The organism is Streptomyces vulcanius (assembly GCF_042653945.1).
GTDB lineage: Bacteria > Actinomycetota > Actinomycetes > Streptomycetales > Streptomycetaceae > Streptomyces > Streptomyces mangrovi.
The window spans coordinates 1-56960 of the sequence record NZ_JBHSFK010000061.1; the positions used below are offsets into that span (position 1 = coordinate 1).

General features: G+C 67.4%; 55 protein-coding genes and 4 pseudogenes (1 of these 59 running past the window's edge). 38 read left to right on the plus strand and 21 right to left on the minus strand.

Annotated elements, in window-relative coordinates; translation table 11 throughout:
* Positions 1-408, plus strand: a 408-nt coding sequence (locus ACFPIH_RS51555) for a transposase (protein WP_381186644.1), incomplete at its 5' end; no start/stop codon positions are given.
* Here the strand turns inward: ACFPIH_RS51555 and ACFPIH_RS51560 are convergent.
* Positions 385-475: pseudogene (locus ACFPIH_RS51560) on the minus strand (IS5/IS1182 family transposase); the annotation flags it as partial. The gene ACFPIH_RS51555 and the pseudogene ACFPIH_RS51560 overlap by 24 nt on opposite strands.
* 149 nt (positions 476-624) lie before the next feature.
* Between ACFPIH_RS51560 and ACFPIH_RS51565 the strand changes: the two are divergent.
* A complete protein-coding gene (locus ACFPIH_RS51565) occupies positions 625-1029 on the plus strand; it encodes a hypothetical protein (protein ID WP_381186642.1) in 405 nt (134 codons plus the stop codon).
* Between the two features lie 209 nt (positions 1030-1238).
* On the opposite strand, the gene ACFPIH_RS51570 is transcribed toward ACFPIH_RS51565, so the two are convergent.
* Entirely contained in the window at positions 1239-1646 is a 408-nt protein-coding gene (locus ACFPIH_RS51570) for a TnsA-like heteromeric transposase endonuclease subunit (protein ID WP_381186650.1), read from the minus strand.
* Between the two features lie 534 nt (positions 1647-2180).
* Here ACFPIH_RS51570 and ACFPIH_RS51575 point away from each other — a divergent pair.
* On the plus strand, positions 2181-2351 hold the full coding sequence (locus tag ACFPIH_RS51575) for a hypothetical protein (RefSeq protein ID WP_381186639.1): 171 nt from the start codon (positions 2181-2183) through the stop codon (positions 2349-2351).
* A 301-nt stretch (positions 2352-2652) separates the two neighbouring features.
* Complete coding sequence (locus tag ACFPIH_RS51580) at positions 2653-2976, plus strand: alpha/beta hydrolase family protein (protein ID WP_381186636.1); 324 nt, start codon at positions 2653-2655, stop codon at positions 2974-2976.
* Positions 2977-3276: 300 nt separating this feature from the next.
* Here ACFPIH_RS51580 and ACFPIH_RS51585 read toward each other — a convergent pair whose 3' ends face one another.
* Together ACFPIH_RS51585 and ACFPIH_RS51590 are read right to left on the minus strand one after the other, a co-directional pair.
* Complete coding sequence (locus ACFPIH_RS51585; RefSeq protein WP_381186633.1) at positions 3277-4299, minus strand: IS110 family RNA-guided transposase; 1023 nt, start codon at positions 4297-4299, stop codon at positions 3277-3279.
* Positions 4300-4614: 315 nt separating this feature from the next.
* Positions 4615-5082, minus strand: a complete 468-nt coding sequence (locus ACFPIH_RS51590; RefSeq protein WP_381186631.1) for a nuclear transport factor 2 family protein — start codon at positions 5080-5082, stop codon at positions 4615-4617.
* 412 nt (positions 5083-5494) lie between these two features.
* Between ACFPIH_RS51590 and ACFPIH_RS51595 the strand changes: the two genes are divergently transcribed.
* Positions 5495-6106 (plus strand): TetR/AcrR family transcriptional regulator, encoded by a 612-nt coding sequence (locus ACFPIH_RS51595; protein ID WP_381186628.1) that lies wholly within the window; start codon positions 5495-5497, stop codon positions 6104-6106.
* Between the two features lie 45 nt (positions 6107-6151).
* On the opposite strand, the gene ACFPIH_RS51600 is transcribed toward ACFPIH_RS51595, so the two are convergent.
* Positions 6152-7396, minus strand: coding sequence for an IS256 family transposase (locus tag ACFPIH_RS51600; RefSeq protein ID WP_381186625.1), 1245 nt, complete (start codon positions 7394-7396; stop codon positions 6152-6154).
* 298 nt (positions 7397-7694) lie between these two features.
* Here ACFPIH_RS51600 and ACFPIH_RS51605 point away from each other — a divergent pair, with 298 nt between their 5' ends.
* Positions 7695-8237: a hypothetical protein gene (locus tag ACFPIH_RS51605; RefSeq protein ID WP_381186622.1), complete on the plus strand. Its 543-nt coding sequence runs from the start codon at positions 7695-7697 to the stop codon at positions 8235-8237.
* Positions 8238-8680: 443 nt separating this feature from the next.
* Here the strand turns inward: ACFPIH_RS51605 and ACFPIH_RS51610 are convergent, their stop codons facing one another.
* The gene (locus tag ACFPIH_RS51610) at positions 8681-9106 is read right to left on the minus strand and encodes a cytochrome P450 family protein (RefSeq protein ID WP_381186619.1); all 426 of its coding nucleotides are present in this window, start codon (positions 9104-9106) and stop codon (positions 8681-8683) included.
* Between the two features lie 175 nt (positions 9107-9281).
* Between ACFPIH_RS51610 and ACFPIH_RS51615 the strand changes: the two genes are divergently transcribed.
* The gene (locus tag ACFPIH_RS51615; protein WP_381186616.1) at positions 9282-9935 is read left to right on the plus strand and encodes a TetR/AcrR family transcriptional regulator; all 654 of its coding nucleotides are present in this window, start codon (positions 9282-9284) and stop codon (positions 9933-9935) included.
* Positions 9936-10929: 994 nt separating this feature from the next.
* Here ACFPIH_RS51615 and ACFPIH_RS51620 read toward each other — a convergent pair.
* The 4 genes from ACFPIH_RS51620 to ACFPIH_RS51635 form a co-directional block, all read right to left on the minus strand.
* A complete protein-coding gene (locus tag ACFPIH_RS51620) occupies positions 10930-11853 on the minus strand; it encodes a LysR family transcriptional regulator (RefSeq protein WP_381186613.1) in 924 nt (307 codons plus the stop codon).
* Between the two features lie 151 nt (positions 11854-12004).
* On the minus strand, positions 12005-13345 hold the full coding sequence (locus ACFPIH_RS51625) for an NtaA/DmoA family FMN-dependent monooxygenase (RefSeq protein WP_381186610.1): 1341 nt from the start codon (positions 13343-13345) through the stop codon (positions 12005-12007).
* Positions 13346-13391: 46 nt separating this feature from the next.
* A complete protein-coding gene (locus tag ACFPIH_RS51630; RefSeq protein ID WP_381186607.1) occupies positions 13392-14543 on the minus strand; it encodes a M24 family metallopeptidase in 1152 nt (383 codons plus the stop codon).
* A 30-nt stretch (positions 14544-14573) separates the two neighbouring features.
* Positions 14574-15083: a flavin reductase family protein gene (locus ACFPIH_RS51635; protein WP_381186604.1), complete on the minus strand. Its 510-nt coding sequence runs from the start codon at positions 15081-15083 to the stop codon at positions 14574-14576.
* Positions 15084-15291: 208 nt separating this feature from the next.
* Here ACFPIH_RS51635 and ACFPIH_RS51640 point away from each other — a divergent pair, with 208 nt between their 5' ends.
* From ACFPIH_RS51640 to ACFPIH_RS51675, 8 genes and pseudogenes are all read left to right on the plus strand, one after another.
* Positions 15292-16704: an MmgE/PrpD family protein gene (locus ACFPIH_RS51640; protein WP_381186601.1), complete on the plus strand. Its 1413-nt coding sequence runs from the start codon at positions 15292-15294 to the stop codon at positions 16702-16704.
* 198 nt (positions 16705-16902) lie between these two features.
* Entirely contained in the window at positions 16903-18219 is a 1317-nt protein-coding gene (locus ACFPIH_RS51645) for a cytochrome P450 (RefSeq protein WP_381186599.1), read from the plus strand.
* Positions 18220-18259: 40 nt separating this feature from the next.
* Positions 18260-19747, plus strand: coding sequence for an aldehyde dehydrogenase family protein (locus ACFPIH_RS51650; RefSeq protein ID WP_381186596.1), 1488 nt, complete (start codon positions 18260-18262; stop codon positions 19745-19747).
* Positions 19748-19802: 55 nt separating this feature from the next.
* A complete protein-coding gene (locus ACFPIH_RS51655) occupies positions 19803-20615 on the plus strand; it encodes a coniferyl-alcohol dehydrogenase (protein WP_381186593.1) in 813 nt (270 codons plus the stop codon).
* Between the two features lie 35 nt (positions 20616-20650).
* Positions 20651-20848: a ferredoxin gene (locus tag ACFPIH_RS51660; protein ID WP_381186590.1), complete on the plus strand. Its 198-nt coding sequence runs from the start codon at positions 20651-20653 to the stop codon at positions 20846-20848.
* A gap of 5 nt (positions 20849-20853) precedes the next feature.
* Positions 20854-21273: pseudogene (locus tag ACFPIH_RS51665) on the plus strand (FAD-dependent oxidoreductase); the annotation flags it as partial.
* A 40-nt stretch (positions 21274-21313) separates the two neighbouring features.
* A pseudogene (locus tag ACFPIH_RS51670) lies at positions 21314-21673 on the plus strand (FAD-dependent oxidoreductase); the annotation flags it as partial.
* Positions 21674-21794: 121 nt separating this feature from the next.
* A pseudogene (locus ACFPIH_RS51675) lies at positions 21795-21872 on the plus strand (oxidoreductase C-terminal domain-containing protein); the annotation flags it as partial.
* A gap of 155 nt (positions 21873-22027) precedes the next feature.
* On the opposite strand, the gene ACFPIH_RS51680 reads toward ACFPIH_RS51675, so the two are convergent.
* A complete protein-coding gene (locus ACFPIH_RS51680; RefSeq protein ID WP_381186587.1) occupies positions 22028-22927 on the minus strand; it encodes a hypothetical protein in 900 nt (299 codons plus the stop codon).
* A gap of 29 nt (positions 22928-22956) precedes the next feature.
* On the opposite strand from ACFPIH_RS51680, the gene ACFPIH_RS51685 reads away from it, so the two are divergent.
* Both ACFPIH_RS51685 and ACFPIH_RS51690 read left to right on the plus strand, forming a co-directional pair.
* Positions 22957-23274, plus strand: a complete 318-nt coding sequence (locus ACFPIH_RS51685; RefSeq protein WP_381186584.1) for a cytochrome P450 — start codon at positions 22957-22959, stop codon at positions 23272-23274.
* 7 nt (positions 23275-23281) lie between these two features.
* Positions 23282-23908: an SDR family NAD(P)-dependent oxidoreductase gene (locus ACFPIH_RS51690; RefSeq protein WP_381186647.1), complete on the plus strand. Its 627-nt coding sequence runs from the start codon at positions 23282-23284 to the stop codon at positions 23906-23908.
* A gap of 93 nt (positions 23909-24001) precedes the next feature.
* Here the strand turns inward: ACFPIH_RS51690 and ACFPIH_RS51695 are convergent, their stop codons facing one another.
* From ACFPIH_RS51695 to ACFPIH_RS51730, 8 genes are all read right to left on the minus strand, one after another.
* Complete coding sequence (locus ACFPIH_RS51695; RefSeq protein WP_381186581.1) at positions 24002-24640, minus strand: TetR/AcrR family transcriptional regulator; 639 nt, start codon at positions 24638-24640, stop codon at positions 24002-24004.
* A gap of 491 nt (positions 24641-25131) precedes the next feature.
* The gene (locus tag ACFPIH_RS51700) at positions 25132-25983 is read right to left on the minus strand and encodes an alpha/beta hydrolase (protein ID WP_381186578.1); all 852 of its coding nucleotides are present in this window, start codon (positions 25981-25983) and stop codon (positions 25132-25134) included.
* 22 nt (positions 25984-26005) lie between these two features.
* Complete coding sequence (locus tag ACFPIH_RS51705; protein ID WP_381186575.1) at positions 26006-28480, minus strand: SpoIIE family protein phosphatase; 2475 nt, start codon at positions 28478-28480, stop codon at positions 26006-26008.
* Positions 28481-28847: 367 nt separating this feature from the next.
* Positions 28848-29324: a hypothetical protein gene (locus ACFPIH_RS51710; RefSeq protein ID WP_381186572.1), complete on the minus strand. Its 477-nt coding sequence runs from the start codon at positions 29322-29324 to the stop codon at positions 28848-28850.
* A gap of 48 nt (positions 29325-29372) precedes the next feature.
* Positions 29373-29786, minus strand: a complete 414-nt coding sequence (locus tag ACFPIH_RS51715) for a hypothetical protein (protein WP_381186569.1) — start codon at positions 29784-29786, stop codon at positions 29373-29375.
* Positions 29787-30160: 374 nt separating this feature from the next.
* The gene (locus ACFPIH_RS51720) at positions 30161-31459 is read right to left on the minus strand and encodes a hypothetical protein (RefSeq protein ID WP_381186567.1); all 1299 of its coding nucleotides are present in this window, start codon (positions 31457-31459) and stop codon (positions 30161-30163) included.
* 58 nt (positions 31460-31517) lie between these two features.
* Positions 31518-31988: a hypothetical protein gene (locus ACFPIH_RS51725; protein ID WP_381186565.1), complete on the minus strand. Its 471-nt coding sequence runs from the start codon at positions 31986-31988 to the stop codon at positions 31518-31520.
* Between the two features lie 853 nt (positions 31989-32841).
* On the minus strand, positions 32842-33207 hold the full coding sequence (locus tag ACFPIH_RS51730; RefSeq protein WP_381186562.1) for a hypothetical protein: 366 nt from the start codon (positions 33205-33207) through the stop codon (positions 32842-32844).
* A 1142-nt stretch (positions 33208-34349) separates the two neighbouring features.
* Here ACFPIH_RS51730 and ACFPIH_RS51735 point away from each other — a divergent pair.
* Together ACFPIH_RS51735 and ACFPIH_RS51740 are read left to right on the plus strand one after the other, a co-directional pair.
* Complete coding sequence (locus ACFPIH_RS51735) at positions 34350-34559, plus strand: hypothetical protein (RefSeq protein WP_381186560.1); 210 nt, start codon at positions 34350-34352, stop codon at positions 34557-34559.
* A 98-nt stretch (positions 34560-34657) separates the two neighbouring features.
* Positions 34658-35152, plus strand: coding sequence for an SLOG family protein (locus ACFPIH_RS51740; RefSeq protein ID WP_381186558.1), 495 nt, complete (start codon positions 34658-34660; stop codon positions 35150-35152).
* 87 nt (positions 35153-35239) lie between these two features.
* Here ACFPIH_RS51740 and ACFPIH_RS51745 read toward each other — a convergent pair whose 3' ends face one another.
* Positions 35240-35578 carry a histone-like nucleoid-structuring protein Lsr2 gene (locus ACFPIH_RS51745; protein ID WP_381186555.1) on the minus strand — a complete coding sequence of 113 codons (339 nt, stop codon included), beginning with the start codon at positions 35576-35578 and terminating at the stop codon, positions 35240-35242.
* A gap of 207 nt (positions 35579-35785) precedes the next feature.
* Here ACFPIH_RS51745 and ACFPIH_RS51750 point away from each other — a divergent pair, with 207 nt between their 5' ends.
* The 19 genes from ACFPIH_RS51750 to ACFPIH_RS51840 all read left to right on the plus strand — a co-directional run bounded on the left by ACFPIH_RS51750 (position 35786) and on the right by ACFPIH_RS51840 (position 56875).
* Positions 35786-37639 carry a DHH family phosphoesterase gene (locus ACFPIH_RS51750; RefSeq protein WP_381186552.1) on the plus strand — a complete coding sequence of 618 codons (1854 nt, stop codon included), beginning with the start codon at positions 35786-35788 and terminating at the stop codon, positions 37637-37639.
* Between the two features lie 20 nt (positions 37640-37659).
* Complete coding sequence (locus tag ACFPIH_RS51755; protein WP_381186549.1) at positions 37660-38463, plus strand: CPBP family intramembrane glutamic endopeptidase; 804 nt, start codon at positions 37660-37662, stop codon at positions 38461-38463.
* Positions 38464-38645: 182 nt separating this feature from the next.
* Positions 38646-39053: a hypothetical protein gene (locus ACFPIH_RS51760; RefSeq protein WP_381186546.1), complete on the plus strand. Its 408-nt coding sequence runs from the start codon at positions 38646-38648 to the stop codon at positions 39051-39053.
* Positions 39054-40365: 1312 nt separating this feature from the next.
* Positions 40366-42207 (plus strand): DNA primase family protein, encoded by a 1842-nt coding sequence (locus ACFPIH_RS51765; RefSeq protein ID WP_381186544.1) that lies wholly within the window; start codon positions 40366-40368, stop codon positions 42205-42207.
* Between the two features lie 7 nt (positions 42208-42214).
* Entirely contained in the window at positions 42215-42448 is a 234-nt protein-coding gene (locus ACFPIH_RS51770) for a hypothetical protein (protein ID WP_381186542.1), read from the plus strand.
* A gap of 64 nt (positions 42449-42512) precedes the next feature.
* Positions 42513-45686, plus strand: coding sequence for a hypothetical protein (locus ACFPIH_RS51775; protein ID WP_381186539.1), 3174 nt, complete (start codon positions 42513-42515; stop codon positions 45684-45686).
* Between the two features lie 355 nt (positions 45687-46041).
* Positions 46042-46368: a hypothetical protein gene (locus ACFPIH_RS51780; RefSeq protein WP_381186537.1), complete on the plus strand. Its 327-nt coding sequence runs from the start codon at positions 46042-46044 to the stop codon at positions 46366-46368.
* Positions 46365-46652 carry a VRR-NUC domain-containing protein gene (locus tag ACFPIH_RS51785; RefSeq protein ID WP_381186534.1) on the plus strand — a complete coding sequence of 96 codons (288 nt, stop codon included), beginning with the start codon at positions 46365-46367 and terminating at the stop codon, positions 46650-46652. Before ACFPIH_RS51780 ends, ACFPIH_RS51785 begins: the two co-directional genes overlap by 4 nt.
* A gap of 658 nt (positions 46653-47310) precedes the next feature.
* Complete coding sequence (locus ACFPIH_RS51790) at positions 47311-50298, plus strand: helicase-related protein (protein WP_381186531.1); 2988 nt, start codon at positions 47311-47313, stop codon at positions 50296-50298.
* A gap of 340 nt (positions 50299-50638) precedes the next feature.
* Positions 50639-50821 (plus strand): hypothetical protein, encoded by a 183-nt coding sequence (locus ACFPIH_RS51795; RefSeq protein WP_381186528.1) that lies wholly within the window; start codon positions 50639-50641, stop codon positions 50819-50821.
* Positions 50818-51114 (plus strand): hypothetical protein, encoded by a 297-nt coding sequence (locus ACFPIH_RS51800; protein ID WP_381186525.1) that lies wholly within the window; start codon positions 50818-50820, stop codon positions 51112-51114. The genes ACFPIH_RS51795 and ACFPIH_RS51800 overlap by 4 nt, the downstream gene beginning before the upstream one ends.
* Before the next feature lie 201 nt (positions 51115-51315).
* Positions 51316-51561 carry a hypothetical protein gene (locus ACFPIH_RS51805; protein WP_381186522.1) on the plus strand — a complete coding sequence of 82 codons (246 nt, stop codon included), beginning with the start codon at positions 51316-51318 and terminating at the stop codon, positions 51559-51561.
* Between the two features lie 123 nt (positions 51562-51684).
* Positions 51685-51966 carry a hypothetical protein gene (locus tag ACFPIH_RS51810; RefSeq protein ID WP_381186519.1) on the plus strand — a complete coding sequence of 94 codons (282 nt, stop codon included), beginning with the start codon at positions 51685-51687 and terminating at the stop codon, positions 51964-51966.
* 230 nt (positions 51967-52196) lie between these two features.
* Positions 52197-52340 carry a hypothetical protein gene (locus ACFPIH_RS51815; RefSeq protein WP_381186517.1) on the plus strand — a complete coding sequence of 48 codons (144 nt, stop codon included), beginning with the start codon at positions 52197-52199 and terminating at the stop codon, positions 52338-52340.
* Between the two features lie 446 nt (positions 52341-52786).
* Positions 52787-53284 (plus strand): hypothetical protein, encoded by a 498-nt coding sequence (locus tag ACFPIH_RS51820; RefSeq protein WP_381186514.1) that lies wholly within the window; start codon positions 52787-52789, stop codon positions 53282-53284.
* A 339-nt stretch (positions 53285-53623) separates the two neighbouring features.
* Positions 53624-53854 (plus strand): hypothetical protein, encoded by a 231-nt coding sequence (locus ACFPIH_RS51825; protein WP_381186509.1) that lies wholly within the window; start codon positions 53624-53626, stop codon positions 53852-53854.
* A 581-nt stretch (positions 53855-54435) separates the two neighbouring features.
* Positions 54436-55491, plus strand: coding sequence for a DUF6192 family protein (locus tag ACFPIH_RS51830; protein WP_381186506.1), 1056 nt, complete (start codon positions 54436-54438; stop codon positions 55489-55491).
* A 2-nt stretch (positions 55492-55493) separates the two neighbouring features.
* A complete protein-coding gene (locus ACFPIH_RS51835) occupies positions 55494-55907 on the plus strand; it encodes a RacP protein (RefSeq protein WP_381186503.1) in 414 nt (137 codons plus the stop codon).
* Between the two features lie 104 nt (positions 55908-56011).
* Positions 56012-56875, plus strand: coding sequence for an IS5 family transposase (locus ACFPIH_RS51840; protein ID WP_381186501.1), 864 nt, complete (start codon positions 56012-56014; stop codon positions 56873-56875).
* Between the two features lie 10 nt (positions 56876-56885).
* On the opposite strand, the gene ACFPIH_RS51845 is transcribed toward ACFPIH_RS51840, so the two are convergent.
* A protein-coding gene (locus ACFPIH_RS51845; RefSeq protein ID WP_381186498.1) for a hypothetical protein crosses the window boundary here: on the minus strand, positions 56886-56960 show its final stretch. Its footprint extends 426 nt past the window's final position; 75 of the gene's 501 nt are visible here — the last part of the coding sequence; its start codon lies off the right edge, out of view; its stop codon occupies positions 56886-56888.

A 56960-nucleotide genomic window follows, 5' to 3' on the forward strand; every position in this document is an offset into this window, starting at 1 on the left:
CTCGACGACCGCGCCGAGATCATCGAGTCCCTTCCCGGCATGGGCCCGATCCTGGGCGCCGAGTTCGTCGCCGTTGTCGGAGACCTTTCTGGATACCGGGACGCCGGCCGCCTGGCCTCGCACGCGGGCCTGGCCCCGGTACCCCGCGACTCCGGCCGCCGCACCGGCAACAACCACCGGCCCAAACGCTACAACCGCCGCCTGCGCTGGCTGTTCTACATGTCCGCGCAGTCCTCGATGATGCGACCAGGACCGTCCCGGGACTACTACCTCAAGAAGCGAGCCGAGGGGCTGCTCAATACCCAGGCGCTACTCACGCTGGCCCGCCGCCGGGTCGATGTGCTCTGGGCGATGCTGCGCGACAAGAGGCTGTTCACCTCTACCCCGCCGGTCCCGCAGACGGCTTGACACGCTCATTGAGATTCCACTCCACGAGCGCATGGGGCAGGTCGAGTGCGGCAGGATAGATGACCAACGAGGCCCCCGAGCAGCGTGGTTGAGACGTCAGACATCTCGATCAACAGCTCGGGGGGCCTCGCTCGTTGCGCTTCGTGGACCGTCACCTGATCGGTGGCCAGCTCGAAGAAGCTCAATGTGCGAATTTGTTGGCCCGCTGGATGACCAGTGCCCCGCCGCGGCGCTGGCAACACGACGCTCAGCGGCTGGATCGGCTGTTCGACAACAGCCCCCGAACCGGCGCAGGCCCACCAGCTTGTACGCGGCTTTGTGTCAGTGCTCGTCGGCCGCGATGCCGTGCGGCTGGGAACCTGGCTGCAGGATGTCGAGGAGAGCGAACGCACTGCGCTCCGCGCCATCGTCAAGGTCTTCCGCGGAGACCGCACTGCGACCGACGCCGGCATCACCACCGCACATAACTCCGGGGTGATCGATGGATGGATCACCGACGTCAAGCTCATCAAGCGCCAAGTGGGCGGCCGCGCCGGGATAGTACTCCTCCGCCAGCACATCAGCCGGGTTCCACACTCACGACGCGCATCCCCCAAACCCTGCCCCGACCCCAGATGTTGATCTCCGGCTACGAAATCTCGCCAGAGCCACAATCATGTGTACGCCGACAGTCACCGACCGTATCGGCCCCTGCCAGCAGCGGGCCAGGCTCCGCGAAGACCTCCAGCCGGTTGACAGCCAGGCCGTGCAGGCAGCATGAGTGCCCGGTGGCGCGATAGCCACCGCACGTCCACCAACAGCACCCCCACCTGCCCGAAGCCCTATCCGGCCTAGGCACAGGCCAGGCGCGTCACTGCGAACGCGGCAGCGTCCTGCTGCGCGATCCGATCGTCGGCGCGGACGTCGATGACCACTGCGGATCCGTCCGAGTGGCGCACAATGCAGTCCGGGGCAGGCCGCCGCTCACGCTCACCGTCGTGCCAGTGCAGCCAGAACGGCTGAGAGCCGATCCCGGCCACCGACGGATCGAAGGCCATCGGCACGAGTCGGTCATGCTCCAGCGATGATTCGAAACTGACATGCCGGTCGGGCGTCGCCGACCAGTACCAGCCCGGGAAGTGACCCCTGCCACGCGACCACCGAAATGGCCGAACAGGGGGCGCGTTCTTCAAGTGAATAGCTACGCAGTCCCGCAGTGGACGCCGCCGCTGGCACCGAGCCGCATCGACGTACGACATCTCGAAGTACGGCCCAGCAAGACCCACCTCAGCCGGTACGGTCACGCCGCACCCTCATCGCGTTCACCTCACACGACCAGATTCACTGGCAAGGAAGCCCGAACGACTTCGTTCGCTGCCAAACGCCTCGATTGGATGACGGCAGACAACATAGGACGCGGTCTGCGTAGTCTTGGGGCCCGGAAATATCGATGGCAGCGGGCAACGCCGTGGGTGTGCGATGCGCACCGGTGGCACGACCTGGCCGCGCAGAGGTTCGGTGACGGTTTTGCCCCGTGGTCCCAGCGGTGCGGCCGCCGTTTCGGGCTTGGCCGCCGGATCGGCGGCCTGCTCGCGGTCGGTGGAGGAGCGGGAACGGGAGATCGCCGCGTAGGCCGAGACGATTGGAGAGCAGATCGCGCAGCTGACCGCACGGCTGGACGAGCTCGGCGGGGCCGCCGGGAAGGTCGGGATCACCCGCAAGACACTGCTGGAGCTACGCGAGCCGCCACCCCCGAAGCTGCCTGGCCATCCGGCCTGCCAGTAGATCATGGGGTGTTTGCCGCAGCCGACGCCCCGCTGCGGGTACGGCAGGTGTGCGAGGCGATGGACCTGGAGATCGCCCTCAACGCCTTCAACAGCATCCGCCTGAAACACAAGCCGCTCGTCAAACGCGGGATCCTGGCCGAGACCGAGCAGGGCTTGTTCTCCCATCCGCGGCCGTAAGTCGCCCTGCGCCGCTGCGGCCTGCTCGCTCACCCCGACGAAGCGGCAAATAGGGCATTGGTCATCATGGCACCCTCCGAGAGGGCCCGACTGATGGCTCACGACTGAACCCAACTCGACTGGTGTGGTAGTGGACGAGTTCCCTACGAGTGTGTCGCGAGTGACACCTGCAGCTCTCACTGGGCATGCCTAAACGCGGGAGAGCTTTGACGTTTCCTAGGAACCTTTCCTGATTGCTTAATTTACTTCAGTTCAGGTCTGATGAAATAGTGAAAGAGTTGTCGCGAGAGAGGAGACCCGCGTGTCGTCAGTGACCTCGATCATGGGGATGGATCTCACGTTGGGACTGCCGCCGTCGGCGACGCCGGATGGTGTCGGGGCCCTGACGATCGCCGCGACCTTGTACGCGCCCGCCGAGGTGGACGAGCGAGATGTCCGGGTGCTCGTCTGCTGGCCCGGTGGGTCTTACGGGAGGGACTACTGGAACATCCACCTTCCAGGCCGCGACGGCTACAGCTTCGCCGAACACATGACCGCCCGCGGCTTCGTCGTCATCGCGGCCGACCCACTTGGTGTAGGAGGCAGTGGTCGGCCCGAGGACGGCAGGAGCAATTGTCATTCCTGAAGGGGCGGGTTCTGTCAACAGTGGTTTTCTGCTGGCTGTTGGCGGTATCGGGCAGAGCTGATCGACTCGTGGCCGAGGTGTGGTCCCGAGGCGGGTGTGAGCATGCGGTTGTGGGTGTCGCTGTTCTCCAGCCCGCGATGCGGGAGGGCAGGGCCGTACTCGGCTGCCGGTCATTCCTTCGCGACGCTGGGCCGCATGGAGCGATACGACGTGGGGCAGGCGGGGCCAATCAAATCCACGGCCGCATGCTTGAGGGGGTCAGACAATTGCCCGGCCACGCGCCTGCCGCCACCGAGCTGCTCACGCCGCCTGGCGGGCCAGGGCGCGGATGTGTCCGTCGCGCAGCCCGTAGTAGACCAGCGTGAGCAGTTTGCGGGCCGCGGCGACCTTCGCAATGTTCCTGCCGCGGCGGGCCTCGATCCGTGCCCGGTCTTCGGCGATCTTGGGTGTGGTGGCGCGTTGGATGGCCTCCACGACGGCCCAGCGCACGAGCTTGCTGCCCTGCTTGGTGACGTGCCCGCGGCGCACGACGGTGTCGGATTCGTAGTGGCGCGGGGTCAGTCCAGACCAGGAGCACAACCGGTCGGCGGAGGGGAACCGGTGCACGTCGCCGATCTCGGCGACCAGCACGGCGGCCAGGACCGGTCCGATGCCGGGCAGACACCGGATGGCCCCACAGCCGGCGTGGCCGCGAAGCCGCTCGGCGATGCGGGTGTTGAAGACGGCTTCCTCGGCGTCGAGGATGTCGATCAGCTTCAGCAGAGAGACCACGCGCTGGGCGTAGGCACCGGACAGCGAGGTCTGCCCCAGCTGGCGGCGGCCGTCGGTCCCGAACAAGTCGGAGACGGCGATGAGGACCCCGGCCTTCGCGAGCACCGCATGCACCTGGGCCTTCAGCCCACTGCGCAGAGCCACCAGTTTGGCCCGGTAGCGGACCAGTTCGCGCAACTCCCGCAGGTCGGGCGGGGCGATCCAGGACTCCGGAAGACGCCCCATGCGCAGCAGGTCGGCGAGGTCCGAGGCGTCCTTGATGTCGTTCTTGACACGCCGGTAGGCGAAGCCCTTCACGCCCAACGGGTGGGCCAGGTGGACCTCGGCCCCGGCGGCCTGAAGCACGTCAACTGCCCAGTACCAGCCGTAGGTAGCCTCCACGACCACGTCCGGGCGGCTGCCGGCCTGCTCGATCTGCAGGCCCAGCGCGACCGGGTCGTTGACGATACGCACTGCGCTCAGCTGCGTGCCGTCCGCGGTCTGACGCACGATTACGGAGCGCCTGCGATGCAGGTCGATGCCGACGTACTGATGTCCGTCGTACTCGCTCATCAGGGACCTCCTTCGCCATGACGAACGTGAACACCGGGTATGTACCCGGCCGCGCGGGGGCGGAGGCGCCGCCCCTTCATCGCATCAAGAGTTGTGGGTCAATAGCGGCTCACCAGGATTGCAGCCCAGGTGACGAGACCTTGGATGGTGCCCAGGCGGGTGTGCAGGGTGGGCTCCGGGGCCGGGGTGTTGGTGAGCAAGAGGACCCGGGCCGCCGGGTGTTCCGGGGTGTAGGCGTCGTCATCGCCAGGGATGGCGTTCGGCTGGATGTGGGAAGAGGCGACGCGGGGCGAGGATTCCGTGGCCGACGTCGCGTCAGGCCGAGTTGATGGCCGGGGCGGTGGCCTCATCCACGCCGTTGGCGGCGACACGATCAAGGGCGTCGTCGATGGCCTGGACGTCATTTAGGTAGGCGTGGAAGGCCACGATCTTCCCGTTGCGCAGGGTCAGGATGTGGGACCCGATGTTGGTGTAAGTGCTGCCGTCGGGCAGCGTGGCTTCGTTGGCCCACTCCACGCCGACGGTGGTGTGCCACGGCCAGCCGTCGACGGCGACGGCGCGAACCTGGAACTCCAGGCCGGGCAGGACGCGGTAGAGCCGGGACAGCCATGCGGTGACGTCCTCCCGGCTGGTGCGCTTTCCCCCCAGGGCGCCGCGGCCCGGGAAGGTGTGGTGCACATCCAGGGCCATGTTGTCGATCAGTGAAATCTCGCCCCGGGACAGGGCGGCGAAGGCGGCACGGACATTGCGACGGACGAACCAGCGGTACATGACGGTCTCCAAGGTGCGTAGATTCGCGTTCAGGGCGAGAGTGTCGGGCGCTGATCGCTGCGACAGGCCGCGGCGATCAGTCGGCGGATCTGTGCCTGCTTCCACAGAGCGAGACCGCTCAAGCTCATCAGGGGGACCATGAGCAGTTGCAGCCATGGCCGAAGGGCCAGCGCCAGACTGGAGGGGCCGTAGACGTACACCAGCAGCACTGCCGCAGCGCTGAGATGAAGTGTCCGAGAGGCGTCTCTCGCGCTCGTCGTGGCGGCCAGCCTCGACGCTGGCGGGGTTGCCGGACGGGGCGAGGCGTTCGGGTCTCGCATGAGGGCGGCATGAGCAGTTCCTGACTTTGACGGTGTCAAAGGGTGTAGCTCTACTGTGCTCCTCCGCTTTGACGGTGTCAAACTGGTCTGCGAGACTCTCTCGCATGACGCCTGCATCGAACTCCGCCTACCCGACCGATGTGCGCGCGGCGCTGCTCGCCTCGGCCCGCGCCGAGCTGCTGGAGTACGGCGCGGGAGGGCTCAGTCTGCGGGCCATGGCGACTCGGGCCGGGGTTTCACGAGCCACTCCCAAGTGGCACTTCGGAAACCGTGCCGGCCTGCTCACTGCCCTGGCTGTCGAAGGGTTCGCGCAGCTAGGAGAAGCTCTCGGTGCCGCAGCCGAGGGCTCAACCGATCCTGCGGCGCGCTTCACCGCGCTCGGCCGCGCCTACATGGACTTCGGACTCGGCAACCCGGAACTCTTCGATCTCATGTTCCGGTCTACGGAGCTCGATCGCGACGACCCCACGCTCATCCGGGCCCACCGCGAATCCTTCTCGATCCTGGTCGACACGGCCACGGGGGCCCCGGAGGGCATGAGAGCTGGGACGGGAGACGTTCCCCTATTGGCCTGGGCGGCCGCCCACGGGCTCGTCCTTCTTGTGCACGGTGGCGCGCTACAGACGCTCACCGGTCTCACCACCCCGGATGATGCGAGCGCGCTGGCCCATCGCCTCGCCGACACCTTTACAGGACTCATCCAGACAAGCGGTTGAGGAAGATGGAGCAACTGTCAGCAGTTGTGGGTCGGTTGAGGTGTGTCACGCTGCGGCGGGTTCCTCGGGGCGTTCGACGAGGTGACCGTTCTCGAAGCGGGCGCCGACCCGGACGAGGGCGACGAGGTGGGGTGCGGTCACGGCGCGCCAGCGGGCCTGGGCTGATTCGACAAGCTTGAACACCATCGCCAGGGCGGCGGCCGGGCTGCCTGCGCCGCGGGTGACCTTCGTACGGAGCTTCACCGTGGAGAAGGTCGACTCGATGGGGTTGGTGGTCCGCAGGTGGACCCAGTGCTCGGCGGGGAAGTCGTAGAACGCCAGCAGCTCGTCGACCTCGTCGGTGATCTCCTTCACGGCCTTCGGCCATTTCGCGCCGTACGCCTTCTCGAACGCCTTGACGGCCTTCTCGGCGTGGGTACGGTCCTCGGCGTTGCAGATCTCCTGCAGGGCCTTCTTCGCGCCCGGCTGTGCGGACTTCGGCAGGGCGTTCGCGATATTCCGGGTTTTGTGAACCCAGCACCTTTGATGCCGGGCATCGGGGAACACCTCCGCGAGGGCCTTCCACAGGCCCATCGCGCCGTCCCCGACCACCAGCGCCGGATCGCGCATGTCGCGCCGACGGCAGTCGCGCAGCAGGTCGGCCCACGACTCGGTCGACTCCCGCAGCCCCTCCGCCAGCGCGATCAGCTCCTTGGAGCCGTCGGTGCGCACGCCCATCAGCACCAGGACACAGGAGCGGGCCTGGCCCAGGCGGACCTTGGGGTGCACCCCGTCCGCCCACACGTACACGTAGCCGGTCTGCGACAGGTCGCGGTCCTGGAAGACGGTGTGGTCGTCCTGCCACTGCTTGGTCAGCCGCGTCACGGTGGCCGGCGACAGCCCGGCCGAGTTGCCCAGGAACTGCTCCAGCGCGGGCACGAAGTCCCCGGACGACAGCCCGTGCAGGTAGAGCAGCGGCAGCACCTCGGAGATCTTCGGCGACTTGCGGCACCACGGCGGCAGGATCTTCGAGGAGAACCGCTTGCGCTCGCCGGTCGCCTCGTCGATGCGCCGGTCGTTGACCCGCCGCGCCTTGACTTCGATGGGGCCGGCGGCCGTGGTCACCGACCGCTCGCGGTGGTAGCCGTTGCGAACCACCAGACGCCGACCCGCCTCATCGCACTGGTCGGCCAACTCAGCTATGTAGGCGTTGACCTCAGCCTCCAGCGCGGTGGCCAGCATTCGCCTCGCGCCCTCACGGACGATGTCGTCAATCAGGGAGCCGCTCTCGGTGGAACCGTCTGCATTCATTACGCTGAGCACGGGTGGGCCTTCCCGACCGACGGTGCAACGTCGGCCTACTCGATGACCAGAAGTCGATCACTCGGGAAGGTACGCCCTTCGCGTCCAACCCGAGGCCGATCCACAAGTCACGAGCATTGCTCAGGACGGCACCCTGTGCACCTATGCCGCCCTCGCCGACGCCGCGCATGGAGCCGTCGAAGTTATCCGCGCACGCCTCGCCGCTGGGACACTCGTCCCGCACATTCCGCCGGTTGCCGCGCCTGCTGTCGTCGGAGTCGGACATTCGATGGGCGGCGGACTTGTGGTGCTCCAGCAGGCGCGGAGCGCCAGCTACGACGCCATCGCTGTCCTCGGGTTCACGCACGGAGCGAAGGCCCGTGCGGTTGACAGCGGAGACGACGGCGCTCTGCGCGCCACGGCCGTCGAGCAGGCGAAGGGCTTCTGGGCCGATCAGTGGGAGGCGCGCTACGGCGTCGTAGACAAGGCGGCGCACCAGGGTTGGCTGAACGGGCCCGACGTCCCGGCGGACATCATCGCGGCCGACAACGCCAATGCGGTCACTTGGGCGGCCGAGTCCTACGTTGATGCGCTCCATGTCGGCTACACCGCCGACCACGCGGCGCGTGTCACTGGACCGGTGCTGGTCGCCTTCGGCGAGTTCGACCTCGCCGAGCGACCGCGCGACGAGGTGGCGTTCTACGAGCGCTCGGACGACATCACGCTGTTCGTACTGGCGGGCAGCTACCACTGCCACAACTTCCAGAGCGGTCGAGCAAGACTATGGAATCGCCTGGGCGCATGGGCAACCGAAGTAGCAACAGCCTCCACGGTCGTGTCATTGTCATAGCGCTCGCTCGCCTTGAGGACCTCAAACCGTCGTTCGCGGCGGCAACCACGTGGCTCCCCTCCATCCTCGAGGTCTGGATGGACAGCGGCCACCAGGAGCGTCTAGGGCCACTGCCATGACTCTGTTGGTGATCTTGGCTTCACGTGATCGCGAATCCCGCTGTGTTGCGGTGAACCCAGACCTGCCGAAGCATCTCCACCTGTGCCAGCATCCGCAGACGGGGCGGTGTGTCGGCCGTCCAAGCCGCGGTGAGGAGCTTGTGCCCGTCCCGGCCGAACACCTGGGCAAGTTCGCGCACCGCCACTTTGCCGCCCGGGACTTTACTGACGCGGCCGCGTCATTGCGGACGGGGGCCGGCGGGTTTCATGCGGCCGTACGTAACTTCCCGTAAGGCTCCCGAGAGCAGTCCGTGGAGAGGTGGAGCCGACTGGTTGACGTGCGGTCTACCTCATCTGGATTCTCGGGCGCATGGCCTCGACTCGTTTGATCATGAAGTCGCGGGTGACCAGGCGGCGCAGGTCGTCGTGGAGGGGTGCGTCCATGCGCAGGAAGGCGGGCAGGCCGGAGGTGGCCAGGGCTCGGTTGACCTTGCCGGCCGGGCCCTGTGGGTAGTCGGGGCGGGTGATGTCGGCGCTCAGCGCATTGCTGAGGAGTGCCTCGCGGACGTCGTCGTACCGGGTGATGAGCCAGGCGTCGTGACCGTGCAGGTCGGCGGGGGCGAAGGGGCACTTGGAGCGCAGTGTGGCGTACTCCGGTGGCGGGTCGAAGGGTGTGGAGCGCGTCATCGGGAAGGTCAGCCGCTCCGGTCCGCCCGTGAGGCGGCGGATGAGGTCGCGTGTGTGGTCGTCGAGGCGGGTGTCGGCGGGCATGTCTCACGGCTCCGTTCGGGCGGGAAGCCGATTTGGTAAACGAAGTTTAGTAACTTTATGAACACCGTAAATCATTCGCGCCGCAAACACAGAACTAAGCAGGGCGGATTTGGACGCGGCGCCTACAGGCCCGGAAACTGACAGGTCTGGGCGGACCAGGAGGGATGAGTCGTCGATGAGTGCTGCACAGGGCGCCGTGAAGCGGGTGCCGAACCGTTGGGGAGAGGGGCAGCGGCTCCGCCAGGAGATCCTGGATGCGGCGGGCCGTCTGCTGGAGGAGACGGGGCGTCCTGAGGATATCTCGCTGCGGGCGATCGCCCGCGAGGCGGGGGTGACCGCCCCGGCGATCTACAAACACTTCAAGGACAAGGCCGAGCTGATGTGGACGCTGCTCGACGGCGTGTACGAGAGCATGGCCGAAACCTTGCGTGCCGCGCGGCGTTCAGCGCCCGCTGAGGATGCCTGGGCAGGGTTGCGTGCCGTCGTCGATGCCTATTGCCGTTTCGCGCTCGACGAACCGCGCCGCTACGAGCTGCTGTTCCGCATCGGCCCGACGCTGTCCTCGTCACCGGAGCCCGCCCGCCATCCCATGGGGCGCGTCCTGGATGCTTGGTGCGAGGCCACGGTGTCCTATCTGGACGAGGCGCGCGGCATGGACGCCACGAGTGATCCGGACGGCCGACCGGATGCGCGGCAGGCAGCCAAGTTGCTGTGGAGCGGCCTGCACGGTCAGTTCGGTCTGTGGTGGAACGTGTCCGATGTCAGCGAGGCGTCCGAACTCGACGAACTGCGCGATTCCCTGATGTCCTCTCTGTTCGGCCGCAAGTGACAATCGCGTGGTGAGGCGGAAGGTCGCCTGACGCGTGCAGGTTCTTGGCGTACAGCGACGAGTCGATGTGGTTCGCTGTGGCCACCCCGCCGCCCATCGAGATGGCGGTGCGGAAGTCGTCCCCGGTGGAGAACAGGTGACCGTATCCGCAGATGCCTGTGCCGCTGGTGTTGTCGAGCAGTACAAGAAGTAGGGTGTGCCCCTGACCGCGCCGATCCGGACATCGAAGTCGACGCTGATCGAGCTCGGTCCGGTCCGGCCAGGCTTCTGTTCGGGATCTTGACGTGTCGGAGTCATTGAGCTGCAGACCCTGGTCGCCGCCACGCGAGGGTGTGCCCGCCCGGCCGCAGAGCAGGTCAAGGGCATCAGCTGATGGAGCGCCCGGTTCGGCGAGGTGGATGACGAGTTGAACGTCGGGGTTGCATCCCCGGGATAGGGTCTCGAAGTCGACGGCGAGTTCGCCGACGAGAGCCGTGAGGGCGGGGTCCGAAGGGTTGCGCCCGGCGACGAGGCGTATGGCCGATGCGGAGTTGCGGGCGCTGCTTTCCCATGATCAGGAGCACAAGAGCCTTGTAACGGGAGACTGTTGCGCACGGATCTGTGGGGGCCCGGGTGAGATTCCTCCGGGCGACCATCATCTACGCCACGTCAAGGTCGGAGGTACCCGATGATCCGCAGCTTGGCGCTGGAGTATGCATCCCACGGCGCCCGCGTCAACGCCGTCGCGCCCGGGATTGATGGACACCCCGATGGGCGTGGACGCGGTCGACCGACCGGTGTGCAAAGGCGATGTCGTCGCCCGGCGCGCGAGCCTCGTCCCCATGGGTGTCAGGGCACCGCCCAGCACGTCGCCGACGCGGCACGATGGGCATGCCGGGGCGACGTTACGAGGTGCTGTCCCCGATCCCTCTGTGACCGTACTCAACGGCGTCCGTGTGTCGGCATCGAAATCCTCACCCGCCGGAGTCCTGACCTCTACTGCGGAGGTGAGCCGTCACCTGCTGTCCGTACGAGGCGTTCCCGGTGTGGGCAGCCCGGAGAGCAGGACGTCGACGACGGCACGGATCGGAGCGGTCAGCGGTGCCCGGTTCGACGACACCACGCCCCACGTCCAGGCCTGTAGGTGATCGGGGAACGCGACACGGCGCCGGACGAGACGGTCGTCGCCGTGGGGTCCAGTGCCTCCCCAACTGCTGACCAGGATGTGGTCGGTCGTCCTGGCCAGGATGTGCAGGACGCCGTAGTCGTCGATCTCGATCGAGGGTGGGCGTAGCCCGAGTTCGGCCAGGGTCTCCAGCCCGATCCGGTCCTTCACGAACGACTCGCAGGCCACCGGGTACCGGGAGAGCCGGTCGGGAGTGAGGTCACCCGAGGCGAGCGGGTGGTCGGCGTGGACCACCAGCCAAATGTCGTCGTTGTCCTTGAGGATCTGCTCGACCCGGAAGCCGTAGGCCGTCCGGAAGTGGTCCGATCGAGCCGGAACACCGCCCACGAAGAAGTCGATTTCTCCTCGGCTCAGCAGCGAACGCAACGTCGCGTTGGAACCGATCCGGATGTCCAGGTCGACCGGCAGCCCGGACAGCTGGGACATCACCTCGGGGAGAACCGAGGCCGTCACGACCGGGCCCGCGCCGAACCGCACGGTCGCGTTCCGGCCGGCGCCGATGGAGAGCAGGCGCTGGTCGGCGCGCTTGACGCTCCACACGATGTCCTCCGCCGCGGCGATGAATGCCTCGCCCTCCGGCGTGAGCCGCGCACCGTTTCGGCCCCGCTCGAAGACCGTCAGGCCGTAGTGGTTCTCCAGGGCCTGGATGCTGCGGGTCAGCGCCGACTGAGACAGGTGCAGGACCTCCGCAGCCGCCACGAAGCTGCCTTCGCGGGCGACCGTCACCGCGTGCCGCAGCTTGTTGACGTCCATGGGCTCGTTCCGTTCTCGAACGTGGAACGTAACTCTAGAAGGGAAGTGGCGAGAACACCGCGACGGGCAGTACTCACCGCCGGTCAGGGAGTTGCTCGCGCGACGACGCCGTGTCCCTCCGAGCATTCCGGGGCACGGCGTCGATCCGGGATCAGCGGCCGGCGCGGGCGTCCAGGCCGAGACGGTCACGGAAGGTCCCCCGGGTGGGCGGCTCGTCGACCACCCCGCGCCGTCGCAACTCGGGGATGACGTAGCGCCCGAAGTCCTCGAAGCTGCCCGGCGTGTCGGCCTGCTGGATCACGAACCCGTCGCAGGCACGGCCCTCGAACCACGCGCACAGCTCGTCGGCGACCTGCTGGGGGTTGCCGATGATGTGCACACCCGACTGACTGCCCATCATCTCGCCGAGGTCCCGGGTAGTGGCCGACTCGCCGTAGTTCGCCCGGAGTTTGCCGATGATGCTGGAGACGATGGCCTGCGACCCGGTCGTGCGGCTGACGATGTCCGCGGGCAGCGGCTCGTCCAGGTCGTAGGAGGAGAAGTCCAGCCCGGACAGCTCCGAGAGCAGGATCAGCGCCTCCTCGGGGTCGCTCAGCGAGTCGAGGTAGGCCTTCTTCTCCCGGGCGATCGCCTCGGTGGGACCGACGACCACCTGCACCGCCGGCAGGATTCGGCCCGGCGCCGCGGTGCGGCCGACTTCCTCGAACGCCGTGTGCTGCTCCCGGTAGACCTTCTGTCCGGACTCGATGCCGGCGGCCACCACGAAGATCAGGTCGGCCCACCGTGCGGCGAACTTCCGGCCCCGGCCGGACTGCCCGGCCTGCAGCAGCACCGGCCAGCCCTGCGGGGGCTGCGGCACGGTGAGCGGGCCGCGGGAGACGAACGCGGCACCCTTGTGGTCGAGGTAGTGCACCTTGTCCGGGTCGGCGAACACGCCGGTGCTCCGGTCCAGTCGGAAGGCGTCTCGCTCCCAGGTTTCCCACAGGCCGGTGACCACTTCGAGGAACTCGTCGGCGCGGTCGTAGCGGCTGTCGTGTTCCATGAACGGCGTGCCGAAGTTCTCTGCCTCGTCCTGGTTCAGTGACGTCACGATGTTCCAGACCGCCCGGCCCTTGGACAGATGGTCGAGGGTGGCGAACGCCCGGGCGACGTGGAACGGGTGGAAGTAGGTCGTCGAATAGGTGGCGCCGAGCCCGATCCGCTCGGTGTGCGCCGAGATCAGGCCGAGTATCGTCAGCAGGTCCAGCTTGACGACCCGGGTTCCGCGACGGACCGCGTCGCGGAACGAGCGCCCGTAGGTGCCCGGCATCGCCCACCTGTCGTCGAAGAACAGCATGTCGAATCCGGCTCGCTCGACCTCTCGGCCGAGGTTGATGTAGTACTCCGGCTGGAGCACGTTCGGGTCGCTCCCCGGGTGCATCCACGCACCGTTCTGGGTCTGGCTGACGGTCGCTTGTCCGAAGGCGACCAGGACCATCTTGTCGTCGCGCACGAAACCCTCCTCGTACTGTGGCTCGTTCTGTGGGAATCGATCGTTGTCAGTGGGTGGCGAGTGTGAGCCGGGCGGACTCCAGCGCGTCGCCGACCCCGCCCATTCGGATGTTGGCGGCGGCGGTGACGAGATAGGTCTCGCCCCAGAAGAAGGAGTAATGACCGTCGGGTGTGTGTACCCGCGGGTGGATGATCACTGTGTCGTTCTCGTGCAGGACCCGATCGAGGTCCGGCAGCAGCCGGTCCAGCACGAGATCGACGCCGACGGTGTGACCGAAGGGGAAAGAGGTCCCGAAGCCGGCGGCCTCGACCGCCGATTTCAGGGCGGACGCCACTTGGCCAACGGTGGCGCCCGGGCGAAGGACACCGGTCGCGGCGCGGATCGCCGTGACTGCTACGTCCTTGAGCTGTTGCGCCTGGTCCGTCGCCGGGCCCACGGCGATGGTTCGCACCAGTTGGGTGTAGAAGCCCGAGACGGCGGGGGTCATCTCCATCATCACGAGGTCGCCGGGCTCGAGACGGCGCCGTGTCGCCGGCCTCAGCTCGGGGAACGCCCGGCCGGACTCCAGCGGACCGGAGGCCACGATGGTGAAGTTGCGGTTGGCGCCGTTGCGGAAGGTGAAGCTCTCGAACTCCGTGACGACGTCCCACTCGGTCATCCCCGGCTCGATCACCTCCAGCAGGTGCCGGTAACCGGCCGCCGCGAGTTCCGCGGAGCGGAGACCTGCCTCGGCCTCCTCGGAACTCTTGCGGTACCACATGTCCTTGAACGCGCCGGAGATGTCGACCCACTCGACGTCGGGCAGCGCGCCGCGCAGGTGCTCGTACGAGTACGCGGGCACGTTCGACCAGCGCCAGCCGACCCGGCCCGCCGAAATCCCCTTCTCGGTCAGGACATCGCCGAGGAGGGCTGCCGGGGACTGCGTCTCGCCGTAGACCCGGCAGTCCGACGAGGTCGAGAACTGGGCGTGCGAAAGCGACTGCAGGTACGGGCTGATGGTCGTCGGGTCTCCGGTGCGGGGAACGACGGTAGCGCTCAGCCCGGACGCGATGTAGTCGTTCTGCAGGAAGTAGAACTCTTCCTGTGCCGTCGGCGACGGTGCCGGCGCCAGTAGGACGACTGCCTCCAGGCCGAGGTCGTCCATGGTTTCGTGCAACATGCCGCGACGGCGCGCGGTCTCGGTCTCCGAAAAGTACATCCTGGAACCTCCTGATGATGGTGGCGGGGCTCAGACGATCGGGGTGTGGGTTCCGAAGGTGCGCCGGTGGTAGGTGAGCGGTGCGACGCCGGGATCGACTTCGCTGTCCACCACGGCGCCGACGACGATCCGGTGGTCACCGCCGGGCAGGAAGTCCTCGACCGTTGCCGCGACCCATCCGGCGATGCCCGGCAGCCGGGGCAGCTCGTGGTCGAGCGACCAGCTCAGTCCGTCGAACTTGTCGGGGCCCTTGCGGCTCAGCCGGGTCGCGATCGTGGACTGTTCGACCGCAAGCACGTTGACCCCGAACTGCCGTGTGCGCCGGATGAGCGCGAGCAGGTCCGAGTCGCCGTCCAGGGCGACCGCGATGAGCGGCGGGGTCATCGACAGCGAGAGGAACGCGCTGACAGTGGTGCCGTGCGGCCTGGCCCCGTCGAGTGCGGTGACCGCCGTGACGGATCCGGCAGCCTGGGCCATCGTGTCGCGGAAGTTGTCGCGCAGGATGTCGTGCGCCGCTCCTGCTGCAGCGAGGCTCTTCATGAAGCCAGGCTATGGAGCAAGCAATGATTTCTTCCAATGCAATCCATGACGCATTCCTTGCGTCCGGCGCAATTTTGAAGTCGACCAACTTCCCGCCGGACAATTGCACTCAGCGCAATTTCTTGTTCCGACAATGCATTGGCCGTATTGCCGACCTTCGGCCTAGCGTCGAGCCGTACCGGACCGGCACCTTCGATGAGGAGCGGCAATGGGAATCGAGAAAGAGATGGCGTCCTGGGGCGTTCGGACGCGGTACGAAGACCTGCCGGACGAAGTCACCGAGCTGATGAAGACCTTGACATGGGTGATCGCGGGCTGCACGGTCGCCGGCGGGAGTGCCGACGGTTGTGAGGAGGTTGTCGACCTGGTCCGGTCCTGGGGCGGGGCCGAGGAGGCGACGGTCCTGGTGCACGGCGGACGCGTCCCCGCGCACGCCGCGGTCCTGGCCAACAGCACGATGGCGCGTGCCCACGACATCTGCGACTTCGTGATGCCCGGCCAGCACCTCGGCACATCCCTCGTTCCCGTCGCCCTGGCAGTCACAGAACTGGTCGGCGGGCGCAGCGGAGCCGAGGTGCTCACTGCCCTCGCGGTCGGTGCCGAGATCGGCACCCGGCTCGGTCTGGTCACGCGGCACGGCGGGTTCGACCCCAGCGGGGTGGGCACCGTCATCGCCGCCACCGTGGTCGCCGGCCGGCTGATGGCTCTGGACGACGAACAGATGCTCAACGCCATGGCGCTGGCGTTCAACCGCGCCGGCGGCAGCTTCCAGAGCAACATCGATGCCTCCCTGGCGGTGCGGCTCATCCAGGGGTTCTCCTCACGCAACGCCGTCGAATGCGCCCAACTCGCCCTGCGCGGCATGACCGGGCCGAAGCACTGGATCACCGGAGTCTGGGGCTTCCACCACTTGTTCTCGGACCGCCGGGACGATGCCACCCTCGCCGGGCAGCTGGGGGAGCGGTGGACGGTGATGACGATGGGATTCAAGAACTTCCCCGCCTGCGGGGGAACCGGGACGGCGACGGATGCAGCGCTCGCGCTCGCCGAGAGGCATTCACTGAAGGCCGGGGATGTCGAGTCGGTGACCGTGCGGATGGCGGGAGAGCTGCCCTACCTGCTGGTGGGCAGCACCTTCGAACCTGGCCGCAATCCCACGGTGGACGGACAGTTCAGCGTTCAATACACGGTGGCGAACGCCTTGCTGCGGGGCACGCCGACCATGGACGACTTCACGCCCGAGGCGGTGACCGACCCGGCGGTCGTGGCGCTGGCCGGTGCGGTCCGCGTCGTGTATGAGCCCGAGCTCGCCGAGGGCGTCCACCTCGGACGGGCCGCGGTGGACGTGCGCACCACACAGGGCCGGCTGCTCTCGGAGGTGCGCGACGGCATGAAGGGCGGGCAGAACGACCCCCTGGACCGCGACCGGCTCCTCCACGACTTCTGGGACCGGTCCTCCCACGGCGGCCGGCCCGTCTCGGTGGACCGGCTGAACCGCTTCGTCCGGCTGGTGGATCGGATGGGGGACCTGGACGACGCCCGTGAACTCGTTCCGCTGCTGCTCGCGGCGGACACGACGGCCGGGGACGAACGCGAGCTGCAGTCTCTCCACCGCACCTGACAAGCAGCGGCTTCACTTCACGGCTGCATATGGCAGTTCTGTGCTCGACAGGACGACTCTGCCTGCCCACTGACGAGCCGTGCGCCAGGGTTCCGCTTCCCCGGCCAAATGGTTTACCGTGTTCACCAACTTGGTAAACAATGTTTACTTAGATCGTTCGACATCCGTTTCCCCTCCCCCTGAACGGAGCGGTGATCCATGTCCCGCACCACGGACACCCAGGACCTCGACACGGACCCGGCTGAGAACTCCGACACACTTATCGACGATCACGCGCGTGATCTCATCCGTCGACTTTCGGGCGGCGCGGAGCGGCTGGCCTTCCCGATGACGCGCTCCGTGCCCTTCGACCCGCCGCCGGAGTACGCCGCGCTGCGCTCGAAGTGCCCTTTCGCTCCCGCCGACCTGCACGGTCACGACGCCTGGCTGGTCGCCAGGTACGACGACGTCCGCGAGGCACTCCTCAGCGACGCGCTCAGCGCCGACATCACCCGCCCCGACTACCCGCAGGGCCCGGCCGGCAAGGTCAACCGGGCCCTGAGCACGTCCGGTCTGCCGGCCTTCCTGCGCATGGACGCGCCCCTCCACGACGACCTGCGCCGTCTGGTCACCCGCGATTTCATGATCAAGCGGGTGGAGGCCATGCGGCCGAGGATCCAGCAGGTCGTCGACGACCTGATCGACGCCATGCTGGCCGGGCCCAGGCCCGCCGACCTCTTCGAGGCCATTGCCTCGCCGCTGCCGAACATCATCATCAGCGAGATGCTCGGCATCCCGCAGAGTGATCACGCGTTCTTCCAGGACCGCACGACCTACCTCTTCAAGCGGAACGTCTCCGACGGGGAGCGTGTCACCAAGATCAGTGAGCTCAACGACTACGTCTACGGCCTCGTCGACTCCCGCGACGCCGACCCCGACCTCGCCCCCGAGGCCGACATCGTCAGCCGCCTCGTCCACGACCAGCTGCGCACCGGCAAGCTCGACCGCCGCACCGTCCAGGGCATCGCCTTCATCCTGCTCGTCGCCGGCCACGAGACGACCGGCAACATGATCGCGCTCGGCACGCTCGCACTGCTCCAGCACCCCGAGCAGTACCACGCGCTCGGCGAGGACCCCTCCCTCGCTCCGCTCGCGGTCGAGGAACTCCTGCGCTACCTCACCATCCTCAACGAGCCGAACTGGCGGGTCGCCAAGCAGGACACCGTCATCGGCGGCCGGGAGATCAAGGCGGGCGAGGCCGTGATACCGCTGACCTTCTCCGCCAACCGCGACGAGAAGCACTACGACAACCCGGACACCCTCGACATCCGGCGCGGCGCCCGCGACCACCTGGCCTTCGGCTACGGCATCCACCAATGTCTCGGCCAGCCGCTCGCCCGCGTGGAACTCCAGATCGTCTACACCACGCTGGCCCGCCGCATACCGACGCTCAGGCTCGCGGTTCCGCTGGAGGAAGTCCCGTTCAAGACCGACGTGGACATCTACGGCGTCCACGCCCTCCCCGTCACCTGGTGACACCCGTTCCGTGTCCGACCCACTGCAAGGAGGCAGAGGTATGACCACCACGGTTCCCCACAGCGCGCAGGTCCTGGCAGAACCGCGCATGCTCGTCGACGGTCGGCTGGTCGAGAGCGGCGACGACGGAGTCTTCCCGAACATCAACCCGGCGACCGAGGAGACCATCGGCCACACCTTCGACGCGACAGCCGACGACATCGACCGGGCGATCGCCGCGGCCCGCCGGGCTTTCGACGAGACCGACTGGGCCACCGACCACGCCTTCCGCAAGCACTGCCTCCTGCAACTCCAGCAGGCACTGGAGAAGAACAAGGAGCTGCTGCGTTCGGTACTGGTCGCCGAGGTCGGTGCGCCGGTCTCGACGACGCATCACATGCAGCTGGAGACGCCGCTGGGCGACGACCTGCTCTGGCCCGCCCAGGCCATCGACACCTTTCCCTGGGAACGGGACCTGGCGGACAACGACTTCTTCGGAGCACGCAGTTGGCGCAAGGTCCACAAGGAACCGATCGGAGTCGTGGGCGCGATCGTGCCCTGGAACTTCCCCCTGGAGACCACCCTCAACAAGCTCGGCACGGCCCTGGCCACCGGCAACACGGTCGTCCTCAAGCCCGCCGCTCTGACCCCGTGGAACGCCACCCACCTGGGTCGGCTGATCGCCGAGGAGACGGACATCCCGGCGGGTGTGGTCAACATCGTGCCGACCGCCGGCAACGAGCGCGCCCAGCTGATCGTGGACGACCCCCGGGTCGACATGATCTCCTTCACCGGCTCGACCGCCACCGGCCGCCACATCCAGCAACGCGTCGCCCCGATGACCAAGCGGCTGCTGCTGGAACTCGGCGGCAAGTCGGCCCACATCGTCCTCGACGACGCCGACTTCCCACAGGCCCTGGCCTCCTCGGCGTTCCAGGCGTGCCTGCACGGCGGGCAGGGCTGCGCCCTGCAGACCCGGGTGCTGCTGCCGCGCTCGCGCCACGAGGAGGGACTGGAGATCATCGAGACGGCTTTCCGTGCCGTCGCCTACGGCGACCCGACCGATCCGGTCAACATCCAGGGCCCGCAGATCAGCGCCCAACAGCGGGAAAAGGTCGAGGAGTACATCCGCATCGGGCAGGAGGAAGGCGCACGGCTGGTCCTGGGCGGCGGACGCCCCGCGCATCTGACGCGCGGCTACTACGTCGAGCCGACGCTCTTCGCGGACGTCACTCCCGGGATGCGGATCGCGCAGGAGGAGATCTTCGGCCCGGTGCTCACCGTCCTGCCCTACGACGACGAGGAGCACGCGGTCCGCATAGCCAACGACAGCCCGTACGGCCTGTCCGGCGCCGTCAGTTCCGCTTCGCCCGAGCGAGCGCTCGCCGTCGCCTGGCGGATCCGTACCGGCACCGTCTCGATCAACGGTGGAGTGGCCCACGGCGCCGACGCCCCGTACGGCGGCTACAAGGCCAGCGGCATCGGCCGCCAGAGCGGGCTCGAAGGCTTCGAGGCCCATCTGGAGACCAAGACCGTCGCGGGTCTCTGACCCCGATCCCGGGGTCCGCCCCCCTCGTTCACACGAGCCCACGCCAAGGAGAGTCATGATGAAGCCGCACCAGTCCTTCGAGGGAGACCGAGTCGTAGTCAGCGGCGGCGGAGGCGCCGGAATGGGTGCCTCACTGGCCCGCAAACTCACCGGACTCGGCGCCGAGGTCCACGTGCTGGACCTTAAGACGCCGCCGGCCCCGGCCGACGCTCACTTCTACGCGACGGACCTGAGCGACCCGGAGGCGATCAGCGCCGCCGTCGCCGAGATCGGCGGACCGGTCGCGGCCCTGTTCAACTGCGTGGGCGTGCCCGGCAACCGGACCTCACCCCTGGACACCATGCTCATCAACTTCGCCGGCGTACGGCACCTCACCGAAGCCGTCGTCCCACACATCACTCCGGGCGGATCCGTCACCACCATCGCCTCCCAGGCCGGCTCGCACTGGAGCGACAATCTGGAAACCCTGCTTCCCCTGGTCCACACCAAGGGCTTCGACGGCGCGAAGGACTGGTGCGAACAGCATCCGGACGAGATCGCGCTCGCCTACCCGGCGTCCAAGGAGGCCGTCGTCATCTGGACCCAGTACGCGGCCGTCGAACTCGGGCAGAAGGGCATCCGCATCAACTGCACACTCCCCGGCCCGACCGCCACACCCATGACCGCCGACTTCGAGGCGATGACCGGCAAGGAGTTCTGGGACACCTTCCCGATCCCACTGGGCCGTCCCGCCACCCCTGACGAGCAGGCCGAGGTCCTGCTCTTCCTCGGCAGCCCGGCCGCCTCCTGTATCACCGGCACCGCGCTGCTCACCGACGGCGGCACCACCGGCGGCGTCACCACGGGCCTGCTGACCGTCGCGCACTGAACCACCCGTCCCACACGAACAACCGGAGAACCACGATGAAGGTAGAAGTCGACGTCCCCAAATGCGTCGCCTCGGGGCAGTGCGTACTGATCGCACCCGACGTCTTCGACCAGCGCGACGAAGACGGCATGGTCGTCCTGCTCGACGAGACGCCCGCCCCCGAACTGCACGACGGCGTACGCGAGTCGGCGATGGTCTGCCCCGCGACGGCCATCCGCGTCCTGGAATCGTGAGCGCCATGGACCGGGTGGTCATCGTCGGCGCCTCCGCCGGCGGCCTCACGAGCGCCGAGGCACTGCGCAGGCAGGGGTACGAGGGCTCGATCACCCTGATCGGCGACGAGACGCACCTGCCGTACGACCGCCCACCGCTGTCCAAGCAGATCCTGACCGGCGAGTGGGGCCCGGACCGGCTACCGCTCCGCGCTCGCGCCGACATCCACGCGCTCGGCCTGGACCTGCGGCTGGGCCGGGCGGCCACCGGGGTGAGCCTACGGGACCGGACCGTCGCCCTGACCGGCGGCGGGACCGTCCGCTTCGACGCCCTGGTCGTGGCGACCGGGGTACGGCCCCGGCGGCTGCCCGGCAGCGACGGAGTACGCGGGGTCCACGTACTCCGCATCCTGGAGGACGCGCTCGCCCTGAAGGAACAGTTCCTCGCCGGGCGGCGGCTCGTCGTGGTGGGCGCCGGGCTCCTCGGTGCGGAGGCGGCCTCGGCCTCGCCGTCACCGTGCTCGACCCGCGCCGGTACCGCTGGCCCACGCCGTCGGCGAAGACATCGGCCACGCCCTGACCCAGGCACACCACGAGCACGGCGTCGACCTGCGCACCGGGGTGACGGTGCGGGAGATTCTCAACCGCGAGGGAGAGGTCACCGGAGTGGCCCTGGCCGACGGAACCGCGGTACCGGCGGATGTCGTCGTGGTCGGCATCGGGTCGCTTCCCAACACCGAGTGGCTGGAGGACAGCGGGCTGCTGCTGGACAACGGCCTGGTCTGCGACGAGTTCAGCCAGGCCGCGCGCGGCGTGTACGGAGTGGGCGACGTGGCTCGCTGGTACAACCCGTTCTTCGGCACGCGCATGCGCGTCGAACACCGCACCAACGCCGCCGAGCAGGGCCTGGCCGTCGCCCGCAACCTGCTCTGCGAGGAGCTTCTGGTCCGACCAGTACGAGCTGAAGATCCAGGCGTACGGCCATCTCCGCGGCCACGACGAAGTCACCGTGGTCGAAGGACACCTGGCCACCCGCCGCTTCATCGCCGCCTACCGCACCGGCGACCGCCTCACCGGGGCCCTCGCGGTGGGTGTCCCGCCCAAGGCCCTCCGCCCTGGCGGGCCGCTCTGGCCGCAGGCCACACCTGGAACGAGGCCACAGGCGCGTCCGCAGCCGCCCGACAGAAGCGCCCACCGTCGTCACCACGTCCCGTCGCCGAAGGACAGCCCGTGCACAGAACCGACCCGGCCGGCTTCACCATCGACCGCCCCGCCACCGCACCACTGGACCCGCCCCCGTCTCACCTTCAGCGCCGCGCCGAGCAGCGCTTCTGCCCCGTCACCATCCACGACGGCAGGCTCCACCCCTATCTCGTCACCCGCTACGAGGACGCCCGCGCGGTCCTGGGCAGCGGCGCCTTCAGCGCCGACCCCAGCCCCCGTCCGGGGATGCCGGCCTTCCCCGGCTGGCGGGAGGGGCAGCCGCAAGGCCCGCGCGGCTTCTTCAAGAACTACGACGAACCGGTGCACTCCCATATGCGCAAGGCGCTCACCCGGGAGTTCATGGTCAAGCGCATCAACGCGATGCGGCCCGGGATCGAGCGCCTGACCGTGGAGCTGCTGGACGAGATGACCGGGCAAGGACCGTCCGCCGACCTGGTGGAACAGTTCGCCCTGCCCCTGCCCTCGCTGGTGATCTGCGACCTGCTCGGCGTCCCGTACGAGGACCACGACTTCTTCCAGCGGCGTGCCAAGGTCTTCGTCGACCTCTCCGCCGGCCTCGAGGACGTCGTGCAGGCCCAACAGGAGCTCGGTGAGTACCTCGACAAGCTCGTCGCACGCAAGCGCGCCGAACCCGGCGACGATGTGGTGACGCGGCTGGCCGAACAGGTGGACAGCGGGGCCATCAGCGCCCGTGACGCCGCCGACCTGGCCGCGTTCGTCCTTTTCGCCGGGCACGAGACCACAGCGAACATGATCGCCCTCAGTGCCGTCGCCCTGCTGCACAACCCGGATCAGATACCGGCCCTGCTGGCTGGTCCCCAGGAGGCGGCCAACGCCGTCGAGGAACTGCTGCTGCGGTACCTCACCATCGTCCATGGAGGGCTACGCCGCTCCGCGTCAAGGAGGTGGAGATCGCCGGGGTCGCCCTCCAGCCCGGAGACGGCGTGGTCGTGCCCCTCGGTCTGGCCAACCGCGACCCGGAGATCTTCGGCGACCCCGACCGCCTCGACCTGGCCCGCGCCACGGCCCGCAGGCACGTGGCCTTCGGCTACGGTATCCACCAGTGCCTGGGCAAGCCCCTGGCCCGCGCCGAACTCCAGATCGTCCTCCCGGAGATCTTCCGGCGGTTGCCGAAGCTGTGCATCACCGTTCCTCTGGAGGAAATCGACTTCAAACAGAACACCTTCGTCTACGGCATCAACACCCTCCCGGTCGCCTGGTAGGTCACCCATGTCTCCCCTCACCGGCCTCGACGGCCGCACCGCCGTGATCACCGGCGCCGCCTCCGGCATCGGCCGCGCCACCGCCAGGCTGTTCGCCGACGCCGGAGCCGTCGTCGTGGTGGCGGACCTCGACGCCGAGGGCGCCGAACAGACCGTCGCCGAGATCGAGAAGGAGGGCGGGACGGCCCTCGCCGTGGTCGGCGACCTCAGCGACAGCACCGTCATCGCCCGCCTCGTCGCCGTGACCGACGGGCGTTTCGGCGGCACCGACATCCTCGTGAACAACGCCGGGGTGACCGACAGCAAGACCCCGCCCGCACGGGTCGGCGACGAGGAGTGGGAACGCGTCGTCAGGATCAGCCTCACCGCGCCCTTCCTGCTCACCCGCGCCATGCTCCCGCACATGCTTCGGCAACAGCGTGGCGTCGTCATCAACATCGCCTCCGAAGCGGGCCTGCGCGGCGGTGTGGGCGGCATCGCCTACACCGCCGCCAAGCACGGCGCCGTCGGCATGACCATCGGTGTGGCCGAGGCCGGACAGATCGCCTCGGTGGCGCTCTTCCTTGCCTCCGACGCGGCCGACAACGTCAACGGCGCCGTCATTCCCGTGGACGGAGGCCGGGCAGCGCTCTGAGCGAGCCCGTCCACCACCGCGCGGCATGACAGCGGGGAAGGCAACGGCCGCCGACGTCGAGTCCGGTGCCGCCTGCCGCCCCCTCACGCACGGTCAGGTACGTCCGAACAACGAGAACAGCAGGGCATCGCGCAACTCGTCTAGCTCGGACGCGTCGCTGACTTCGGAGACGTTCCTCCACAGGCCGAACTGACCGTGCAGCCCGCTCCACAGCAACTTGGCCGCCAGCCGCGCGTCCAGGTGACCGCCCACACCTGCTCCGGCCTCGCTCAGATACGGCACCGTGGCCTCGCACCAGGCGTCCAGTAAACGTTCCATGGGGTGGCCGACGGACTCCGGCGGTGGGGGAAGCGACGGGCCGGTGAGGAACGCCAGCTCGTAGCGGCGCGGTTCGTCGACTGCGAAGCCGCAGTACGCGTCGACGACGGCACGCAGGCCGGCCCAGGCATCCTCGGCAGGCGCTGACCCGCGTGCGGCGCGCAGCCTGTCGGCCATCGCGGCGTAGACGCCGTCGAGCAGCGTCCACATCAGCTCGTCCTTGTCCCTGAAGTGCTTGTAGATCGCCGGGGCCGTCACCCCGGCCTCACGGGCGACGGCACGCAGCGAGATACCCTCCGGCCGCCCCGCTTCCTCCAGAAGGCGGCCCGCCGCGTCCAGGATCTCCTGGCGCAACCGCTGCCCCTCTCCCCAGCGGTTCGGCATCCGCTTCGCAGTGCCCTGTGAAGCACCCATCGTCGACTCGCCCCTCCTGTCCCGCGTGGCCCTGCCAGTCTCCGGGTGCGGGCTCGCCGTGTCCAAAACCGCCCTCCTGGGTCTCCGTTCCGGTACAGCATGGTTTACGAGGTTCACCAACCAGTAAACGCCATTTACTGACCTCTGGTCCTGCCCTGTATCTCATCCGCTGAATTTCGGACGGTACGGAGCGGCCGACGTTCCCGATGTGTGGCTTTTGACCGGCGCCGGTGAGCCGAGGCGTGACAGCACCCTGGGGCAAGGGCGACCGGGGTGCTGCCCGGCACGTCCTGGTGAGCACCTGCATCGTCGTCCGCTATTTGGTCATTCGGCAGCCGCTCATCACGCGCAACGCCATCCGGAGCGGGCGGGTCGGCGGTGCGTGCCGCCCCGCCCCCGCAACCGCGGCCTCACGTTCTGGTCGGCCGATGCCCGTGCCTGTTCTGGAAGACTCCTCCCGTCGTCCGTCCAATGCCGCGCGATGCGCGACGTCACTCGCCGAGAAGCCTGCGCAGCCAGGCCAGCCGGGCGGCGACCCTGGCCTCGGAGAGTGTGGCCTGCGGGGCGAAGCCCTCGTAGCCGTGGAAGCCGCCGGGCCACACATGGAGTTCGGCGACCCCGCCGGCCTGCCAGTCCCTGAGGCGTAGGCGACGGTCTCGTCCCGGAAGGTCTCCGCGGAGCCGACGTCGAGGAAGGCGGGGGCAGCCCGGCCAGGTCCTCGGCGCGGGCAGGGGCCGCATACGGGGACACGTCCGGGCCGCCGCGCCGGTCGCCCAGCAGCGCGGTCCACCCGTCTCGTTGGACGTGCGGTCCCAGATGCCGAGGCCCGCCATCTGGTGCGCGGACGGGGTGTCGTTGCGGTCGTCCAGCATCGGGCACAGCAGCAGCTGCCCGATCGGCCGCGGGCCCTGGCGGTCGCGGGTCAGCAGGGCCAGCGCGGCCCTCAGACCGCCGCCCGAGCTGACACCCTCGATGACGATCCGCGCGGGATCGCCGCCGATCTCCTTGGCGTACTCGGCCGTCAACAGCAGACCGGCGTAGACGTCCTCGACCGGCGCCGGGTACGGGTGCTCGGGCACCAGACGGTACTCCACGGACACCACGACCGCGTCCAGTTCCCGCGCCCAGTCCAGGGCCATGGCCACGGCGAACCGGTTGTTGCCGAGGATCATCCCGCCGCCGTGGGTGTGGTAGATGACCGGCCGGCCACCGGTTGACGCCGCCGGGCGGCAGATCAGCAGCGAGATGTCGGGGGCGCCCTGTGGACCCGGCACCGTCCGTTCCTCGATGTCGAAGGCCCCGCCCTGGCTCAGCTCTTCGTCGCTGAGGTCCAGGATGTCCATGCTCCGACGCATCTCGGGGATGTCAGCGATGGTGAAGGAGGAGGGTAGTGAAGTTGTCGGAAAGGTTGGCGGGGAGGGTCTGTTGCGCCCAGATGGTTTTGCCCTGGGTGGTTTGGCGGGTGCCCCAGGCCGCTGTGAGCTGGGCGACCAGGAGCAGGCCGCGGCCGCCTTCGTCGAAGGTGCGGGCGCGGCGCATGTGGGGGGCGGTGCCGCTGGCGTCGGAGACTTCGCAGATGAGGTTCCGGTCGTGGATCAGGCGCAGCTGTATGGGTGGGGCGCCGTAGCGGATGGCGTTGGTGACGAGTTCGCTGACGACCAGTTCGGTGACGAAGCCGACGTCGTCCAGTCCCCAGGCATCCAGTTGGGCGGTGGCTTCCTTGCGGGCTGGGGCGACGGCGACCGGGTCGGCGGGTATGTCCCAGGTGGCGACCCGGCCGGTGTCCAGCGCTTTGGTGCGGGCGATGAGCAGGGCGATGTCGTCGGTCGGACGGTCGGGTAGCAGGGCGGCCAGAACGGCGTCGCACAGGGTGTCCAGAGGTGTGGAGGGCTGGGCGAGGGTCTGGCGGAGCAGGGACAGGCCGGTGTCCGTGTCGCGCTCGCGGGATTCGATCAGTCCGTCGGTGTAGAGGGCGAGGAGGCTGCCTTCGGGCAGTTCGATGTCGGTGGCTTCGAAGGGGAGTCCGCCCAGGCCGAGCGGGGGGCCGACAGGAAGGTCGAGGAGTTTCGCGGTGCCGTCGGGGGTGACCAGGACGGGTGCCGGGTGGCCGGCGAGGGCGATGGTGCAGTGGCGGGACACCGGGTCGTATACGGCGTACAAGCAGGTCGCGCCGACATCTCCGGTCGTCTCGGCCCCGAGGCCCGGCCGGGGGGCGTCCTGTGGTTCAGCGGACAGGCGGGCGACGAGGTCATCGAGGTGGGTGAGCAGTTCGTCGGGGGCCAGGTCCATGTCGGCGAGGGTGAGCACAGCAGTGCGCAGCCGCCCCATGGTGGCGGAGGCGTGGATGCCGTGGCCGACGACATCGCCGACGACGAGCGCGACTCTGGCGCCGGACAGCGGGATGACGTCGAACCAGTCCCCGCCCACCCCGGCCCGGGCGCCGGCCGGCAGATAGCGGGAGGCGACCTCCACCGCGGCCTGCACCGGCAGTGCCTGGGGCAGCAGGCTGCGCTGCAGGGTGACGGCGGTGGCGCGTTCGCGGTTGTAGCGCCGGGCGTTGTCGATGCAGACGGCCGCCCTGGCGGCCAGTTCCTCGGCCAGCACCAGGTCGTCCTCACGGAACACCTCGGGGTGCTGGTGGCGGACGAAGACCACGACGCCCAGGGTGGCGCCGCGGGCGGTCAGGGGCACGGTTATCGCCGAGTGCATGCCGAATTCGCGGACCGTGGCGGCCCGGACCCGATCGCGGACCGTCCATTCGGTGATGGCGGGGTCGGTCGCGTGGTGCAGTCGGGCCTGTCCCGACCTGAGGCTCTCGACCGGCGGGGAGCCTTCCGGATAGTCGTCCACCTGGCCCGGAGCGACGACCGCCTCGGGGGTACCCGGGTTCACGGAGCGGTGGGCGACACGCCGCAGTGAGAGCGGGCCGCGCGGCGCGCTCCTTCCCTGCGGCGGCTCATGTACGCCGTCGAGGGAGGCGAGCAGGTCGACGCTGACGAAGTCGGCGAATTCCGGGACGGCCACATCCGCCAGTTCCTGAGCCGTCCGCGTCACGTCCAGGGTGCTGCCGACACGCGCACTGGCATCCGCCAGCAGCACCAGCCGCTTTCGGGCCCAGTACTGCTCGGTTATGTCATGAGCGGCCGCACCCACGCCCCGGACACGGCCGTCCTCGTCCCTCAGCGGGGTGAGGAAGAGCAACCAGGCGTGCTCGCGGCTCTCGCCGGGGACGGTCATGTAGCTCTCCACGGCCTGCGGCTCACCGCTCTGCAGCGCCCGCAGCATGAACCGCTCCAGCCTGGTCACCACCGGATGGTCCAGGGCCTCCGAAGGTTGCAGCCCGCGCACGTCGTCCTCGGTGAGGCCCAGGGAACGAAGCCAGGCCTGGTTGGCCCGGCGCAGGCCCCGCCCGGTGTCGAACACTGCCATTTGGCAACCCGCGACCTGCTCGTGGTGCCGGTTCACGAGAGCGTCGTCCTCGGCCCGGGGCTCCAGCCCGGTCAGTGCGCAGACCAGGAACCATTCGAGCCGCCCGCCCTCCGGCGCCCGTCTGTGCGCCAGGACCCTGGCCTCCAGGCGGTGGCCGTCGCGGTGCCGCAGGGCGATCCGCCCGTTCCACCTGGGCAGCCCCGCGAGGGACCGCAGCTCCCGCTCGTCGATCCCCTCAGCCAGTAGACCGGCGGCGGGCCGTCCCACGAGCTGCGCGGGCGCATACCCCAGCAATGCCTCGGCCCCCGCATTCCACCCGGTCACGATACCGTGCTCGTCGATGGTGACGTTCGCATTGAGCGCCTCGTCGAAGACGTGTGCGGACGGCCCCGGCACCTTGTCGGTGGACATGCGTCCCTCCATGGTTGCCCATCTCGCTCTCGCGGCGATCTTCGCCGCTTTCCATCGTGTGACGCCCCGGCCTCACACATTCAGGCAAACAGGTCATATATCTGCATTATCATGCTTCGGTCGTCCAGGGTCACCCCGGAATGTGCCTGCTCCCTGGGGTGGACTGCACGCGGCGTCTTGATCGCCCGCCCGGGTATCGAGTCCTCCGAGCGCCTCTGCCGGCACTGGTGGAGGATCGAGCGGTCCAACCGCCTGGCTGTTGGCTGCCGCCGCCTCACCTACCGACTGGTCCACCGGCTCCGCCACGCTCGGACAACGACGTACAGGGCCGGCCTTCCGTCCCCTGCGTTCGGGTCTTGGGCGTCGACTAGTGTCCAGCCTGGGTGGTGATGGCGCCGCACTTCGTGCACCGTAGCCCCTCGGCCACCTGGCAGTTGTCGCTGAGCGCGGAGTTGACGACCTCGAAGTCATCCCCAGGGAGTGCCCCGGGCTCACCCGCAGCGGCGGTCTCGGCGCCGCCGGTGAGGAACTCCAGGAGTTCCAGGGGCAGGGCAACCTCGTAACCGCGCTGGTGAACACTACGGATGGCAGCGCCAACCCCATCGGTGACAACAGAGCGGAGACAGCCGTTGTTGGCGGCGGGATCGCGCTCCTCGCCCTCCGGTTCGCTGTACCCGTCCCAGGGAGCCGGCAAGCACTCGATGCCACCTGCGGTAAGGATCTCGTCCAAGCGCTCCCAGAGCCTGCGCACCGGGTTCGTCTCGGGCAGTTCGCGGATGGCCTCAGTCATCAAGACGTGCAGCTCATCCGTGCCCAGTTCGTCAAAGGCGGGTTCCGTGATCACGTCTCTTCTCCCGGGCGTGGATGGTGCATTGGATTGTGCCGGCGGTAGTCAGTCGGTGACGAGGTAGGGATGACCAACCTGCGGCCAGTCCCCGTCGGCGGTGACGTTGTGCGGCCACCGGCACGGGACGGTCTCGATGTGCACGCCGGAATGCTCCTCACAACGGACCCGGTTGTTCGGGGTGACGTCGGGGAGCGGGACTGGGATGACCACGGTCGGCACGGACCCGAGTTCGGCTTCGTCGTCCGCGTGCTGCTCCAGGGCGGCAGAGAGCGCGGTGTCGCGGATGTTGAGAGTCTGGGTCTCGCCATCGTGGTGGGTGACGAGGGCGGTGTCCTCGTAGCTGATCCAGCCCGAGTCGTCCCTGGTCGGTTCGACCGTGACGGAGGTGACGGCCTTACCGGTGGATTCACGGTGCTGGAGGGCTTCAACGGCCGCGGATGTGAGCTTGCTGATTTCCATGCTCAGTTCTCCCGTCTTGCAGTCAGGCGATGCGCTCAACGTGAGCGAAGGTCACGGTCTCGGCAGCGTCGCGGTCGAAGCCGCGTTTCCCGGAGTGGCGGATGAACTGGTACGTCCCGGGCAGAGCGGGCCCAGCGAGCCGGAGCCGCGTGCGATGCGGGCCGATGGTTCGCGCGTACTTGTGGCAGCCACCGTGGTGCAGCGCCGCTGCCCGACCTCCTTGAGCGCCCGAGCGAGCCAGCGCGCGCCGGCGACCGAACTCGGCGCCCTCGCCCTCCCTCGGCGGGGCGTATGAACGTCCCGGGCTCGCCGAGCACGAGGTCGCCGGTTTTTCCCGGCCTCGGCCTTCGAGGTCGCATCCAGTGCCTCACACATCAGGCCACCTCGTTACTGCGCTTGCCCGCGGGCTTCGCGGCGAGGGCCTGCTGCTCGACGTGGCGTGCCGCGATGTACAGGCCCTCGCGGTTCAGGTGCCGCGAGTAGCTCGAGTCGAGGTAGAGCACGGGCACATCGCCGGCGGCCTTCAGCAGCGCCGGGTGCAGCAGGTGCTTGATCGGGCCCGAGCCACCGCCGTAGACGTAGACGACCTCGGTCGTCGCGCCGGCCTGGGAGAGGACGTCACCGAAGGAGGAGGCGATCTCGTCGACCAGGTAGCTGGCCTCGTCCTCGACGAAGCCGGCGGCGCGCTGGTGACGGTTCTTCACCAGCACCGACGGCTCCGCGTGGAGGAAGTCGGCCAGCTGCTTGCGCGAGGAGAACAGCAGCGTGGCGTCCGACTCGCTCATGCGCTCCATGGCGTTCATCAGCGCGGTGCCGTAGCCCTCGTCGAGGGTGTCGGCCGCCTCGGGGTTGAACCGGCCGTCGGTGAAGACCGGGAAGTTCACGGTGCCCTCGCCGACATCGACGCCGATGGTGTTCTGCACCGCCACCAGATCGGAGGCAGAGACACCTTCCACGAGGGACGCGTCACGGGCGCGCAGATCATCGAGCAGGGCCTGTGCGAGCGGCTCGCCCTTGTCGGTGATGGCGAACTGCGCGGAGGCACCCTCGGCCATCACCTGGACGTCGACGAACTGCAGACGCACCGAGACGGGAGTGCTGAAGTTCTTGATCGTCACCAGGTGCACCGTCGGATCCGCGCTGCCCAGCAGACCGATGAACTCGGCGGCGTAGGCGTGGCGACGCGCGACGAACTCAGAGATCGGCAACGCCAGGCCGGCGCGCACCTGCACGCGCAGCTCGTGATCGGGCAGCGCACCGTTCTCGCGGACGTAGTCGCGCAGGGCCTTCGCGGCGAAGACACCCAGGACCAGAACCTTGCTCAGCTCCTGATCGGCCTTGGAGTGCTTACCCAACACCTCGAACTCGGTGAACTTCGAGCCACGCACAGACAGCGCTGCGCGGCCGAAGATCCGGCGGTCCGACGCCGCCACCAGGGGAGTGGTGAGCGAGCAGTCGATCTGGTTGTAGAAGTCGCCGGCCAGCACGGAGGCCGCATCCGCGTCGGGGAGCGGCACCTTCGGCGAGGTGCGGGAAGTCGAGACGACCGCGCTGGGCAGATCGATCTCGTCGAAAATCCCCTGCTTCGTGTTCTGGATGACGCCCTTGACGTAGCCGTTGCCGACGTCGATGCCGCCGGTAAGAGTGATGGTGTCGTTGCTGTTGGCGCTCATGAATTCGGTCCCTCGGTGTCTGTGTTGTCTGCCTGGAAAATGAAATTCACCGCGTCACTCAGCGCCGAGTACTCGCCATGATTTCGTCGATGGACGCCTGCTTCGGCGGCTCCGGCGGTGCGCTGGGGGCGCTTGCCGCGGGCTCCTCGGCCGTCTCAACCGGTGCGGGAACCGGCTCGGGCTGGGCTACCGGCGCTGGTGCTGTCTTCTCGACGACGGCGTCGGCCTGGTCGGTGACCACGGGCTGCGGCTGCGGCTGAACCGGCCGGGCGGCCGGGCGGCGATCGGTTGTGGCCTCGTCGTCCTCGTGCTGCTCGGTGCTCTCCAGCGGCGGCCGGCCGCGACGCGGCAGCTGATCGACGGGCTTGTAGAAGACGTCGATGTACCCGTCGCGCTGAATGGACTCCCGAATGAGCAGTCGAATCGACTGCGAGATGTCCGCCTGCTCATTGAGCCACTCGATCACCGAGGTATCGGCAGCGGGCACGGTCCAGCGGACCTTGCGAGGTTCACCCGACTGATTCGTCATTGCACTCACCTCACCCTGGCACTCGCTCCTGCACTTCATCCGGTCGTTCGCCGGATGTCTCTAGCTCTGTCATATGGACTCACCGCCTTTCTCGTCTCCCTCGAATGCGAATCGACGTGAGTTCACTCTAGTGTCCCTATCGAGTCCAATGCAAGTCCCATTCGATACGCCAGTGGGGCGCCATTGGTGTCCTTATCGAGTGCTGGCAGGGACGCCTGCGAGACACCGCAGTGCTCCCGCCTGGGACGACCGCGTGCAAGCCGCCGGCACCATGCGCCTCTGAGCCCCACATGCGACGCAACAAGGGCTCCCACGGGACACCTGCGAGACGCCTGGGGTCACGGCGCCGTCTCGGGGGAGCCGCATCCGAGTCCATACGGCGTCCCTGCGGTGTCCCGGTCGTGTCTCCTGGGAGACGCCACCCGACATCCCTGTACAGGTGAGTCCTCCGAAGGCTCTGTGTGCGACGCCAGTGCGGCACTGTCGGGGCGCGCGCGAGACACCGTGAGGACGTGCGCGGGACACCGAGAGGCTCAGCGGCAGCGGTGGGCGTCTTATGCGTGTCTCAGTCGGGCCTCCTGCGTGTCCCGATGAGTCACCTCGGAGACGCGAGGGAGACGCTGTTTCATTGCTGTTTCATGGAGCCGAAAAGCCTGTCTGTCCGCCAGCGGGCACGGCGAACCAGCCGCAGACAGTCGGCGGAGCGAGACCGGAACCGCCGGCGGCGGGCCACCGGAGCAGTGCTGTTGCGGCGGCCGACACAGGGGCGCCATCGGCTCGCTCGATGGGTAGGCGGGGGTGGGGGCCGTGGCCGCCAGCTTGGAGCTGCTGCTCCCTGACGCCGGCGATCTTCTCACCCAGTTGCCGCGTCCGGGCGCCGCAGCTCTGCTGCCAGCTCCTCGCGAGTGAAGCCGATCGACTGGTTGCAGGTGCCGGGGTGGTCCTCGACGAGCAGACACGCGTCAGAGACGACGACCTTCTGACACCCCGGCGCGATCCGCAGCTCCCGTCGGCCCTCGTCGTCCCAGAACAGCCACCACAGTACGAGTCCTCCGGGCTCGTACTGCATCTGCGCACACACTGTGTGCTGCACATCGGGCCCGTGTACACCGAAGTCGCAACCGAGCGGCTCGGCATCGACCTCGAAGTCCGCGCCGGGCAATCCGTTCAGGGCGCGCACCTCGTCGTCCGTCAGTGCCACTTCCGCTGAGCAAGGCATGGGCATGGGGTCCTCCGACTCCAAATCGAGTGACAGCGTCACTCTTCAGGCCCGGCAGACACCGAAAACGTCAATAGATCTTGGAAGTGTCAGGGTGACCTGCATCACAGTGGCTTGTGAGGCCTCCGGGAGGGTCGCCTTAGCCGGTGCAGCCAGCGCAGCGCGATGGTGCAAGGCCGGCTGCGCCGTCCGCAGCGAACGACGGAGCAGAGCGTTAGCCACAGCCGGAGCGACGGTGTCGCGAGAGGAGGGATCCGCTGCGCGGCGAAGGGTGTGCCGCCGACGGCAGCAGGGTGACGAACCGGGGCTGTGCCCCGTCAGGAGCAGACCCGTACCCCCGCCTCGCTCGTGCCTCACGAGGACGGATCAGCATGGGGTACGGCCGTATCACGGACGGCAAAACAGCCGTACAGCCAGAAGATGCAATGACCAGGCGAAACAGCCAGACCCGTACCCCCGCTGCGCGGAAGAACGGGAGGGGTATGGGACCAGAGGGTACGGACCGTTTCCCCTGATGTTCCAGGCTTCCGCTAACGCTCCAGCCGTGGAACAGCGATGACGACGAACAAGGAAGCAAAGGGCATAAGGGAACCTGATAACACGTGTCCCGCGGACCCTCGCTCCGCTCGGCCTCTCCGCTGCGCTCCGAGGACGTGTTAGTCGGCATAGCCGACGGGTTCCACCGCTCGCTTCGCTCGCTGGTCCGTCGGTCGCTGACGCTCCCTCCGGCTATGCCCAGCGCTGCGCTTGAGAAAGGAAGCCCCACCACTGCCCCGCTGCAGTTGTCCACAGATGTGGACAGCAATAAGGGTGCAGCAGTGGTGGATCGCCTGGCGCTGAGCGCCAGGCTCAGCAGGAAGTGACGACCCGTGCGACGGATCGCCACGCGATCCATCCGGGAGCAGATCGCGTCAGCAAGATCTTCCGAGTCGTCAGCCAGCAAAGCTGGCACGGGAGCTGGGTCGAACATCGAGATCACACGGACCCCACCGGGGTCCGCACTCGATGGTCGCCACCCGCACCCGAATCCACAAAGAGGCGCCACCAGGACGCAGTCCCAGCCCGAAACCTCGCCCTACGACACCGGAGCCCGCTGCGAGCCGAAGTAGTGGCAGCCGAACAGCGAAGCCGTCGCCGAGGTGATGCGCTCCGGCGAAGCCGGGGACATCGGCAACGTCGACTTCACCAACGGTGAGAACGGCACGGTCGTCACCGTGCACGTCTCCCGCAGCGATGACGGGCTGTACACCGTCCACCTCATGCCGATGTTTAACGACGATCAGATCCGCGTCGAGCTTCACCGGGAGATGGACCTGGCCATCATCGAGCCCGGTGCCGGCCGGCCGGTATGAGTCAGCGACATGCAGGCCGCCGCGCCTGCCCACAGCTCTCGACTCCAGCTGTGGAGACCGCCGAGTCACAAGGAGAGGAGACTCGAATGATTGCTGAAATGACTCCAGAATCGTTCTCGCACGTCGTCCTCGTCACCGGTTCCCGCAGCTGGAACGACGAGAAGAGCATGCGTGAGACGTTCAACGACGCCTGGCGCGACTGGGGTCCCAAGAACGTCACCCGGCCGGTGCTCCTCTCCGGGCACTGCCCCAAGGGTGCCGACGCCATGGCCGAGCGACTGTGGCGGGCTGCCGGCTTCGAGATCCGCACCTTCCCCGCCGACTGGTCGACCCACGGGGGAGCAGCCGGCTTCCAGCGCAACCAGGAGATGGTCGACGCCGCCCAGGTCTTCCGCGGGGCCGGGGCTCAGGTGCTGTGTACGGCCTTCCTCGACCTCTGCCGGAAGCCCGGATGCCCGCAGCGAGACCAGGAGCAGCTCATGCCGCATACGCCGGGGCACTTCTCGCACGGCACCATCCACTGCAGGTCTCGCGCGCAAGCCGCGGGGATCGTGACGGCCACCGTGATCCATCCGTCGCTGCCGCCGTTCTGAGACGCACGAAGGGCCCTGCGGTGTGCTGCAGGGCCCTTCAAGGACGGATGGGGGGAGTCGGCCGGGAGGCGAACACCAGGATCAGCGCTACCTGCTCCGATCGACGCCGTGTGCCTCGTCATAGGCCTTCATGACCTTCTTCGGGATGCGTCCCCGTTCCGCGACCTCATAGCCCTCCTTCTCGGCCCACTCGCGGATCTTGTCGCGCTCCTCGGGAGTGGTCTCGGGTACGACTGGCTTCTTGACCGGCGTTGTCTTCCCGGCCTTCCGGCTGACCTTCAGGTACGACTTCAGCGCATCCTCAAGGCCTTTCTGCTCCTCAGCGGTGAGGTCGACTTCGTACCAGGTGTCACCCAGGCCGAAGGTCACGGTAGCCGCATCCGGCTTCCCACTGAGATCTGACTCGACAATGCTTCGAATGGCCATACCGGCGAGAGTAGCCGATTTGCAAGGACCTTGGAAAGTCTGTCGTGGTCATTCGAGATAAGTGGCCCTTGAGGGCCCGAATGATACCCAGAAGCACTGCTAAAAGAGCAGAAGAAGTGAATGGCACTGCTAAAATCACAGCAACATCAGGGGTGTCACATACCCCGTTCTCCACCGACCAACGACCCCCATCGAGAGGTCCCCATCATGTCCATGCTCCACACCGTCGACGACCATTCGCTCACCGACGAGGACACCGACCTCTTCGAGCTGCTGTGCCAGCGCAGGGGGTGGTCGGATCAGTACCTGAAGGAGATCGAGTCCACCGAGCACGACGAGCTCCTGGACCTGGCCGAGATGGTCGAGGCCCTTCATGACGCCCGGACCACGGGCAAGAAGATCACCATCGCCCCCGACTTCGACATGGACGGCATCTCCTCCGGCGTCCTCGGCTACGCCGGCCTGTCCGAGCTCGGCTTCGACGTCGAGCTGCATCTGCCCGACTACCGCCGCGGTCACGACCTTGCGCCCGAGGACATCGCCGAGATCCACGCGAAGTGGCCCGACACACGGGTCCTGCTCACCTGCGACGGGGGAGTGAACTCCCACCGCGGTATCGCCGCCGCGCGTGCCCTGGGCTGGATGACGCTGGTGACCGATCACCACGAGGAACTCGCGCCGGGCTCGACCGCGGACATCACCGTCGACCCGTGCCGGATCGACGAGACCTACGCCCGCACCGGGATCTGTGGTGCGCACGTGCTCCACCAGGTGATCGGGGCCTACGCCCGCGTGCACCGGCCCGAGAAGCTCTGGGAGATCCACCTGCTGCGTCTGTTCGCCGGCCTGGGCACCGTCTCCGACGTCATGCCCGTGCTGTACGAGAACCGCCAGCTGGTGCGCGATGCGATCTCGATCGCCCGCCTGCTGCGCGTCGCCGCGCCGAAGACGATCCCCAATTCCTGGGGTGGGTTCGACGCTGATCCCGATGCCATCGACGTCGAGCAGTCGATCCTGATGCAGCTACTGCGCACCGAGCCGCACCACCCGGTCTTCCTCCGGGCCTTCGAGGGCTTCGCTATCGTGCTCAAGGCCTTCGCGCAGATCGGCAAGATCCGCGACGTCGACGACCTCGACGAGGGCTTCTTCGGCTTCTACCTCGCCCCGGCAATGAACAGCCCGCGCCGCACGGGGGCCTCGCTTGAGCCGTGCTTCGCGGTGTTCACGGCCGCCGGTGCCGACGTCAAGCTCAAGGCCGCCCACCAGGTGATCGAGAGCAACGAGCTACGCAAGCAGCTGGTCATCGAACACATGGAAGAACTCACCACCGGGGACCAGCCGTTGGCCCCGTGGGTGTACTTCTCGGACGCCTACCCGGGCATGTACGGGCTGCTGGCCAACCGGATGATGGAGCTCAACGGCCACCCGGTCGTCGTCGTCAACCGTCCCGCCGGCCCCGGCGATTTCGTCAGCGGCTCCGGTCGCGCGCCGGGCTGGTTCGACATCATCACCAGCCTGGAGCCGCAGGCCGGTCTCAGCGCCATCGGGCACCAGCAGGCCTGCGGCGTCCGCGTCGCGAAAGCCGAGAAGCTGGGTGACCTCGTCGCCGTGCTGCAGGAGGCCACCCAGGTCGCCCTGCTCGCCGTCAGCACCGATGGCTCGAACGGTGATCTCGTGCTCGGCCCGGACGCCGACTGCGACGCCGGCCTCGAGGACCTGCAGCCGTTGTTCGAGCTGGTGCGCCGGACCGAGGGACTCAAGCCCTTCGGGCACGGTTTCACCGCTCCGGTCGTCGAGATCGCGATCGAGCCCCTGGGCCTGCGCGTGGACCGGATCGGATCCGAATCGCAGCACCTGCGTCTGGTCACCCGGTCCGGGCTGTCCTGCCTGTGGTGGAACGTCGCCGAGGAGAAGTTCGACATGCTCCGGGGCTTCGTGCAGCGCGCCAGCCGCACCGAGCTCGGGACGCTGCGCTTCACGGCGACGCTGCAGTTGAACACCTTCCGTGGCGACACCCGCGTCCAGGCCGTCATCAACGAGCAGATCACCACGGCCGCTTGAGACCCGTAGAGGAGGAGACCTTGACGACTTCACCGATCACCTCGCGTCTGCTCGGCATCGGGTGGTGCGTCCTCGTACCGTTCGCCGTCGTCGCGGTCTACCTCGGTCTCGGCACCGTCGCAGTCCTCCTCATCGGAGAGCCGATCGTTGCGACCGCCGTCCTGGGCATGCTTGTTGTCGTCCTGGTCGGTTCGGTGAGGATCCAGCGGACCCGGTGGCTCGCGCATGCGCCGGCCCCGCAGCCGAGGCCGGAGATCCCACGCTTCGGGTGGACCGTCCTCGGCTGCGCGGTCCTGGCCTTTCTCGCCGGCCAGTCGTTGGCCTTGTGGATCTACGTCACGGTCGGTTCCGCCGGCTTCGACGCGTCGAACCAGACGAGGCATGCAGCCGGGGCCATGGCGACCCTGCTGCTCACCCTGGTTGCGGCTCCCGCGGGGGAGGAGGCCCTGTTCCGAGGGCTGATCTACCCGTTGCTGCGCAAGCGGGTGGGCATCCTTGCCTCGACGCTGGTCACCGCCGTGGTGTTCGGCCTGCTGCACGGCAACGCTGCGCAGTTCGCCTCGACCCTGCCACTGGCGGTGCTCCTGGACCTGGTCTACGAACGCACGCGCGTGCTGTGGCCCTGTGTGCTCCTGCACCTCGGCTTCAACCTCGCTGCCGCCCTTGTCCCCGCACAGGCGCTCGGCGCTCTGGCGAACCCCGTTTCCGCGGTGTTCCTGTACCTGGCCTTTGCTGGTTGTGCCTCGGGGCTCTACCGGCGGGTCGCCGGCGGGACTGCGCCAGGCGCAGTCCAGGGCCTGGGAGGCGAGTCCGCGATGCAGTGATCGAGGTACTCAGCCTCTTCTGAAAAGCGATGGTGCCCTCCCTGCGGGACCTGGCGGCCTTTCAGCCGCCGGTCCCTCGTGCGGAGGGCATGCTCGTGGTGACCGGGGTGATCCGGTCACCGGGGGTGTGACTGAAAGTAACCATTCAGTCATAACTCATCAGGAGAGGAGAGGATCTCATCATGGCTATCGTCAGCACCTGCACGTACGACTCACGAGGACAGCTCGTCCGCCCCGACACGCTCGACATCAGCCGTGCGAAGATCCGTCTGGACCTCGACACTGGTGAGAAGCCCACCTTCGATCGCGGTCACACGCACGTCTTCGTCGTCTCCGACATGGGCGTCACGGCCGAACAGGCCCGTGAGCGCGTGAACTCGAGGCTGCGCCGGTTCTTCGATCGCGCCGAGGCCGTCTACGGCTTCCGCAAGATCACGATGAAGAAGAGCCGGAGCAAGAACCGGCTCAACACCACGATTTCCTACGAGATCCTCTACGTCGTCGAAGCAGACGAACGATCCCGTAGCCGCAGTCCCGAGTCCCCCAATGCGGGATACCAGCGAGGCTGGAGCACGGTCACCCCTGGGTGATTCGCGCCATCCACGCCTCGAACTCATCAGCACATGCAAAGAGGCCGGAGAGCTCCCTTCCCACGGGGATGCTCTCCGGCCTCTCTGTTTTCACGTTCCAGTGCAACATCGATCACCTGGCGTCAACGATAGCAGCTGTCGTGGATCACTCGCAATGAGCAGCGAATGTCAGTCCAATGCCCCCTCGCTTCCAGTAGGGCCTCATGAATGAACGACTCGGACAGAGTTCCGACTCGTGCCCGGAGGATGCGTCAGCAGCCTTCTGTGAGCCTCGGGACGCCGAGGATGTTCCATGCGGCTTCCGGTCCCGCTGAGGCTCGGCTGTGCCGCCTGGGAGCCGCATGACGGCTCGGCGCGGAAGTCGTCCGCCTCGACTTGGTCGCCAGGGGGTATATCGAGCTGCCAGCTGTACCAAGAGACGTGGTACACCCCTGAAAACCGTGTCTGACCTGGGCGAACATCTGTACCGCGAGGCTCTTTCCCGCATCGGGTGTACCACGTGGGAGCACCGACGTGGTACGACGTTTTGCCTGGTCAACCAGCGTTTCCCGCCCATGTACCACGAGTACCACGTATTTTTGGCCGTTTACATGGGGGACGTGTTCGGGGGGATCCAGGCAGTTCCAGTCCCAGTTCGCCAGTCTGCTCTCTTATCCCCCCTGCGCGTGTATCTAGTCTCCATTTCCTGGTACAAGTGGTTCAGGGGGTATATAAACCCTGCCTGACCTGGGAAAACGCCTGTACCACGTAGAAAATGGCACGTGGTACAGCCTGCTCTTGATCTCCCGAAATTCCTGCTCTGACCTGGGAAAACAGGTGTACCACGTCACGTGGTACACGGCTCGGCTACCCCAAGAGGGTATATGGCTCTGGGGTCCTCCTGGAGGGCGTCCAGTCGATGCTCTGGTGGCGGCTGGCTCGGTCGGTCAGAAGAACTCCTCCGAACCTTGACCGCAGGCCGGGCGGCTCACGCCGCCCGCGGGTGCGTGGTCGAGCATGAGAAGCCAGCGACTTCGTCGGGCACATGCCCCACGGCGTCGCTGGCTTTCACGTCCCACCCGGGATCGCGACGTGTGTGGCATGGCCGTGGCGGTCACGTGCGCCCCCTCTAGTCCCTGTTGACGGTCCTTTCGGTCTTCCATTGGTCGCCATTCAGCGCCTCGATCGACTCTCTTGTCGACTGGTAACTCAATCGTTGCAAAAGAGCACTTGGATGACGTAGGGTCAAGATCGCGTTCCATTCGATTACGAGTCCAATCGGCTTCCCACTCATCGCCGGCCGGAACTCGATCATGATCGAGAAAGCAGTAACATGACGCCTCCTGATGCCCCCACATCCGTACCTGCCGCCGGTTCCAGCGCCCGACGGCGCACCAACCCCGTCGCCGACGTCCTGGCCAGCGTCATGGGGTACTTCTCGAACCGCGACGACATGGCTCCGCAGAACGAGATCGTCACCTACATCACTGCCGCCTACCTCGACCAGATCGACCCGAACGATCCTCCGACGCCTCGCGTGCTGGAGAAGGAGCTGCTGGCGATCGTGGGCGGCGTCGTCAAGGCCGAGAATTTCAAGGCGGCCGCGGCCGCCGAGAAGTACCCCCTGCCGAGATATCTGACGTACTGGCAGGTCGCGCAGATCCTCCTGCGTCTGCACCACGTCATCCGGATCGCGCCCAATGCCAAGGACACCGACCGCGAGTACGACCTGCTGGCGATGTACCAGGCCACGGGCCGCGCGCGCGGGACGTACACCACCAGCGAGGACGACATCCGCACCACGGCGCGCATGTACAACACCCAGCTGACCCTCAAGGAGTTCGCCGAGGTCCTGGCCGTTTTGCGCGAGGACAGCCCGCGCCGGCACCAGAGCGCGAACCGCGACTTCATCGCCGCGCGCAACGGCATCGTCTTCTACGGCACCGAACCGCTGGACGTCACGATCTTCGGCAAGGACTTCCACTGCGAGCCCAAGCAGGTCCACCCCTTCGACCCTGCAATCGTGCTGCTGACCAAGAACGACGTCGACTACGTGGACGACGCCCCGCAGCAGGTCATCACGCACCCTGAGGACGGAGATTGGGAAGTCGTCGCCTGGATCGAAGAGCTCTTCGACCAGCCCGGTGACGAGGGCCTCGCCGACCTGATCTGGGAGATCATCGGCGCGATCATCCGGCCGCACGTGCGCTGGGGCAAGACCGCCTGGTTCTACTCCGAGCAGGGCAACAACGGTAAGGGCACGCTCTGCGCGCTCATGCGCAACCTCGTCGGCAGCGGCGCGCACACCTCGATTCCGCTCTCGGACTTCGGCAAGGACTTCGCGCTCGAACCGCTGGTGCGCGCCAACGCGATCATCGTCGACGAGAACGATGTCGGCACCTTCATCGACAAGGCGGCCAATCTGAAGGCGATCGTGACCAACGACGTCATCCAGATCAACCGCAAGTATCGGATGCCGATCGCCTACCAGTTCTTCGGCTTCATGGTCCAGTGCCTGAACGAGTTCCCGCGCGTGAAGGACAAGTCCGAGTCGTTCTACCGCCGGCAGCTCTTCGTGCCCTTCACCAAGAGCTTCACCGGAGCCGAGAAGAAGTACATCAAGGACGACTACCTTCAGCGCCGCGAGGTCCTGGAGTACGTCTTCTGGTACGCGATCAACCGCGCCGGTGCGTCATCTCCAGGTGACTACTACCAGCTCTCAGAGCCGGTGGCCACCAAGGAAGCCCTGGCCGAGTACAAGGAGGCCAACGACCCCGTGCGCGCCTTCTGGGAAGAGTTCCGCGGGCGGCTGGCCTGGGACCTGGCACCGTTCACGTTCCTCTACGACCTGTACAAGGCCTGGTTCGCCGACGTCTCGCCGTCGGGCTCGCCGGTGAGCAACAAGCAGTTCATCACCGACCTCGTGGCGATCGTCCGGCCGGATGCCCTATGGCACTGCCCGGACAAGAACCGCAAGATCCGGCCTTGCCAGATGATGCACACCCCCGAGGTGCTCATCGCCGAGTACGAGCTGAAGAAGTGGATGCACCCGAGCTACACCGGCAGCGACCCGAAGAAGAAATCCCAGCCGATGCTGCAGGCCAACTACCGCGGACTGCTCCGGCAGACGGGCGCATCCGCCCCGACCGGCGACACCACTGACGAACAGGACTGATGCACCCATGGCTAAAAATGCTGGCGCACTCGGCGAACTGACCCGGGCCGTACTCGATCTCGCCCGCGGCCAGAGCCGCCTGATCACGGCGATGTCCGACGTCGCGTGCGAGCAGCGGATCACCAACCTCATCGTCCGCTCGCAGATCACTACGGACCCCGTGGAGAAGGCCCGGCTCTTGAGTGAGGCGTCCCGGCGCATGGATACCCCGCGTCGGCGCTCTCCTCACGACTCCCTCTGAGGCCACGCGCCTCCTCCCCAGACACCGGCCGTGATGGTCGGACCGACGAAAGGAGATCCCCACCATGACCACACAGCGAACACCCGTCACGGCCTCGAAGGCGTGCTTCACCTTCTACGACATCGAGTCGTTGCCGGACGTCTTCACTCTGTGCGCCTACACCCCGCGGCCCGACAGAGCCACCGACGACCTGGAGGTCTTCTTCCTCGCCGACGACCGGCAGCTCTCCGACGCCGTGGACCCGCAGGCGCTCTATGAAGCCGTGGTGCGCTCCAACCCGGGCCTGCCCGCGGTGAGCGTCCAGCTGTGGAATCTGCGCGGCGAGGGGGGCAACCTCCGCCTCGCCGAGCTGATGGGCCTTTCGAACGCCGACCAGGTCAACGACCGCAGCGAGGTCTCGTCCTATCCGGCGAGCCTGCGCCCGGTCTGCGACACGGATCCCGAGTACGACCCGCTGAAGCACCCGTTCCTGGCCGGGTACAACTCGCTGAACTACGACATGACCATGCTCGCGCTGTACCTGATGGAGACCTTCCCGGCTCCGCACTCCGGTCGTCTTGTCCAGCCGACTACCGCGCGTGAGATGCGCGAGCACAACGACAAGCTGTTCAACGAGCACATCGAGTACATGCCCGGCTACCTCGGCTGGGACGGCCCGGCCGCCAAGATTCGCCGCGCCATGCTGCACTCGGGCCGGCACCTGGACGTCGCCCGTCTCAACGAGCTGCAGACCAAGGTGAGCCTCAAGCGCCTGCTCGGGATGCTCGGCCGCCAGATCAAGGAGTCCGAAAAGCTCAGCCACGACACCTCGATCGCCGCGATCGAGGATCTCTACGAGCTGCTGGCCTACAACGTCTCCGACTGCGTGGGCCTGGCCCAGCTCTTCCAGCACCCGGCCTACGCCAGCAACTTCGACCTCAAGGCCGGCCTGCTGGCGCAGTACTCCGAGACCGTCTACGCCAAGAACGGCTCGGTGCGCCGGGACCGCCTGACCATCGACTCGTCCTCGGCGAAGTTCGTCGGCCGCATCCTCGCGCCGTACACCGCGCTGAACGACATCGAGGCCGTGTCGTTCCTCTATCCGGCCAAGGAGGTGGCCGAGGAACAGGGCATCTCCCAGGTCAACGTGCTCGACGAGTGCGTGCGCTTCTTCGAGGAGAACGTGGCCCCCGACCCTGCCAAGGACCCAGTCGTGATGCCGGCACAGGCGAAGGCGCACCGCCAGTTCATGCACGTCGTCAACTACTACCGCTCGATCGAGGGGCAGAACTTCAACGACTCCGAGGAGTACCGCGACCTGTTCGACCTCCCTGCCAAGTCCTTGCGCGAGCTGCCGAAAGCGCCGAACAACGTGCCCTACTTCCACCATGACGCCTCCCCGTCGTCGTGCTTCGCCACGTTCAGCACCGGCGGCATCCACGGCGCGGAAGCGGACATGACAGTCTTCGACGCCGACTCCTTCGAGCACCGAGAACAGGCAGCCATGATCGGCCTCGCCAAGCTCTTCTACCCGGACGCGAAGAACTTCGTCGCCGAGGCCAAGCGCCAGCACAACCTGCTCGGGCTGCCCGACGGCACGGTGGTCGACAAGCGGCTCGTGCTGCTGGGCTCGGACCCGAAAAAGGTGAAGTACCGCAAGCCGAAGAAGGACGACCCGGACCAGGCCGAGCAGCTCGCGCGTGCGCAGGCCCAAGTGCCGGATCCGGCCCAGCTGCTGGACACCCAGCGCCCGGACACCGAGGCGATGCACGTGCGTCTGGCCGACGGGACCGTGCTCGACGGCAAGGTAGTCCTGGCCGTCACCTCGGCGGTCAAGGCCGTCTATCGCGATGAGCCGGCGAGGGAGGCCCCCGCGCTGTTCACTGCGAAGGCCGACAAGTCCACCAAGCTGCACCCGAAGTTCGCACGGACCTCGGCAGGCCTCGTCGTCCACGAGGACTTCACGAGCTACTACCCGAACCTGCTGCGCAACATGAGGGCGTTCTACAATCCCGAGCTGGGCGCGGACCGCTACACGACGATCTTCTTCGAGAAGGAGCGCCTGGGCTTCGAGATGAAGAAGCCGGGGATCTCTGCCGAGGAGAAGGCCCGGCTCACGACCTTGCGCAACGGCACGAAGCTGATCCTCAACTCGGCCTCTGGAGCTGCTGACGCCGCGCACCGGACCCCGATCAGGATGAACAACCGCACCATCTCGATGCGGATCATCGGCCAGCTGTTCAGCTGGCGGATCGGGCAGGCCCAGACGCTGGCCGGCGCACGGATCATCTCGACGAACACCGACGGCCTCTACTCCGTCGTCGGCGGCGAGAACGGCTTCGACGAGACGACCAACAATCGGGTGCTCGCCGAGCAGCAGGCCGCCATCGGCATCGACATCGAACCGGAGCTGATGTTCCTCATCAGCAAGGACTCGAACAACCGGCTCGAGCTGGAGTCGCCCAGTGAGGGCCGGAGCGTCGCCGACAGCCCGATCATCACCGCCTCCGGCGGGACGCTGGCCTGCCACGCGGGTCCTACCCCGACGAAGTCGCTGGCCCACCCGGCCGTGATCGACTTCGCCCTGGCCCGCTACCTGCAGGCCGTCGCCAGCAGGGGAGAGGAGGCTCTTGCCGAGCCGTTCGATCCCGTGCTGGGCCGGAAGATGATCGAGGAGGCGATCGACCCGGCCGATCCCGTGCGGACGCTGCTGCTGTTCCAGAACGTCCTCGCCGCCTCGCGTGGATCAATCACCTACCCGTTCGCCGCCGACCCGGTCAGCGCCGGGCCCGACCGTGACGACAACGAGGACGCCGATGCGCAGCTGGTGAACCCGCGGGCCCTGCAGATGGTCAACCGGGTCTTCATCGTCCACGACGGCACCGATGGTGCCGTGAGCCTGCACAACGCCGGCGCATGGAAGGTGAACCCGGCCAGCCAGAGCAAGCGGCGCAAGTCCGGCAGCGCCGGGGTGCGACGTGACCCGATCGCGCTGGAGATCCTGCGCCACCACGGGTGGGCGAAGAACCGCAGAGAGGCCAGCACCTCCGACGGCCTCACGCTGCTGCCCGATGACCAGGACGTCGTGATCCGCCGGATCAACGGCATCGACCCGTGTTGGTCGGTGGTCGTCGTCAACGACGACCTTCGTACGCTGCCGGCCTCCCGGGTCGAGCAGCTCATCGGGGCGCTCGATCTCGACACCTACACCCGCATGCTCGACGAGACGTTCACCAAGAACTGGAAGAACGCCGCCTGATCAGCTCCCCGCACCACCATCGGACCGCAGGGCGCCGGGCTGTATCGACACGACGCAGCCCGGCACCCGAGTCGAATGTGAGATGAAGGCGAGTCTGGCTCGCCATGGCAAGAGAATCGAGAGACGTCATGTTCCAGACCACACTTCCCGTCCGCACCGTTGAGGGGGGCGACAAGTTGTGAGTGCCGCGGCCGAACCAGTCCAGCCCGGTCAGCGCTGGCGGCGCAAGAGCGACGGGGTCCTGACCAAGGTCATTTACGTAGATTCACCCTTCCAATTCCGGCGCTCGGTCCATCATCGGGCGCAGCGTCGGACGGTCACCGAGTTCGGCTCGTTCCGGAAGAAGTACGAGATCGTGTCCAATGCCGTGCCGACCGACACCTCCGCCCAGGACGACGACGCCCAGGCCCAGCAGGAGAAGAACACGACCCGCGAGGGCATCCTGGTCCGCCGGGGCCAGATCTGGGAGGGCCTCGACACCCGGCAGAGCAAGCGCCGCGTCGTCGTCGAGTCCGTGGCGGACGGGGAGGCCCAAGTCCGGGATCACTACGGCACGAAGCACTCCACCCTCAGTGTCTCCCGGATGCACAGGCACTCCACGGGCTTCCGGATCGTCGAGCCCGGTGAGCTGAAGTACGGCGTGCCGACGGCCTCTTCGGACGAGAAGACTGAGAGCCGATGACGTCCCCGCGTGAGCGTGTCATCGAGGACTACCTTCTTGACCAGTGCAGGGCACACGGCTTCCTGTGTCTGAAGTTCGTCTCGCCGGCCCGCGGGGGAGTGCCCGACCGGATCGTCGTTGCCCTGGGCCGCATTGTGTTCGTCGAGGTCAAGCGCCCTGGCGGCTGGCTGCGGAAGCGGCAGGAGCTCATGCACGCCAAGCTGCGCCGCCACGGGGCCGAGGTCCACGTCGTCGACGACAAGCCGAGCGTCGACGTCTTCATCACGCACGTCCTCAAGACCTGATCCGACCAGCACCGACATGCGCCGGCTCGTGGCCGAACACCATGCTGAAGTTCCATCGTCGGACTCGGCTCAGGAACCCAGACCGGCCCAAGAGGCCACGGTGGCCCAGGCGTTCATCCAGCACAGCGCAGCCTTCACTGGCTGGTTCGACGCCCAAGAAGGCAGCCTTCCTGCGGATACGCCGCTGAAGGTGACCTTCGACGAGTCCGGTCAGCCGCTATTCGAGGTCATAGGCGCGGCTTGTGACACGGCTGAAGCCGAGACCGAGGCCGAATCCACGCCCCAGGCACAGGAGTTCAGATACGAGGTTCTCCCGGCGGCTCTTCAGCACTGCGGCTGCACTGGGCTCGCATCGGCGATTCCACCGCGATCGTGCCCCATCGGTCCCCGCAACCAGAACCGGCTCCGACTTCACTCCCGAGCCTCCGTGGAAAGCGAAGTCCGACATGCCAGCACCCCCGCACCAGGACAGCACCGGTTGGCGCTGCCGAGCAGCCTGACGACCCGGTGGCAGTGCTGCAACGCGTGCGAGAAGCCCTCGGGCCCGACCCGCGCGTCACGCAGCTCGAAGCGAGGGGCGCCGAGCTGGAGACCGAGGTCGCGCAGCAAACAGAGAGCCGACGAGGCCCATGCCTGACCACTCACTCGAATAGAAGGGATGACCAGCGACATGACTACGGCTACTGCTCCGTCCCCGATCTCGCTGATGCCGCATCAGCAACAGATCCACGACTTCCTCGTTGACCACCCCTTCGCCGGCGCGTGGCTCGGCGTCGGGGCCGGCAAGACGCTCACGACCCTCTGTGTCCTGCAGACGGTCCGCCCGATGGGTCACATCCTTGTCATAGCGCCCGTGGCGATCGCCCGCTCCACCTGGATCGACGAGATCGAGAAGTGGGGATTCCCCATCCGGACGAAGTCGCTCATCGTCGACGAGAATGACAGGAAGCTCTCCAAGGCCAAGCGCCTGAAGCGCTTCCAGGAGGTCGCCACCGATCCGCCGACGATGTACTTCATCAACCAGGAGCTGCTGACTCAGCGGTCCCAGGAGACGAAGCTGATCACGCCGGTGCCAGGCGCAGTGCCTGCCCCGACCGTTTCACCGGAGGCGACGGCGATCCTGGGTCTGCTCCAGGCACGGGGGCCACTGGGCCGAGACGAGCTGATCGACGAGTACCGTGCTCTGGTCGCCGGTAACGCCAACAACCGGGTCCCCGCCAAGGCCCAGATCCGAGCCTGGATTCAGGAGTTGCTCAAGTCGGCACTGGTGACATGGGAGGCCTATGACTGCCGAACTTGTTCCGGCGCAGGCTGCGGTCAGTGCCGCTTCGGTCTGGTCGACCAGCTGCCGGTCCGGAACATCAATGGGCGGAACACCATCATCTGGCCCTTCCCGACGGTCATCATCGACGAGTCCCAGGGTTTCAAGTCGCACGACTCGCAGCGCTTCCAGGCCCTGTCGACGGTGCGGCCGGCCATGAGCAGGCTCATCGAGCTGACAGGTACGCCCGCGCCGAACGCATTGACCCTTGACACCCCGATCCTGACTCCCACGGGATGGAAGCCAATGGGTGACATGCGGCTCGGAGACCACGTCATCGGATCCGACGGCAAAGCCACCGAAGTTGTGGGCGTCTGGCCGCAAGGTGATAAGCCCATCTTCCGCGTCACCTTCAGCGACGACACCTTCGTCGACTGCACCGAGGACCACCTCTGGGCAGTGAACAGCCGCAGTCGTCGGGGCAAGGGTCTTGGCCCGCTGGTCATCGCCACCGGCGATCTTAAGAAGAGAAGGAGCCGCAGCCGGGCAAACAACGTCGAGGTCGGACTGACCGACAAAGGCGGTGCTCCCCGATGGACAACACCTACAGTCGCGCCGGTGGAGATGCCTTCGCGGGACGTCCCTCTGGATCCGTACCTGCTGGGCGTCCTCCTCGGTGACGGGCACATCGGTCACACCATCGACTTCACCACCCTGGACGATGAGATCAGGCAGTACGTCGAAGTAGCACTTCCCCAGGGTATGCAGCTGACCCACAGGGGCTATCGATCTGACTCGAAGGCCAGCGCCTACTACATCACGTCCGGCAAACGTGGCGGAAGCCTACCCGGACCTATCCGCGGCGCTGTACCCAACCCGGTGAAGACAGCCCTGCGTGACCTCGACCTACGTGGTCTGAGGTCCTGGGAGAAGTTCATCCCCGAGGCGTACCTGTGGAACGACGAGAATACCCGAATCGAACTGCTACGCGGCCTCTGTGACACGGACGGAAGCAGCAAGACAAATCGAGGGTCGACCTCGCAGTTCAGCACGTCTTCGCCCCGATTGGCCGAAGAGGTGACATTCCTTATCCGTTCACTCGGTGGGTATGTGACGCAGCGTGTCGAGCAGCGCGAAGGGCCGCAGGTGATGCCTCAAGGGCACACGTCTCTGATGCGCCCGCACTACGTCCTTTCGTTCGGCATGCCCGCCAACCCCTTCCGCCTGCCGAGGAAGGCAGACAACTGGCAGCAGCGCTGGCGCACCAAGGAACGGGCCATTCGCTCCATCGAGCCGATCGGCATCGCGCCGGCGCAGTGCATCACGGTCGCCGCCGATGACGGGTTGTTCGTCACGAAGGACTTCGTCGTGACGCACAACTCGCTGCACGACCTCTGGAGCCAGATCTACCTGCTCGACGAGGGCCAGACGCTGGGGCAGAACATCACCGCGTACCGCAACCGCTGGTTCACACCGAAGATGGTGCCCGGCACGACGACGCCGGCGAAGTGGATCCCCACGGCAAACGCCGAGACTGAGATCCATCAGGCCATCTCGCACCTGGTGATGAGCGCGCAGAACACGAGCCTGCAGCTCCCGGCGCTCACCATCCAGGACGTCAACGTCACGCTCCCGCCGGACCTGCTCCAGGCCTACAAGGACTTCAAGCGCGACCTGGTCCTGGACATCGTGCAGACCTACACCGACGACGGGAAGCTGACGCAGAGCGTCGAATCGATCGTCGCCGCGAACCAGGCGGTGCTGACGAGCAAGCTGATGCAGTTCGCCTCGGGCACGCTCTACACCGCGGATCCTGACGACCCGGCCACGAAGGGTCGGTACGAGGTCATCCACGACAAGAAGATCGAGATGACCGAGTACCTGGTGCGGAACAACGGCGGCGAGCCCTTGCTCATCGCCTATCACTTCAAGTCCGACAAGGAGCAGCTGCTCACGAGGCTCCGGAAGGGCGGAGTCGACGCGCAGGCCTTCGACGGCTCGCGCGACATGGTCCGCCGGTGGAATGCCAAGCAGATCCCGGTGATGCTGCTCCACCCCGCCGCCGCGGGGCACGGCCTGAACCTGCAGCACGGCGGCTCGACGATGATCTGGTACACGCTGCCGTTCTCGCTCGAGCACTACCTGCAGACCAACGGCCGGCTCTTCCGCACGGGCCAGACGAAGCCGGTGACCATCCACCGGCTCATCGCCAAGGGCACGCAGGACGAGCGGATGCCCTCGGTGCTCGCCGGCAAGCAGCAGGTCCAGGACGACCTCATCCAGGCCGTGTCCGGGGACTTCAACGCCGAGCAGGCACTCCTCGCTGCCCTGGAAGAAGAGATCCGCGAGGACCTCCACGACCTCTGGGCCTCCGAGCGGGTCTGACCTGCACTCACTCAACGACGGCCCCGCTGGGATCCCACGGCCGGGCCGTCACCATCGCGCCCGACCGGAGCCGATCACCGTGTCGTTTTCGCGCACGCCCCCTTCGCCCACGACGGTGACGAGATCACCGGGACCGAGAAACAGATGCTCGACGAGCTCCACCTGCGCAAGATCGTTGGGCCTTGGGGCAGGTCCCGATCTCGCTGACGAAGTGCTGGTCGTCGCCCCAGGCGGATACGTCGGGGAGTCGACAAGCCGCGAGGTCGCCTACGCCGAGGAGCGCGGCAAACCCATGACATTCATCAGCAGGCGCGAACAGCGCTGACGGAAGGATCCTCGCATGTCGTTCGAGATCTACCACCCCAACCCGAACGAGGGCCGTCGTGCCAGGGGTCCCGCCAAGATCACCGTCACGCACGCCGAGAACGGGCGTTCGCAGATCGCACTGTCCGCCGCGGCACGCGACTGGTTGCGGCCGACCCCCGGTCGCAGCCTCGGTGGCCCGCAAACCAGCCGACGATGAAGCTCATCATCCTGATCGACCGCGAGGCGAGGAAGATCAAGCTGCAGCGCACTGAGGACGCCGATACCGGAGACCACGTCCACGATGTCAAGGGCCTGAGCCACACCAGCACCGCCTACATCACCGGTTGGCGACTTGATGAGCAGCTGGGCCTCGACGAAGGCCACTTCCTGGCCGAGCTACTGCCCGACCCGGACGACGACGCCGATACCGCAGTGCGCGCCATAGTCGTCGACGCCGCCGCCAGCACGCCGATCAAGAGACGTCAGCCGACTGCAAAGACTGGTCAGTGACGCGGCCCTGATCCCGACGCCCGTAACCGCCGACGACCAAGCCCGCATCGAAGAGATGCGCCAGATGATCGATGAGAGCGTCACCGTCGTCGAGCCATGAGCTCCTCTTAGGCATCGACATCGCGGGATGGCTCCCATCCCGCGCGCAGGAGCAGTACCTGCGTCGCTTCACCGAACTGACTCAGGATACGAGGCCGTCGCATGACCAGCACCAACAACGACACTGCCGCCGTCGTCACCAGCGCCGCCCCTGCACCCCTGCCTCGGTCCGGCGGTGCCTGGGCCCGCGACCTCGGCGATCAGTACAGCAAGCTCGCTCGGACCTCGACAGACCCGCAGCAGGCTGAAGCCAATGCCGCCGAGGCGCACACGTACTACGGCATCGCGGACCGTATGGACCGCGCCATATCCGACACCGGCCAGACCGGAGAGGAGCACAAGCCGTGACTGTCACCAACCACGAGAAGTACGGCCCGCCAGCCGAGGAACGCTGGACCGGCGGCATGCGCACTGAGCCCGTTCGGATCGCCGCGCGCACCGAGTGGGCTGTACAGCGAGTACGACCCCAGAGTGATCGTCCCGGAGGGACGCACGCGCCACGCGTTCTCGCGCAGCGCCAAGGTCACCGCGTCCGATGTGCCCAGCCCTTACGAGTCCATGCAGGACCTGGCCAGCCATCTGCACCGCGCTCTCGCCGCCTTCGGCGACGACAAGGACCTGGTCATCGAGGTTCGGCTCGCCGATGACGACAACACCCGGGTCCTCGAAGAGTTCTTCTCGCAGGAGCTCCCCATCAGCTTCGATCCGACGCGAAGCGTCACTCAGCCGGGGGAGGAGCGGACCGATCGCTGAGAACACTCCCGCTCCCGCTGCCGAGCCGCCCAGCTCGGAGATCATCCCTCGGGGTACCGTATCCTGCCGATCGGCTACCGCGAGTCCTCCGTGTTCGGCATGGAGCACTTTGAGCCTCGGGTCTCCTGGCGCGGGATGGACCCCGAGAGCGGCGAAGACCTCTGGGCCGTGGTGCACATAGGCGCGTGCCTGGCTGCCGACGGCGCCTGGGAGTACGAGCCGCCGCGGTCTTGCGCAACGACAACTGGCTGGCGCGCTGCCTGTTCAGCCGCAAGGAGGCTCTGCGCCGAGCAGCCGTGGCCGGCAACCAGATCAAGTTCAACAGCCGGACGTTCGCCCGGTGGAACAAGCACTATGCGTCGCGCACAGCGTGACCCTCTCGGCTTCGCCCCTACGGGCGCTGGCCTCGGGGGTCTGGGTCGGCATAGCCGACCCGGGGGCGGTTCCGATGCCGGAACAGGCCGGTTGTTCGTGCACCCGGCCCGTTCCCCGTTGATCCGTCGGCGTCTCGTCAGGGGCATCCCCGGGTTCCGGTGATGTCCATGAGGAGACGTTTTGCTGCCACCGGCCAGACGCGACAACGACGCTGATCGCCGAAGCCCCGAGCAAGACACCGATGAGACCCGTCAATGCACCAGCCGGGACACGCATCGGCCTCCAGACCCCTGGCGGCCTCTCATGAGCGCGCCCTGACGGCGCGTCTGGCCATGGATACGAAGGAACAGAGCGCCTCCATCCTCTGCGTCACGGGCAGCGCCTTCCTCTGTGTCGGCCCTGTCCCGGATCCCGAGCAGGACCCGATCTTCAAGGACCAGAAGTGATGAAGCGCAAGACCACAGAGATCGTCGACGCCACGATCCAGCTGTTCGCCGAACTCGACGAGATGGTGGGCCTGATCTCACGCGTGCTCGCGAAGTTCCCCACCGAGACCGTGCCCGAGCGGCTCAACCCGTTCCTCGGCTCACCAGGCGTCGCGTTCGCGCGGCCGTCCATGAAAGGCGACGGTGAGATCGTGCTCCAGCTCGAAAGGCACAGCATGATGCCCAAGATCCAGGCCCGGATCCCCGGTGAGTGGCTGATGATGCACCAATCGGAACTGACGGCCGCCGTGCGCGAGATCTACTGGGACAACAAAGAGCACAGCCTCCGCCGCGAGCTCACCCGACTTGAGAAGTCGATCGGGGACCACAACCGACAGGCTGAGCATCACCGTGTCAGGGCGAGCGAGGCACGTCGAGAGTACGACCGCCTCGCCGCCAGCATCCGCCGGCGCTCGGCCCGCAAGAGCCGCGCCGCCGAGGGAGACTCCGATGACTGACTCGACGGACCCCCGCAAGATGTCCCAGCGGGAGCTGGAGGACTGCCTCGACGCCATGGTCCACGCAGAAATAGAGGACTCTCCCGAGTTCCGGCGTGCCTTCAGGGGGCGGACCCGTTGTTTTACTTGATGAAATGTCCCTGCTGTGGAAGCCCGATCATTTTTCACGAGTTGGAGCGGCACTCCGCCCCGAGCCTCCTGATCGACCCCGAGACGGGCTTGCCGCCCGGCCTCCGCCCCGACGGTCACCGTGTGCCCTTGTCGCCAGAGGCCACGGCCAGAGCCCGCAGGCACCCCCTGTGCCGGTCGTGTATCGATGACGTAGAGACCGCTGGCGCGGTGAGCTTCTCTGTGCGCCTGAAAGGCGAGCAGACCGCGATGGCCATCAGCTCCGAGCTGCCCCTCATCGACGACGAGGGGAATGTGATGGCCGTCCGCTGCCCGTCCGCGGACTGCAGTGCGGTCGTCGATTTGATCAACGGCAGGCTTGGCCGTCACTCCGTGCGCGGCCGGGAGTGCCGAATGTCGGACGTACAGGTACTGATCGGTGAGGGTTGGACTGAAGTGTGAGCTGTACAGCGCCACGCGACCGGCATCGTAGCCGCCCTCACTCAGTGCCTGTGTCTCAACCTCCCTTTTGATCTTTGTGCGGGTCTAGGCTGACGGCGTGTCTGGGGCCAACGGGCCTGGTCTCGATCGGCGCTGTCCCGGGTGCGGCGCATGGCTGGGGCCAGGGGCTGCGCCTCGGGCGGTGTACTGCTCGGGGGTGTGTCGTTGCAGGCAGTGGCGTCGGATGCGGCGGCTGCGGTTGCGGGTGGCGGCGCTTGAACGGGGCGAGGGCCGCCGGGTGTGCCCGGAGTGTGAGGCCGTGTGGGTGGCCAGCGTGGATCACCGCAGCAATGCGGTGTACTGCTCGCCGCGTTGCCGGAAGAAGGCCTGGAGCCGCCGCAGGGCAGCGTTCGCTGAAGCGTCCGGCTGACGCTTGAGCGAACAGTTCACGAACCAGAGCAACGGCCGGAACGTTCAATTCCCCCCATTTGCAGCCATGGTGGGCGAACGATCTGCCGGTGGGTGGAATCTGACGGAAGGGCCGGGGCTTGTCGCCGGCGGGCCGGTCCGCCGGGCCCCGACCGCAAGGGATGGTGGCCACCATGCCCACCGCCACGATCGGTCATGTCACGCGCGAGCGCTACGAGGAGATCATCGCCGCCGACCGGGAACTGGTCGGACAGATGCAGCGCATCCAGTTCACCATCGGGGACCACGCGCTGGAGATCGAGCCCATGCAGCCCAACGGCGGCGCTCACCCGGCCCCCGGTCAGGACCTGTTCGGCGTCGACTTCTCGTTAGGGATCTATGCCGACGACCTGGGGCTGTCGCTGAGCACGGTCCGCAGCTACCGGTTCGCCGCCCACCGCTGGCCCGAACCGCAGCGTCGTCACGGCGTCTCCCATAAGGTCCACTACATCCTTGCGGGCATCGCGGACGACGCCGAGCGCTTCGAGGCGATCGATGCCCCGCCGCTGGACGAGCGGGCCGGGGCCCGGCGCTGGACGACGGATCTCGCCAAGAAGCACGTCGGGCAGCGCCCGGACCGTCCCGAGACGCCTGCGCAGAAGGTGGCGGCCATTCACCGCCTGGCCAATGACGACGAGGTCGCGGCGCAGGTCGCCGCAGACGTTCTGCGCCGTCCGCAGGTCGCGGCCAAAGTGGTCGCGGACGACACCGCCAGGCACATGGTCAACAAGGCGCAGACCACCCAGCACAAGGCCGAGGTCGTCCATGACCTCATCGGCGACGACACGGTGGCGGCGCAGGTCGCCTCCGATGTGCTGCGTCGTCCGGAGGTCGCGGCCAGGGTGGTCGCCGACGACACTGCCCGGCATGCGGTCAACCGGGCCCAGACCGACCGTTCCCGGCAGCAGGCGGATGCCTTCCGCCGGGAAACCCCCGCAGGGCGGGTCGTGAGGAAGATCGAGCGGACTGCGGAGTTCCTGGACCTGGTCGGTGCCTGTCACCGCTTCGTGGCCGCCTGCGGGAAGACCGTGCCCAGGCTGCGCGACCGGCACCTCTCCGATGACGAACAGGCCGTCCTGGCGCAGAACGTCGCCCGATGCCGGGCGACCCTGGACTGGATCGAGACGGCCGCCGAGACCGGCAAGGTCGACATGGACGAGGAGCTGGCCCGCCTCCTGCGGGGTGAGTAACCGTGCGCAAGCGCTCCCCGGCAGCGGAGCGCCACGCCGACCTGGTCCGCACCGCCCTGTTCGAAGTCGCGCCCGCCGGCATGACGCTCACCCGGCTGATGGCCTCGTGCGAGCTGAGCCGCTGGCAGGCCAGACAAGGGCTGGCGATGCTGCGTGACCTGTGCGCCGAACGTAGCTGGCCACCGGTCATCTACAGCCGTGACCTGGGCTATCACTTCTGCGCGAGCGAGGACGAACTGGAGGAATGGGAGCGGGCCTGGCTGAGTGAGAAGCTCACCCAGTTCCGCCGGATGCTCACCGGCACCATCGCCCCGCACCTGGCTCTGTTCCCCAAGAGTGTCTGGGCCGGCTACCTCAGCGACCAGATGAAAGCGATCGAGTCGAACCTCGCGCTGGCCGCCCGGCCGCCGCGCTGACACCTCTCTTCCGGGCCGGGACGCCCACCGCAAGATCAGGAGGCCGGGACCGGCCCGGCGGCCCGGACCACCACTGCGGGCCCCGGGCCGGTCTCGCCCTTGCCATGCGCCAGCGCCGCTACCCCTCCGACACGACGGACGCCGAATGGGCCTTGCTCGAACCCCTTCTCCCGGTTCCCGCGTGTCAGACACCCTCCGGCGGGCATCCGGAGGCCCACCCCCGGCGGGAGATCGTCGACGGCATCCGCTACCTGGTCGACAACGGCATCAAGTGGCGCGCGATGCCGTCTGACTTCCCGCCCTGGCGGACGGTCTACGGCTTCGCGCGGCGCTGGGCCGCAGCTGGCGTCATCGGCGTCATCCGCGACCAGCTCCGCCGTCGGATCCGCCTCGCCGCCGGGAAGACACCCCGAGCCGCATCGGTCGTCGTGGACTCGCAGAGCGTCAAGGCATCCGAGACCGTCGGCAGGGACAGCCGCGGCTGGGACGGCGGCAAACTGATCAACGGAAGGAAAAGACATCTCATCGTGGACAACCGCGGCCTGGTATTGATGGTGATGGTCACCACCGCCGGCGTCCACGACAGCATTCCCGCCAAGGAACTGCTGTTCCGGCTCGCGCTCACCCACCCCGAGATCTCCATCGTCTGGGCCGACTCCGCCTACGGCGGCAAGTTGATCACCTGGGCCAAGAAGTACCTCGACATCACCATCAAGACCGTCCGCCGTCCGCCCGACGCCAAAGGCTTCGTCGTCCTGCCCCGCAGATGGGTGGTCGAGCGGTCCTGGTCGTGGATCATGCGGGCCCGCCGGCACTGCCGCGACCACGAACGCCTCCCCGAGATGAGCGAATCTCTCATCACCTGGGCAGCGATTACCCTGATGACCAGGCGGCTCACCCGGCGCAAGACCAGTCCAGCCGAACGCCGCGACGTTGCCCACAGCTACGTGCTGTCAGAAGCCGCCTGACCTTCCATGATCACTGCGACAGACCTGGCTCGCCCGCCCGGCGGAAGACCTCCCCACACGTGGGGGACGGTGCCGGCGAATGTTC

Coding starts and splice junctions, on each gene's coding strand:
- ACFPIH_RS51680 (WP_381186587.1), bottom strand. CDS start 22,927: ATGGACGATGGTGAGGTACCGCAGCAGCAGTTCCTCGACGGCGTTGGC.
- ACFPIH_RS51700 (WP_381186578.1), bottom strand. CDS start 25,983: ATGGACATCCTGGACCTCAGCGACGAAGAGCTGAGCCAGGGCGGGGCC.
- ACFPIH_RS51725 (WP_381186565.1), bottom strand. CDS start 31,988: ATGACGAATCAGTCGGGTGAACCTCGCAAGGTCCGCTGGACCGTGCCC.
- ACFPIH_RS51765 (WP_381186544.1), top strand. CDS start 40,366: ATGACGCCTCCTGATGCCCCCACATCCGTACCTGCCGCCGGTTCCAGC.
- ACFPIH_RS51630 (WP_381186607.1), bottom strand. CDS start 14,543: ATGTACTTTTCGGAGACCGAGACCGCGCGCCGTCGCGGCATGTTGCAC.
- ACFPIH_RS51705 (WP_381186575.1), bottom strand. CDS start 28,480: ATGTCCACCGACAAGGTGCCGGGGCCGTCCGCACACGTCTTCGACGAG.
- ACFPIH_RS51645 (WP_381186599.1), top strand. CDS start 16,903: ATGTCCCGCACCACGGACACCCAGGACCTCGACACGGACCCGGCTGAG.
- ACFPIH_RS51695 (WP_381186581.1), bottom strand. CDS start 24,640: ATGGGTGCTTCACAGGGCACTGCGAAGCGGATGCCGAACCGCTGGGGA.
- ACFPIH_RS51805 (WP_381186522.1), top strand. CDS start 51,316: ATGACCAGCACCAACAACGACACTGCCGCCGTCGTCACCAGCGCCGCC.
- ACFPIH_RS51715 (WP_381186569.1), bottom strand. CDS start 29,786: ATGGAAATCAGCAAGCTCACATCCGCGGCCGTTGAAGCCCTCCAGCAC.
- ACFPIH_RS51785 (WP_381186534.1), top strand. CDS start 46,365: ATGACGTCCCCGCGTGAGCGTGTCATCGAGGACTACCTTCTTGACCAG.
- ACFPIH_RS51660 (WP_381186590.1), top strand. CDS start 20,651: ATGAAGGTAGAAGTCGACGTCCCCAAATGCGTCGCCTCGGGGCAGTGC.
- ACFPIH_RS51600 (WP_381186625.1), bottom strand. CDS start 7,396: ATGAATGCAGACGGTTCCACCGAGAGCGGCTCCCTGATTGACGACATC.
- ACFPIH_RS51770 (WP_381186542.1), top strand. CDS start 42,215: ATGGCTAAAAATGCTGGCGCACTCGGCGAACTGACCCGGGCCGTACTC.
- ACFPIH_RS51800 (WP_381186525.1), top strand. CDS start 50,818: ATGAAGCTCATCATCCTGATCGACCGCGAGGCGAGGAAGATCAAGCTG.
- ACFPIH_RS51795 (WP_381186528.1), top strand. CDS start 50,639: ATGTCGTTCGAGATCTACCACCCCAACCCGAACGAGGGCCGTCGTGCC.
- ACFPIH_RS51620 (WP_381186613.1), bottom strand. CDS start 11,853: ATGGACGTCAACAAGCTGCGGCACGCGGTGACGGTCGCCCGCGAAGGC.
- ACFPIH_RS51720 (WP_381186567.1), bottom strand. CDS start 31,459: ATGAGCGCCAACAGCAACGACACCATCACTCTTACCGGCGGCATCGAC.
- ACFPIH_RS51635 (WP_381186604.1), bottom strand. CDS start 15,083: ATGAAGAGCCTCGCTGCAGCAGGAGCGGCGCACGACATCCTGCGCGAC.
- ACFPIH_RS51740 (WP_381186558.1), top strand. CDS start 34,658: ATGACTCCAGAATCGTTCTCGCACGTCGTCCTCGTCACCGGTTCCCGC.
- ACFPIH_RS51655 (WP_381186593.1), top strand. CDS start 19,803: ATGATGAAGCCGCACCAGTCCTTCGAGGGAGACCGAGTCGTAGTCAGC.
- ACFPIH_RS51615 (WP_381186616.1), top strand. CDS start 9,282: ATGAGTGCTGCACAGGGCGCCGTGAAGCGGGTGCCGAACCGTTGGGGA.
- ACFPIH_RS51690 (WP_381186647.1), top strand. CDS start 23,282: ATGTCTCCCCTCACCGGCCTCGACGGCCGCACCGCCGTGATCACCGGC.
- ACFPIH_RS51760 (WP_381186546.1), top strand. CDS start 38,646: ATGGCTATCGTCAGCACCTGCACGTACGACTCACGAGGACAGCTCGTC.
- ACFPIH_RS51730 (WP_381186562.1), bottom strand. CDS start 33,207: ATGCCTTGCTCAGCGGAAGTGGCACTGACGGACGACGAGGTGCGCGCC.
- ACFPIH_RS51830 (WP_381186506.1), top strand. CDS start 54,436: ATGCCCACCGCCACGATCGGTCATGTCACGCGCGAGCGCTACGAGGAG.
- ACFPIH_RS51570 (WP_381186650.1), bottom strand. CDS start 1,646: ATGTCGTACGTCGATGCGGCTCGGTGCCAGCGGCGGCGTCCACTGCGG.
- ACFPIH_RS51735 (WP_381186560.1), top strand. CDS start 34,350: ATGCGCTCCGGCGAAGCCGGGGACATCGGCAACGTCGACTTCACCAAC.
- ACFPIH_RS51650 (WP_381186596.1), top strand. CDS start 18,260: ATGACCACCACGGTTCCCCACAGCGCGCAGGTCCTGGCAGAACCGCGC.
- ACFPIH_RS51820 (WP_381186514.1), top strand. CDS start 52,787: ATGAAGCGCAAGACCACAGAGATCGTCGACGCCACGATCCAGCTGTTC.
- ACFPIH_RS51840 (WP_381186501.1), top strand. CDS start 56,012: ATGCGCCAGCGCCGCTACCCCTCCGACACGACGGACGCCGAATGGGCC.
- ACFPIH_RS51750 (WP_381186552.1), top strand. CDS start 35,786: ATGTCCATGCTCCACACCGTCGACGACCATTCGCTCACCGACGAGGAC.
- ACFPIH_RS51585 (WP_381186633.1), bottom strand. CDS start 4,299: ATGAGCGAGTACGACGGACATCAGTACGTCGGCATCGACCTGCATCGC.
- ACFPIH_RS51595 (WP_381186628.1), top strand. CDS start 5,495: ATGACGCCTGCATCGAACTCCGCCTACCCGACCGATGTGCGCGCGGCG.
- ACFPIH_RS51640 (WP_381186601.1), top strand. CDS start 15,292: ATGGGAATCGAGAAAGAGATGGCGTCCTGGGGCGTTCGGACGCGGTAC.
- ACFPIH_RS51745 (WP_381186555.1), bottom strand. CDS start 35,578: ATGGCCATTCGAAGCATTGTCGAGTCAGATCTCAGTGGGAAGCCGGAT.
- ACFPIH_RS51775 (WP_381186539.1), top strand. CDS start 42,513: ATGACCACACAGCGAACACCCGTCACGGCCTCGAAGGCGTGCTTCACC.
- ACFPIH_RS51790 (WP_381186531.1), top strand. CDS start 47,311: ATGACCAGCGACATGACTACGGCTACTGCTCCGTCCCCGATCTCGCTG.
- ACFPIH_RS51610 (WP_381186619.1), bottom strand. CDS start 9,106: ATGCCCGCCGACACCCGCCTCGACGACCACACACGCGACCTCATCCGC.